This is a genomic window from Streptomyces sp. KL116D (assembly GCF_030766975.1).
In the GTDB taxonomy this organism is placed as follows: domain Bacteria; phylum Actinomycetota; class Actinomycetes; order Streptomycetales; family Streptomycetaceae; genus Streptomyces; species Streptomyces longispororuber_A.
Genome location: NZ_JASERH010000127.1, coordinates 1 through 56888, shown reverse-complemented (window position 1 = coordinate 56888; position 56888 = coordinate 1). Strand labels below are relative to the sequence as shown.

The 56888-nt window shown below is 72.9% G+C and carries 48 protein-coding genes, 1 pseudogene and 1 riboswitch (1 of these 50 running past the window's edge); of the genes and pseudogenes, 21 read left to right on the top strand and 28 right to left on the bottom strand.

Going from position 1 to position 56888, the window contains the following annotated elements; genetic code table 11:
- The 3 genes in view from RBJ77_RS47285 to RBJ77_RS47275 are tightly spaced (each overlapping or abutting the next) and all read left to right on the top strand, a layout consistent with a single transcriptional unit that may run on beyond the window.
- A protein-coding gene (locus tag RBJ77_RS47285) for an SHOCT domain-containing protein (protein ID WP_372350688.1) crosses the window boundary here: on the top strand, positions 1–12 show its 3' portion. Its footprint begins 288 nt before the window's first position; the window shows 12 of its 300 coding nt (coding positions 289–300); its start codon lies off the left edge, out of view; the stop codon is at positions 10–12.
- Positions 9–773 carry an ABC transporter ATP-binding protein gene (locus RBJ77_RS47280; protein ID WP_372350627.1) on the top strand — a complete coding sequence of 255 codons (765 nt, stop codon included), beginning with the start codon at positions 9–11 and terminating at the stop codon, positions 771–773. Before RBJ77_RS47285 ends, RBJ77_RS47280 begins: the two co-directional genes overlap by 4 nt.
- Positions 770–3331: an ABC transporter permease gene (locus RBJ77_RS47275; RefSeq protein WP_372350626.1), complete on the top strand. Its 2562-nt coding sequence runs from the start codon at positions 770–772 to the stop codon at positions 3329–3331. The genes RBJ77_RS47280 and RBJ77_RS47275 overlap by 4 nt, the downstream gene beginning before the upstream one ends.
- Before the next feature lie 39 nt (positions 3332–3370).
- On the opposite strand, the gene RBJ77_RS47270 is transcribed toward RBJ77_RS47275, so the two are convergent.
- Both RBJ77_RS47270 and RBJ77_RS47265 read right to left on the bottom strand, forming a co-directional pair.
- Positions 3371–3868, bottom strand: a complete 498-nt coding sequence (locus RBJ77_RS47270; RefSeq protein WP_372350687.1) for an ATP-binding protein — start codon at positions 3866–3868, stop codon at positions 3371–3373.
- Positions 3869–4074: 206 nt separating this feature from the next.
- A complete protein-coding gene (locus RBJ77_RS47265; protein ID WP_255966618.1) occupies positions 4075–4389 on the bottom strand; it encodes a hypothetical protein in 315 nt (104 codons plus the stop codon).
- A 383-nt stretch (positions 4390–4772) separates the two neighbouring features.
- Here RBJ77_RS47265 and RBJ77_RS47260 point away from each other — a divergent pair, with 383 nt between their 5' ends.
- The gene (locus tag RBJ77_RS47260) at positions 4773–5870 is read left to right on the top strand and encodes a PLP-dependent cysteine synthase family protein (RefSeq protein WP_372350686.1); all 1098 of its coding nucleotides are present in this window, start codon (positions 4773–4775) and stop codon (positions 5868–5870) included.
- A gap of 10 nt (positions 5871–5880) precedes the next feature.
- Here the strand turns inward: RBJ77_RS47260 and RBJ77_RS47255 are convergent, their stop codons facing one another.
- Both RBJ77_RS47255 and RBJ77_RS47250 read right to left on the bottom strand, forming a co-directional pair.
- A complete protein-coding gene (locus tag RBJ77_RS47255; RefSeq protein ID WP_372350625.1) occupies positions 5881–6369 on the bottom strand; it encodes an SRPBCC family protein in 489 nt (162 codons plus the stop codon).
- 90 nt (positions 6370–6459) lie between these two features.
- Positions 6460–7287 carry a DeoR/GlpR family DNA-binding transcription regulator gene (locus tag RBJ77_RS47250; protein WP_255966615.1) on the bottom strand — a complete coding sequence of 276 codons (828 nt, stop codon included), beginning with the start codon at positions 7285–7287 and terminating at the stop codon, positions 6460–6462.
- Between the two features lie 223 nt (positions 7288–7510).
- Here RBJ77_RS47250 and RBJ77_RS47245 point away from each other — a divergent pair, with 223 nt between their 5' ends.
- Positions 7511–9886: a hypothetical protein gene (locus RBJ77_RS47245; protein ID WP_372350624.1), complete on the top strand. Its 2376-nt coding sequence runs from the start codon at positions 7511–7513 to the stop codon at positions 9884–9886.
- Here the strand turns inward: RBJ77_RS47245 and RBJ77_RS47240 are convergent.
- From RBJ77_RS47240 to RBJ77_RS47225, 4 genes are all read right to left on the bottom strand, one after another.
- Complete coding sequence (locus RBJ77_RS47240; protein ID WP_372350623.1) at positions 9856–12261, bottom strand: right-handed parallel beta-helix repeat-containing protein; 2406 nt, start codon at positions 12259–12261, stop codon at positions 9856–9858. The two genes, RBJ77_RS47245 and RBJ77_RS47240, sit on opposite strands and share 31 nt — an antisense overlap.
- Before the next feature lie 136 nt (positions 12262–12397).
- A complete protein-coding gene (locus RBJ77_RS47235; protein WP_372350622.1) occupies positions 12398–13003 on the bottom strand; it encodes a hypothetical protein in 606 nt (201 codons plus the stop codon).
- A 170-nt stretch (positions 13004–13173) separates the two neighbouring features.
- Complete coding sequence (locus RBJ77_RS47230; RefSeq protein WP_372350621.1) at positions 13174–13998, bottom strand: MOSC domain-containing protein; 825 nt, start codon at positions 13996–13998, stop codon at positions 13174–13176.
- A 62-nt stretch (positions 13999–14060) separates the two neighbouring features.
- A complete protein-coding gene (locus tag RBJ77_RS47225; RefSeq protein ID WP_372350620.1) occupies positions 14061–14507 on the bottom strand; it encodes a DUF6643 family protein in 447 nt (148 codons plus the stop codon).
- A gap of 266 nt (positions 14508–14773) precedes the next feature.
- On the opposite strand from RBJ77_RS47225, the gene RBJ77_RS47220 reads away from it, so the two are divergent.
- Complete coding sequence (locus RBJ77_RS47220; RefSeq protein WP_372350685.1) at positions 14774–16042, top strand: TerD family protein; 1269 nt, start codon at positions 14774–14776, stop codon at positions 16040–16042.
- A gap of 18 nt (positions 16043–16060) precedes the next feature.
- On the opposite strand, the gene RBJ77_RS47215 is transcribed toward RBJ77_RS47220, so the two are convergent.
- Positions 16061–17236 (bottom strand): glycosyltransferase, encoded by a 1176-nt coding sequence (locus tag RBJ77_RS47215; RefSeq protein ID WP_372350619.1) that lies wholly within the window; start codon positions 17234–17236, stop codon positions 16061–16063.
- Between the two features lie 58 nt (positions 17237–17294).
- On the opposite strand from RBJ77_RS47215, the gene RBJ77_RS47210 reads away from it, so the two are divergent.
- Together RBJ77_RS47210 and RBJ77_RS47205 are read left to right on the top strand one after the other, a co-directional pair.
- Positions 17295–18080: a glutamate racemase gene (locus RBJ77_RS47210; protein WP_372350618.1), complete on the top strand. Its 786-nt coding sequence runs from the start codon at positions 17295–17297 to the stop codon at positions 18078–18080.
- A gap of 75 nt (positions 18081–18155) precedes the next feature.
- A complete protein-coding gene (locus tag RBJ77_RS47205; RefSeq protein ID WP_372350617.1) occupies positions 18156–18719 on the top strand; it encodes a hypothetical protein in 564 nt (187 codons plus the stop codon).
- 17 nt (positions 18720–18736) lie between these two features.
- Here RBJ77_RS47205 and RBJ77_RS47200 read toward each other — a convergent pair whose 3' ends face one another.
- From RBJ77_RS47200 to RBJ77_RS47190, 3 genes are all read right to left on the bottom strand, one after another.
- A complete protein-coding gene (locus RBJ77_RS47200) occupies positions 18737–19810 on the bottom strand; it encodes an O-antigen ligase family protein (RefSeq protein WP_372350616.1) in 1074 nt (357 codons plus the stop codon).
- 161 nt (positions 19811–19971) lie between these two features.
- Complete coding sequence (locus tag RBJ77_RS47195; RefSeq protein ID WP_372350615.1) at positions 19972–20448, bottom strand: (2Fe-2S)-binding protein; 477 nt, start codon at positions 20446–20448, stop codon at positions 19972–19974.
- A gap of 15 nt (positions 20449–20463) precedes the next feature.
- A complete protein-coding gene (locus tag RBJ77_RS47190; protein ID WP_372350614.1) occupies positions 20464–22776 on the bottom strand; it encodes a molybdopterin cofactor-binding domain-containing protein in 2313 nt (770 codons plus the stop codon).
- Positions 22777–23056: 280 nt separating this feature from the next.
- Here RBJ77_RS47190 and lnt point away from each other — a divergent pair, with 280 nt between their 5' ends.
- The 4 genes from lnt (at position 23057) to RBJ77_RS47170 (ending at position 28131) form a co-directional block, all read left to right on the top strand.
- Positions 23057–24661, top strand: coding sequence for an apolipoprotein N-acyltransferase (lnt, locus tag RBJ77_RS47185; RefSeq protein WP_372350613.1), 1605 nt, complete (start codon positions 23057–23059; stop codon positions 24659–24661).
- A gap of 51 nt (positions 24662–24712) precedes the next feature.
- Complete coding sequence (locus tag RBJ77_RS47180) at positions 24713–25195, top strand: NUDIX domain-containing protein (protein WP_372350612.1); 483 nt, start codon at positions 24713–24715, stop codon at positions 25193–25195.
- Between the two features lie 55 nt (positions 25196–25250).
- Positions 25251–26039 carry a 3-hydroxybutyrate dehydrogenase gene (locus RBJ77_RS47175; protein ID WP_372350611.1) on the top strand — a complete coding sequence of 263 codons (789 nt, stop codon included), beginning with the start codon at positions 25251–25253 and terminating at the stop codon, positions 26037–26039.
- A 154-nt stretch (positions 26040–26193) separates the two neighbouring features.
- Positions 26194–28131, top strand: coding sequence for a helix-turn-helix domain-containing protein (locus tag RBJ77_RS47170; RefSeq protein ID WP_372350610.1), 1938 nt, complete (start codon positions 26194–26196; stop codon positions 28129–28131).
- A 102-nt stretch (positions 28132–28233) separates the two neighbouring features.
- Here RBJ77_RS47170 and RBJ77_RS47165 read toward each other — a convergent pair whose 3' ends face one another.
- Positions 28234–29622, bottom strand: a complete 1389-nt coding sequence (locus RBJ77_RS47165; protein WP_372350609.1) for an MFS transporter — start codon at positions 29620–29622, stop codon at positions 28234–28236.
- A gap of 255 nt (positions 29623–29877) precedes the next feature.
- Between RBJ77_RS47165 and RBJ77_RS47160 the strand changes: the two genes are divergently transcribed.
- Positions 29878–32097, top strand: coding sequence for an NADP-dependent isocitrate dehydrogenase (locus RBJ77_RS47160; protein WP_372350608.1), 2220 nt, complete (start codon positions 29878–29880; stop codon positions 32095–32097).
- A 99-nt stretch (positions 32098–32196) separates the two neighbouring features.
- Entirely contained in the window at positions 32197–34158 is a 1962-nt protein-coding gene (locus RBJ77_RS47155) for a M13 family metallopeptidase (RefSeq protein ID WP_372350607.1), read from the top strand.
- Positions 34159–34212: 54 nt separating this feature from the next.
- Here the strand turns inward: RBJ77_RS47155 and RBJ77_RS47150 are convergent, their stop codons facing one another.
- The 8 genes from RBJ77_RS47150 to rho all read right to left on the bottom strand — a co-directional run bounded on the left by RBJ77_RS47150 (position 34213) and on the right by rho (position 43451).
- Entirely contained in the window at positions 34213–34929 is a 717-nt protein-coding gene (locus RBJ77_RS47150; RefSeq protein WP_372350606.1) for a dienelactone hydrolase family protein, read from the bottom strand.
- A 117-nt stretch (positions 34930–35046) separates the two neighbouring features.
- Positions 35047–36549, bottom strand: a complete 1503-nt coding sequence (locus RBJ77_RS47145; protein ID WP_372350605.1) for an MFS transporter — start codon at positions 36547–36549, stop codon at positions 35047–35049.
- Between the two features lie 202 nt (positions 36550–36751).
- The gene (locus RBJ77_RS47140; RefSeq protein WP_372350604.1) at positions 36752–38098 is read right to left on the bottom strand and encodes a hypothetical protein; all 1347 of its coding nucleotides are present in this window, start codon (positions 38096–38098) and stop codon (positions 36752–36754) included.
- 394 nt (positions 38099–38492) lie between these two features.
- Complete coding sequence (locus RBJ77_RS47135; RefSeq protein ID WP_372350603.1) at positions 38493–39683, bottom strand: CaiB/BaiF CoA transferase family protein; 1191 nt, start codon at positions 39681–39683, stop codon at positions 38493–38495.
- 98 nt (positions 39684–39781) lie between these two features.
- The gene (locus tag RBJ77_RS47130) at positions 39782–40897 is read right to left on the bottom strand and encodes a HoxN/HupN/NixA family nickel/cobalt transporter (RefSeq protein ID WP_372350602.1); all 1116 of its coding nucleotides are present in this window, start codon (positions 40895–40897) and stop codon (positions 39782–39784) included.
- 30 nt (positions 40898–40927) lie between these two features.
- Positions 40928–41144, bottom strand: a riboswitch (cobalamin riboswitch).
- Positions 41145–41216: 72 nt separating this feature from the next.
- Positions 41217–41723 (bottom strand): inorganic diphosphatase, encoded by a 507-nt coding sequence (locus tag RBJ77_RS47125; RefSeq protein ID WP_372350601.1) that lies wholly within the window; start codon positions 41721–41723, stop codon positions 41217–41219.
- A gap of 74 nt (positions 41724–41797) precedes the next feature.
- Positions 41798–42289 carry a GNAT family N-acetyltransferase gene (locus tag RBJ77_RS47120; protein WP_372350600.1) on the bottom strand — a complete coding sequence of 164 codons (492 nt, stop codon included), beginning with the start codon at positions 42287–42289 and terminating at the stop codon, positions 41798–41800.
- 31 nt (positions 42290–42320) lie between these two features.
- A complete protein-coding gene (gene rho / locus RBJ77_RS47115; protein WP_372350599.1) occupies positions 42321–43451 on the bottom strand; it encodes a transcription termination factor Rho in 1131 nt (376 codons plus the stop codon).
- A gap of 334 nt (positions 43452–43785) precedes the next feature.
- On the opposite strand from rho, the gene RBJ77_RS47110 reads away from it, so the two are divergent.
- Entirely contained in the window at positions 43786–44499 is a 714-nt protein-coding gene (locus tag RBJ77_RS47110; RefSeq protein ID WP_372350598.1) for a class I SAM-dependent methyltransferase, read from the top strand.
- A gap of 3 nt (positions 44500–44502) precedes the next feature.
- Here the strand turns inward: RBJ77_RS47110 and RBJ77_RS47105 are convergent, their stop codons facing one another.
- Positions 44503–45369, bottom strand: coding sequence for a helix-turn-helix domain-containing protein (locus tag RBJ77_RS47105; RefSeq protein WP_372350597.1), 867 nt, complete (start codon positions 45367–45369; stop codon positions 44503–44505).
- Positions 45370–45679: 310 nt separating this feature from the next.
- On the opposite strand from RBJ77_RS47105, the gene RBJ77_RS47100 reads away from it, so the two are divergent.
- Positions 45680–46474, top strand: a complete 795-nt coding sequence (locus RBJ77_RS47100; protein ID WP_372350596.1) for a VOC family protein — start codon at positions 45680–45682, stop codon at positions 46472–46474.
- 3 nt (positions 46475–46477) lie between these two features.
- On the opposite strand, the gene def is transcribed toward RBJ77_RS47100, so the two are convergent.
- Entirely contained in the window at positions 46478–47119 is a 642-nt protein-coding gene (def, locus tag RBJ77_RS47095) for a peptide deformylase (protein WP_372350595.1), read from the bottom strand.
- A gap of 301 nt (positions 47120–47420) precedes the next feature.
- Here def and RBJ77_RS47090 point away from each other — a divergent pair, with 301 nt between their 5' ends.
- Positions 47421–48173, top strand: a complete 753-nt coding sequence (locus RBJ77_RS47090) for a GNAT family N-acetyltransferase (RefSeq protein ID WP_372350594.1) — start codon at positions 47421–47423, stop codon at positions 48171–48173.
- Here RBJ77_RS47090 and RBJ77_RS47085 read toward each other — a convergent pair.
- The gene (locus RBJ77_RS47085; protein WP_372350593.1) at positions 48137–48595 is read right to left on the bottom strand and encodes a MarR family winged helix-turn-helix transcriptional regulator; all 459 of its coding nucleotides are present in this window, start codon (positions 48593–48595) and stop codon (positions 48137–48139) included. The two genes, RBJ77_RS47090 and RBJ77_RS47085, sit on opposite strands and share 37 nt — an antisense overlap.
- 101 nt (positions 48596–48696) lie before the next feature.
- Between RBJ77_RS47085 and RBJ77_RS47080 the strand changes: the two genes are divergently transcribed.
- The 3 genes from RBJ77_RS47080 (at position 48697) to RBJ77_RS47070 (ending at position 51678) form a co-directional block, all read left to right on the top strand.
- Positions 48697–48963: a hypothetical protein gene (locus RBJ77_RS47080; RefSeq protein ID WP_372350592.1), complete on the top strand. Its 267-nt coding sequence runs from the start codon at positions 48697–48699 to the stop codon at positions 48961–48963.
- A gap of 103 nt (positions 48964–49066) precedes the next feature.
- The gene (locus RBJ77_RS47075) at positions 49067–51082 is read left to right on the top strand and encodes an FAD-dependent oxidoreductase (RefSeq protein ID WP_372350591.1); all 2016 of its coding nucleotides are present in this window, start codon (positions 49067–49069) and stop codon (positions 51080–51082) included.
- 62 nt (positions 51083–51144) lie between these two features.
- Complete coding sequence (locus RBJ77_RS47070) at positions 51145–51678, top strand: PadR family transcriptional regulator (RefSeq protein ID WP_372350590.1); 534 nt, start codon at positions 51145–51147, stop codon at positions 51676–51678.
- Positions 51679–51858: 180 nt separating this feature from the next.
- Here RBJ77_RS47070 and RBJ77_RS47065 read toward each other — a convergent pair whose 3' ends face one another.
- From RBJ77_RS47065 to RBJ77_RS47055, 3 genes are all read right to left on the bottom strand, one after another.
- The gene (locus tag RBJ77_RS47065) at positions 51859–52941 is read right to left on the bottom strand and encodes a Gfo/Idh/MocA family protein (RefSeq protein ID WP_372350589.1); all 1083 of its coding nucleotides are present in this window, start codon (positions 52939–52941) and stop codon (positions 51859–51861) included.
- Positions 52942–53102: 161 nt separating this feature from the next.
- Positions 53103–53606: a hypothetical protein gene (locus RBJ77_RS47060; protein WP_372350588.1), complete on the bottom strand. Its 504-nt coding sequence runs from the start codon at positions 53604–53606 to the stop codon at positions 53103–53105.
- A gap of 152 nt (positions 53607–53758) precedes the next feature.
- The gene (locus RBJ77_RS47055) at positions 53759–54751 is read right to left on the bottom strand and encodes a fibronectin type III domain-containing protein (protein ID WP_372350587.1); all 993 of its coding nucleotides are present in this window, start codon (positions 54749–54751) and stop codon (positions 53759–53761) included.
- 217 nt (positions 54752–54968) lie between these two features.
- Here RBJ77_RS47055 and RBJ77_RS47050 point away from each other — a divergent pair, with 217 nt between their 5' ends.
- Positions 54969–55676 (top strand): glycoside hydrolase family 75 protein, encoded by a 708-nt coding sequence (locus RBJ77_RS47050; protein ID WP_372350586.1) that lies wholly within the window; start codon positions 54969–54971, stop codon positions 55674–55676.
- Between the two features lie 18 nt (positions 55677–55694).
- On the opposite strand, the pseudogene RBJ77_RS47045 reads toward RBJ77_RS47050, so the two are convergent.
- Positions 55695–56888 (bottom strand): annotated as a pseudogene (locus RBJ77_RS47045) (hypothetical protein); the annotation flags it as partial.

Below are 56888 nucleotides of genomic sequence, written 5' to 3'. Positions count from 1 at the left end.
GGTGCGGCATGACCACCGCGACGCTCACCGACACCGCGGCGCGCGTCGAGAACGCCGTCAAGGTGTACGGCTCCGGCGACACCGCCGTCCGTGCCCTCGACGGCGTGAGCGTCGACTTCCGCGCCGGACGGTTCACCGCGATCATGGGGCCCTCGGGCTCCGGCAAGTCGACCCTCATGCACTGCGCGGCAGGGCTCGACACCCTCACCGGCGGCGCCGCGTACCTCGGCGACACCGAACTGAGCGCCCTCGACGACAAGCGGCTGACCCTGCTGCGGCGGGACCGGATCGGGTTCGTCTTCCAGGCGTTCAACCTGGTGCCGACGCTGACCGTCGCCGAGAACATCACCCTGCCGATCGACCTGGCCGGCGCCCGGGCCGGCACCGAGTGGCTCGACGCGCTCATCGACGTCGTCGGACTGCGCGACCGGCTGCACCACCGGCCCGCCGAGCTCTCCGGCGGACAACAGCAACGCGTCGCCGTGGCCCGGGCGTTCGCGGGCCGGCCCGACGTCGTCTTCGCCGACGAACCCACCGGCAACCTCGACTCCCGCTCCGGCGCCGAGGTCCTCGGCCTGCTCGGCGACGCCGTGCGCCGCACCGCCCGCACCGTCGTCATGGTCACCCACGACCCGGTCGCCGCCGCCCACGCCGACGAGGTCGTCTTCCTCGCCGACGGCCGCCTCGTCGACCGCATGGCACACCCCACCGCGGAGAAGGTCCTCGACCGGATGAAGGCCTTCGACGGCACCCGGGGGGACGGATCGTCATGAACGCCTCCGCACGCCTCAGCCTCAGGTCCCTGCGCGCGCACAAGCGGCGCTTCGCGGGCACGTTCACCGCCGTCGTGCTCGGCGTCGCGTTCCTCGCGGGCACCCTCGTCATGGGCGACACGCTCCGCGCGAGCTTCGACTCGATGTTCGCCGGAGCCAGCAGCGGCACGGACGCCGTCGTCCGCAGCACCAACGTCATCACCACGCCCGGCGAGAGCCAGGGCACCCGGCAGCCCGTCCGCGCCTCGCTCGCCGACGACCTCGCCGGGCAGCCGGGCGTCGCCGCCGCCGCGCCGAACATCCAGGGCGCGGGCCAGCTCATCGGCGCGAACGGCAAGCCCATCGGCGGCCAGGGCCCGCCCACCCTCGCCGGCAACTGGATCGACGACCCCGAGCTCAACGCCTACCAGCTCGCCGAGGGCCGCGCCCCGCGCAGGAGCGGCGAGGTCGTCGTCAACCGCGGCGCCGCGAGGACCGGCGACCTGAAGATCGGCGACACGACGACGCTGCGCACGCCGGACCCCGTGCGGGTCACGATCGTCGGCCTGGCCACGTTCGGCGGCGAGGACGGCATGGCCCAGGTGACCTTCACCGGGATGACCCGCGCCGACGCCGAGAAGTACCTCACCCCGAAGCCGGGGGAGGCGTCGACCGTCCAGGTGCGGGCCGGCCCCGGCGTCAGCCAGCAGGAGCTCGTCGACACGCTGAAGGACCGGCTTCCCCGGGGCGTCGAGGCCATCACCGGCACGGAGTCGGCCCAGGAGAACACCGACATGATCTCCGGCCAGTTCCTGAACCTCTTCACGACGTTCCTGCTCGTCTTCTCCGGTATCGCGCTGCTCGTCGCGACCTTCTCCATCCACAACACGTTCGCGATCGTCGTGGCCCAACGCACCCGGGAGAATGCGCTGTTGAGGGCGCTCGGCGCAGCCCGCAGGCAGGTCACCGCGGCGACCCTCGTCGAGGCCGGCTGCGTGGCCGTCCTCGCCTCGGCCGCCGGACTCGCGGGCGGCATCGGCATCGCCGCCGGTCTGCAGGCGCTTTTCCCCGCTATCGGATTCCCCTTCCCCGACGGGGAGTTGGTGATCGGCGCCCTGTCCATGCTGCTGCCCCTCGCCGTCGGCGTCGTGGTCTGCCTGGGCTCCGCCCTGCTGCCCGCCCTGCGCGCCGGACGCACCGCGCCGCTCGCCGCGCTGCGCGAGATCGCCGTCGACGACTCGGGTGCCTCGCGCCGCCGCGCCGTCATCGGCACGGTCCTCGGCGCCGCCGCGCTCGCCGCCACCCTGGCCGGCGTCCTGGTGTCCCCCTCGCTCACCCTGGCCGGGGTCGGCGCCGTCCTGGTGCTCGCCTCGTTCGTGGTGCTCGGGCCGGTCGCCTCGACCTCCGCGGTCCGCGTCCTCGGCAGCCCGCTCGACCGGTTCCGCGGCGTCACCGGAGGACTCGCCCGGCGCAACGCCCTGCGCAGCCCGAAGCGCACCGCCGCCACGGCCGGCGCGCTGATGATCGGCGTCGCCGTGGTCTCCCTGTTCACCGTCTTCGGCGCCTCGCTCAAGGCCACCATGGACCAGACGGTCAGCCGCTCCTTCGCCGGTGACGTCGCCGTCTCCACCCCGTCGTTCGGCGCGGGCGGCAGCGGGCTGAGCCCCAAGCTGGCACCGGCCCTCGCGCGACAGCCCGAGGTGGCCACCGCCGTCGGACTCGGCAAGGGCGTCGCGGACGTCGACGGCAAGGGCCGCGCCCTGACCGTCACCGACCCGGCCGCCCTCGCCAGGGCCTTCGACCTCGGCACGGTCCGCGGCTCGATCGACGACCTGGGCACGCACGGCATCGCCCTCACCGAGAACGAGGCCGACGCCCTGCACCTGAAGGTCGGCGACACCACCCGGCTCGCCTTCACCGACGGCACCCGCGAACGGTTCACCGTCCGCGCCGTCTACGACCGGTCCGAACTCGCCGGCGACTACGTCATCACCCGGGAGGCCTGGGCCCCGCACCGCGCCCAGGACTCCGACACCCTCGTCTCCGTGACGTTCAAGGACGGCGTGAGCGCGGCCGACGGCAAGGCGGCGGTCGAGAAGGTCGCGGCCGCGTACGGCGATCCCGAGGTGCAGACCCGTGACGCGTACGCGCAGTCGGCGGCGGGCGGCATCGACATGATGCTCACCCTCGTCTACGCGCTGCTCGCCCTCGCCGTCCTGATCGCCCTGCTCGGCATCGCCAACACGCTCACCCTCGCCGTGCACGAACGCACCCGCGAGCTGGGTCTGCTGCGGGCCGTCGGGCAGACCCGGGCACAGCTGCGGGCCATGGTCCGCTGGGAGTCCGTGCTGGTCGCCGCGTTCGGCACGGCCGGCGGACTGGTCCTCGGCGGATTCCTCGGCTGGGTCCTGGTCAAGGCGTCCGACGGCGCGAGCGACAGCGACTTCGCGTTCGCGCTGCCGCCGCTGCAACTGGTCGTCGTGACCCTCGTCGGCCTTGCCGCCGGCGCCCTGGCGGGACTGCGCCCGGCCCGCAGGGCGGCCCGCCTCGACGTGCTGCGGGCCATCGCCACCGAGTAGTGACGCCGTTCCCGTTCTGACGGTGTGATCACCGCCCGGTCAGCCTGCGACGGCCGACCGGGCGGGAGCATGCGTGGGCGCGTCGGCGTGGAGCGCGGCCGAGGAGTCGTACACCGGATACGGCGGCAGGGCCACCGCGGGCGACGGGGCGGGCAGCGAGAACCACACGACCTTGCCGCCGTCGCCGTGCGGCCGCACCCCCCAGTCGTCGCTCACCGAGGCGACCATCGCGAGACCGCGCCCGCAGGTCGCGAGCGGATCGGCGTCGCGGACCTCGGGAAACCGCGGATCGTGGTCGTACACGGAGACCGTCAGCCGGTCCCTGCGCAGTTCGATCTCCACGGTGCACATCTTGTCCGGCTCGGCATGCCGGTGGACGTTGGTCAGCAGCTCGGTGACACCGAGCGCCGCCAGGTCGATCAATGGATCGAGATGCCAGTAGCGCAACTGCGCCGATACGATTCTGCGGACCTGTCCGATCCGCGACGGCAGGGCTTGGAGCTCCACCGTGCAATGCCTGCTCGGCTGGCTGATCACGGCTGCGACTCCCCGAAAGAGGTCCGGAAGACGAGATCGGATCGAGCGGAAGGGCCACGCTGTGAACAGGACCGCCCGCTGCTTGTGTCCGGCGGGCTGGTTCGCAGCGTCATCGCCGGTAAACCCTGAGTAGTGATGTGTGACCAGAGTGACCCAGGGGATGCGGGCGTGCAACTTCGACGGCTGCCCCTCCGGAACGCGTGGAGCTAGGAGGTGCGGGTCGTGGCCCTGCGCACGGCCTCGATGAACCGGCGTGCCGTCGGCGGTCCGGCATCGCCGCCCTGACCGCCGAGCCGCAGCAGGTACCGCCTGCCGTCGACCTCGGCCGTCGCACGGTCGTCGGCGCCGAACCAGGGCTTGCCCGCACGGACTTCGTCGAGGGGGGCGCTGTCGATCTCACTGCCGTAACTCGTGAGCAACTCCAGCCTGCCGCCCTTGATCCGGACCTGGCCGGCCCGGGTCAGAGAGCGCAACCGCCGCCCGATCCGCACGCCCGTCGCCGTGAACTCCGGCTCCGCCATGCCGCTTCGCCCCCTCAGTGCGTTCGTGCGGTGCAGTCTGCACGCACCTGGCCAGGAGCACCAGTGTGCATGTGGACGTGGAGTGAAGCAGTGGGTGCAAACGGAATGCGCGCCCCCCTCGCACGTCCGTTCCCGCCCGGCCGCCAGGTGGTCCTTTGAGGCCCTCAAAGGTGTGTTTATGCAGGTGAGAAGCGTGCGGAAGGTGTCTATGATCGAGGCGTCCGGGTCGCTCCGACCGGGGCCGCACCGGTCCGCTGGGCATCCCCTGTCGATCCATCCTCCGGGGCCTGCCCGGGCCGACGCTCGGAACGACGCGAAGGAGCCGTGCGGTGAGCACGATTCAGCAAGGCCGTCCCCAGGGCGACGGCGCCGCCGGTGAACCGATGCCGACGCTCGACGCCGACCGCACGGATCCCGACTACCGAAACTGGCTCAAAGAGGCCGTCCGCAAGGTGCAGGCCGACAGCAACCGCTCGGCCGACACCCACCTGCTGCGCTTCCCGCTGCCGGAGCACTGGGGCATCGACCTCTACCTCAAGGACGAGTCGACCCACCCCACGGGCAGCCTCAAGCACCGCCTGGCACGCTCGCTGTTCCTCTACGGTCTGTGCAACGGCTGGATCCGCCCTGACCGCCCCGTCATCGAGGCGTCGAGCGGCTCGACGGCGGTCTCCGAGGCCTACTTCGCGAAGCTGATCGGCGTCCCCTTCATCGCGGTGATGCCCCGTACGACCAGCGCCGAGAAGTGCCGACTCATCGAGTTCCACGGCGCCCGGTGCCACTTCGTCGACGACCCCATGACGGTGTACGCGGAGGCCGCCGACCTGGCCGCCCGTACCGGCGGTCACTACATGGACCAGTTCACTTACGCGGAGCGGGCCACGGACTGGCGCGGCAACAACAACATCGCCGAGTCGATCTATCGACAGATGGAGCTGGAGCGCTACCCGCACCCGACGTGGATCGTCGCGACGGCCGGCACCGGCGGCACCTCGGCGACCCTCGCCCGCTACGTCCACTACATGCAGCACGACACCCGCATCTGTGTCGCCGACCCGGAGAACTCATGCTTCTTCGAAGGCTGGACGACGGACAACGCCGAGGCGACCAGCGACTGCGGCTCCCGCATCGAGGGCATCGGCCGCCCCCGCATGGAGCCCAGCTTCGTGCCGGGCGCCATCGACCGCATGATGAAGGTCCCCGACGCGGCGAGCGTGGCGGCCGTCCGCGCCCTGGAGCAGGCCATCGGCCGCAAGGCGGGCGGCTCGACGGGCACCGGCCTGTGGAGCGCCCTGAAGATCGTCGCCGAGATGGTGGCCCAGGGCCGCACCGGCAGCGTCGTGACGCTGCTGTGCGACCCCGGTGACCGCTACCTGGACAAGTACTACTCGGACGAGTGGCTGGCGCGGCAGGGCCTGGACATCGCCCCGTACGCCGAGGCCATCACGGAGTTGCTCGAGACGGGGCGGTGGCCCGAGTGAGCGGCTGCGCCTAGGCGTTCGCCGACGACAGCCGCCGGTCCAGGGCGCCGACCGCGTCCCGGAAGGCCCGCCCGAGACCGGCCCGGCCCACCTTCAGACCCACGCGGAACGGGGCGGCGCCGTCCGCCGCGAACGTCCACTGCACGCGTGAGCCGCCGGGCACGGCGACGACCCGCCACTCCTCCAACAGGGCCCGCACACCCGGTGCGTTGGTCTCGTCCACCCGGTACGCGTACAGCGCGCCGGGCTCGGCGGCCACGATGGTCTCCACGAACCGGGTCCCGCCCTTGAGCCGGACCTCGCGCCGCGGGCCGTCGGCCCCGTCGTCGAGGGGTCTGGCCAGGGTCACCGCCGAGAACCACCGGGGCCACCCGGCGACGTCCTCCGCGAGCGCCCGGTACACGGCGTCCGGCGATGCGGACACCTCACGGGCGAACACGAGCCGCAGCGGCGCCGTCTCGACGAAATCGAGACCGACGGGGAGAAGTCGACGTGCCATGAACGTTCAGCCCCCAAACAGGAAGACGCCACCAACGGACGGGCAGAACAGAGCGGTTGACCGGGTACGGTCACCATAGCTGTCGGCCCGTCAGATGTCTGTACCGGTCTCGGGCTCACCGGCGACGACCAGCCGCACGTGCTCGGAGACCTCCGCGCGGGCGTCGACCGGCAGCCCCGCGTCCGTGACCAGGGTGTCCACCTGGTCCAGCGAGGCGAACGAACTCAGGCCCACCGTCCCCCACTTGGTGTGGTCGGCGACGACGACCACGCGCCGCGCGGACTGCACCAGCCGCCGGTTCGTCTCGGCCTCCGCCAGGTTCGGCGTGGACAGGCCCGCCTCCGGGCTTATCCCGTGCACGCCGAGGAACAGCACGTCGAAGTGGAGCGCCGCGATGGCCTGGTCGGCGACCGGCCCCACCAGCGAGTCGGACGGCGTGCGCACACCACCGGTCAGCACCACGGTGGCCGCGCCCTGCCGGGTCCCCGCACTGCGCTGCGCGGCGTGGAACACGTCCGCCACCCGCACCGAGTTCGTCACCACCGTCAGGTCCGGCACGTCGAGCAGCTGCTGGGCCAGCGCGTACGTCGTCGTCCCCCCGGACAGGGCGATCGCGGTGCCCGGCGCGGCCAGCGTGGCGGCGGTTCGGGCGATGTCCTCCTTGGCGGTCAGCTCCAGACCCGACTTGGCCTCGAACCCGGGCTCGTGCGTGCTCGCCTCGACGACCGGCACGGCCCCGCCGTGCACCTTCTCCAGCACGCCCTGCCGGGCCAGCGCGTCCAGATCGCGGCGGACCGTCATGTCCGACACGCCGAGCTTCCTGGTGAGTTCATTGACCCGGACGCCGCCGCGCCGGCGCACCTCGTCGAGGATCAGGGCGCGGCGCTGCTCCGCGAGGAGGTTCTGGTTCTCGCTCACGTCCCGTCGGGTCCCTTCGCCTCGTCACACCAGCCACGTTCAGGTCTTCGGCGTCATCCTCGCACGCGGCACCGACACCCGTACCACCGCCCGCGCGCCCGACCTGCACGGCGGACACCCGCGGTGGCGAAATCCGCGCGACGGGTCGGGGAGATTCCGTGACGAGGGGTGCGCGCGGGAGCACTGAGCCGGGATCCTGGTGACGCTCAGGAACGGGGGACACATGAATACGGCGCGCGAGAACCACGAGAAGGCGCACGAGACGCCGGCGGTGGCGGACGAGACCGCCCTGGAGCTGCTGGTCCACGGAGTCGGCGGCACCACACCGCAGGAAATGCTCGACGACCCGCAGACGGTACGGGTGTCGGGCGACGAGACGGCGGCCGTCTTCCGGCGCGGCGAGGACGTCGACGCGGAGGCACGGCCGGAGGACTACCGGGGCAAGCCGGTCCCCGAGGCGTACGTGTGGTGCAACCTCACCTCGGGCAACGGCTCCCGGGCGCTGTGGCTGCTGCTGCTCCCCTTCATGGTCGTCAACCTCGCCCACTGGATGCGGCCCAACGCCCGCAGGAAATCCCGGAACGTCCGGCTCTACGGCCTGCTGGTCCGCCTCACCGGACTCACGCTCACCGTGCTCCTGGTGGCCGCGGTCTGCGAGGTCGCGCTCGACCTGACGGCCTGGCAGTGCGCGGGCACCGCCGCGTGCGCGGACCGGCGGGCCTGGCTGGGCTTCCTCGCGGTCGACGCGCACGGCGCGGGCGGCTGGTGGAGCCAGCCCGGCCGCCGACTCGCCCTCGCCTCGCTCGTGCCCACCGCCCTGACGGCACTCCTGTGGTACCTCTCGCACCGCACCTGGAGCGCCTACGAGTCGCAGCGCCCGCTGCCGCACCAGCCCGACGCCGACGACGGCGAGACGAGCGGCGCGCTCGGCAGGCCCGGCTTCTGGTACGGACGGCGCCTCGTCGCCCGGCTGCGCGCCGCCCACACCGCGGCGGGCCTGCTCACCGTGGCCGCGGCCGTCGGCACCTCGGCCGCCCGGCACGACCGCGCTCCCGGCGGGCCGGTCGTCCTCGACGTCCTCGGGTGGGCCCTCGTCGGCTCGCTGGCCGTGGGCACGCTCCTGGTCGTCGGCGTCGTCGCCCGCCGGGGCCGCAGCGAGAACAAGCTCGACATCAGCCTGGACAAGACCCTCGTGCGCGCTCTGCCGTACGGCGCGCTCGGCCTGCTCGTCCTGAGCATGCTGTACGCGGGCTGGTCGCGGCCCGACTGGCGGTCGGCGGGCCGGCTGCCGGGCGACACGACGTTCGGCGGCATCGCCCTAGTCCAGGGCGCCCTGGTGATCGCCCTCGCCGTGGTCGCCACGGCGATCTACCGCACGGCGCCCGACCACCGCACCGCGCTGCGCGGCCTCGGCGGACCCGCCACCGCGATGCTCGCCTGCGCCCTGGGCGGCGTGATGACCGGCGGCATCGCGCAGCGCGTCGCGGACTGGCTCGACGGCACCAGCGGCCTGATCAAGGGCCCGCCGGTGCTGCTGTCCTGGCAGGCCGCCGTCATCCCGCCGCTCCTGGTGATCGTCGCCGTCCTGTGCGCCGCCCTCGCCGTGCGCACCGCACGCGACAAGAAGCGCGAGAAGGCCCGGGTCGGCCTGGACTACGCCCTGGACCCGAACTCCGCCGAACCCGGTGAGCGCCCCGACCCGACGCGCACCGCACGGATCGCCGGCACCCGCGCGCGGGCCGCCCTCACCGACCGGGCACCCCTGATGATCGGCGTCGTCTCGTCCGTGACCCTGCTGCTCGGCGCCCTCGCCGTGGCCGGCGCCTGGGTCACGGGAAAGGTGCCGGGCACCGCCGCCGAGGGCAGCTACTCCGTTGTCGAGGGAGCCGCGGACACCGCGCAGGCACTCGGCTCCTGGCTGATCGGCTTCGGCTTCATACTGTTCGTCACCTGGGGCCGCCGCGCCTACAAGGACGCGTCCGCACGCCGCACCATCGGCATCCTCTGGGACGTGGGCACCTTCTGGCCGCGCGCCGCGCACCCCTTCGCGCCCCCCTGCTACGCCGAGCGCGCCGTCCCCGACCTCACCTGGCGCATGGCCACCTGGACCCGTGCCACCGGCGGCCGGCTCGTGCTGTCCGGGCACTCGCAGGGCAGCGTGCTGGCGGCCGCGGCGGCCTGGCAACTGCACCCCTCCGTGCGCAAGCGCGTCGGACTGCTCACCTACGGATCGCCCCTGGAGCGGCTGTACGGACGCTGGTTCCCCGTCCACTTCGGACCCGCGGCCCTCACCTCGCTGCACCGGCAGGTCGACTGCTGGCGCAATCTGCACCGAAGGACCGACCCGATCGGCGGCCCGATCAACCTGTCGGGCGAATGCGGCCCCCAGGTCGACCACCCGGCCCTCCTGGACCCGCTCGCCTACGGCCGCACCGAGCAACACCCGCTGCCCGCACCGATCCTGGGCCACGGCGACTACCAGGCCGACCCGGTCTTCGCCGAGGAACGCGCCCGCCTCCTGGCCCGCCTCAAGCCCGGCGTCCCGCAGCCGCGCCCCGAGGGCGAGCCTCAGGGCAGCTCCGGCAGATCCTCCGGGTAGAGGAGCGTCAGGTCGTCGGTGTCCGGCTCGTCGACCTGGGCGACCCGGCCCGCGTGCCGCTCCACCATCGACTCGAACGTCTGCCGCGCGGTACGGCCGTTGCCGAACGCCGGACCCTTCGGGATCGCCGTGAAGTACTTCAGCAGGGCTTCCGGCGTCCCGGAGGCGAGCCGGTACTCGTGCTCGTCCGCCTGCTGCTCCACGATCCGCAGCAGCTCCTCAGGGAGGTAGTCGGAGAACGTGATGGTCCGTGAGAACCGGGACGCCACACCGGGGTTGACCGAGAGGAAGCGCTCCATCTCCGCCGTGTAGCCCGCCACGATGACGACGACCGAGTCCCGCTGGTCCTCCATCAGCTTCACGAGCGTGTCGATCGCCTCACGGCCGAAGTCCCGCCCCGAGTCCTCGGGGGACAGGGCGTACGCCTCGTCGATGAACAGCACGCCGCCCTGGGCCCGTTGGAAGGCCTCCTGGGTCCGGATCGCGGTCGAGCCGATGTGCTCGCCGACCAGATCGACCCGGGACACCTCCACCAGGTGCCCCGTCCCCAGGACGCCGAGCGAGGCGAGGATCTCGCCGTAGAGCCGCGCCACCGTCGTCTTGCCCGTGCCGGGGGAGCCGGTGAACACCAGGTGCCGCCGTACGGACGCGGCCTTGAGGCCGGCCTCCTGGCGCCTGCGGCCCACCTCGATCATGTCGGTGAGCGCCCGCACCTCGCGCTTGACGCTCTCCAGGCCCACCAGCGCGTCGAGTTCACCGAGCACGGCCTTCGACGTGCGCGACGGCTGCGCCTCCTCCTGGGGCGGCGCGGCGGGCCGCTGGTCGGGCACCGCGCTGAGCAGGCCCACGGACTGCGTCGCCGTCTGGACGACCGGCTCCGGAGCGGCCGTCGCCCCCGGACGCATCCCGCCGCTCTCGTCGCTGGTGCACTCCTCGACCAGCGGGCCGTCCTCGGCGAACTCGTAGCCACCGCGTGAACACCGCTCGGTCCGGCACTTCTTGAGCGTGGTGCGGCAGCCGTCGATCACGTGGAAGCCGTAGCCGCCGCTGCCCGACACCCGGCAGCCGTGGAAGCTGCCCCGGCCGCCCGCCGACACGTAGAAGCCCGCCTCCGCGGGCGAGGTGACCGTGCAGCGCTCGATGGTCGGGTCGGCGCCCTTGGTGACGATCACGCCCGTCTGGGTCGCGTCCACCGTGCAGTTGGAGAGCGTGCCGCCGCTGCCGTGGTCGCGGAACCAGGCGCCCGTCGCGGCCTCCCGGATGCGGCAGTCGTCGAGCTGCGCGGTCGCGCCGTCGCTCACCGACACGGCCGTGTTGCGCACCTGCGAGAGGTCGGTGTCGACGACGTCCACGCGCGAACCGCGGTCGAGCACGAACAGCGCGTCCGGCACGTCGTGCACCCGGCACGCGTCCAGTACCGCGGTCGCCCCGTCGCTCACCCAGACCGCCGGATAGTCGCCCGTGCTGTCGTGGATCTCGCACTGGTTGGCGTCGACGCGCGTGCCCGGGTCCCACACCGACAGTCCGTTGCGCCCGAACTGCCGCACGGTGGAACGGGTCAGGGTGAGCACGGACCGGGAGCGCAGGTCCACCGCGTTCTCCGGGACGTCGTGGATGCGGCAGTCCGCGAGGGTGAGCACCGCGTCCGTGTCGAGCGTGACCCCGTCGGCCGTCGTGCGGTGCACGTCGCAGTCCGTCAGGTGCGCGGTCGCCCGCCCGGTGATCTGCACGCCCGAGCCCTTGACCTCGTACACCTCGCAGCCGACGGCCTCAAGACCGGTGTGCTCGCCGGTCGCGGAGAGGCCCGACCCCGACGTGTGGTGCACCCGGCAGCGCTCCAGGCGGGGGTGCGCGCCACCGCGCACGGCGACACCGGCCTGACCGGCGGCGACCACCTCGCACTCCTCGAACACACCGCCCCCGCCGTCCAGTACGGCGATGCCGATGCCGCCCGGATTGTCGACGGTGCAGCGCCGCACGGTGGGCCGGGCCCCGCCGCGCACCTCGATCCCGGCCGCGGAGCGGGTCACCACCCGGACGTCGGTGATCTCCGGCGCGCCCTCCTCGACGAGCAGCGCGGGAGCCGCCGCGTCCTGGCCCTCCACGTGCAGGTCCTGCACGGTCGCGGAGGCCCGCACGGTCAGGGGCACCCCGTCGGCGGGCGCGATGCGCACCGAGCCGGGGGAGCCCTCGGGGCCGCGCAGCGTCACCGCGCGCTGGACGACGAGGTTCTCTCTGTACGTGCCGGGGGCGACGGTCAGCACGTCTCCGTCGCCGGCCGCCTCCAGAGCGGCGGCCAGCGACGCGTACTCGCCCGTGCGGCGCCGCCACCTCGATGTGCCGGTGTGCGTCACCTGGACCGTGCCCTGTGCCATGGCGCTGCTCTGCCCCCACCTCGTCGTACGCGGGTCGTCTTCGCGCCCTGACGGACGTCTCCCTGCGAAAGGTGGGTCCACCGTAGCGTGCGCGGGGCACGGCAGTTGACCGGAGCCGGGACCCCGTCGGCGGCCGCTAGCTGCCGGTGCCGGTCCTGCCCCAGTCCGGCCCCGCGATGTCCCAGGCCTGGTCCCACCGTGCGTACCGGCGCCGGACCATGCGCCACACGATCAGGCGGCGGGTGCCCTCGACGAGGCCGGTGACGGCGACCGCCGCCCCGAATCCGGCGAGCACCGCGTGCGTCGTGGCGGTCGCCCGGTCCAGCGGGCGGCCGGTGACACGGCCCTTGTCGTCGGTCCACAGCGGGAACGTGTCGCCCGTGTGCGGTGTCTTGAGCGCCGCTATCACCCTGCCCCGGTGCGCCGAGCCGTCCGGCGCCGTCCAGTGGGCGACGACGCGGCTGTGCGCGTCGCGCGCGGTCGACGTCTCCGGGTCCGGGTCGAGCGGCGGCTGGGACACCTTCTTCTCCACCGTCGCCGTGACCTCGTGGCGCTTGCTGTGCTGGTCCTGCACCGAGCGGTACAGCGCGTCACGGGAGAGGGATCCCGCGACGATCCCGAGGACCGGCCCGGCCACGACGATGAGGATCAGCGCGACCAGCGCCACCCATGCCTCGGCCAGGTCCGTCCCACGGCGCAGTGGATTGTGGCGCCAGCGCCAGAGCCCCCTGATCGCTCGCACGGGCTGCACCCCCTTCCGCGTCCGTCATAACCCCGAACGGCAGCGTCCACGCGTGGGCAGCGGGAAGAGAGAGCGACATCACCCGCTCGACCCTCGTGCCGATGGTTCCGACTCTGCCATTGTCCCTCAACGAGCAGGCCGGGCTGCCGGGTTCCCCGACCGGGTGACGGTTATTCGAGAACGGTGAGCGGATCTCCGACCCGGACCGTGCCGGTCGACTCCGGCACCAGGTTCGTCCCGAAACACAGCTGGTCACCGAAGCGGCGGTGCCGTGCGAGGGTGCGCAGCGGCTCCTTGCCACGCTCCGCGGTCGTCTGGTCCGTCGTCGTCACGACGCAGCGGCCGCTCTTCTTGGTGATGCGGAACGTGACCTCGCCGATCGCGATGCGTGACCAGTCGTCCTCGGCCCAGGGCGCGGTGCCGGAGACCACCACGTTCGGCCGGAAGCGGTTCATGGGGAGCGGGCCCTCGTCCGCGTGGTCACCCTGCGCGATGAGTGAGTTGAGCGCGTCGAGCGAGGAGAGCGCGGTCAGCAGCAGCGGATAGCCGTCGGCGAAGCTCACCGTCTCGCCGGGCTTCCCGTAGGCGGGATCGACGGGGCGTCTGGTCGCCGGGTCGTCCAGGTGCATCAGCCGTATGTCGGTGTCCAGGTACGCACTCCACCACGCGTGCGCGGCGTCGGCGGCGGGGACGGCCTCCACCTTGTCCCGCCACACCTCGATCGTGGTCGTCGTGACCGGCTCGGGCACCTCGATCGTCAGCGGCTTCCGGCCGGGCGCGGACACCCGGACGCCGCCGCCGGGCAACAGCTCGGCGGCGGCCAACGCCAGGCGTGGATGCGGGCGTTGAGTGACGATCTTGTTCGTGGAGTCGACCAGTACCCAGCGCCGGTCCCCCGCGAGCCCCCACGGTTCCACGACCGCTTCGCGCGGTGCGTGCCCCCGAACCGCCTTCAGCGGGTGGACATGGATCGAGCTGAGCACAGGATGCGACATGGGGCCATCCTGCCAGCCTGCGCCGACAGTCCCTCGCGGGTGGTGCCGAGTCCGGTCGCCCCTCAGTAACCGCGGTACTGCTGGCGGTTGTACGGATCCTCGTACGGGGCCGGGGCGGGCGCCGGACGGGGCGCCGCCGGGCGCATCGCCTCGTACCCGGTGGCCGGCCGCTGCGGCTGGGCCTGCGGGCCCGGGTAGCCGCGGGGCGCGCTCTGCTGCTGCGGGATGTACGCCGTCGGCGCCGCCTGCATGGGGGCCGCCTGCATCGGGGCCTGCTGGGGCGCGGCGTAGCCGTACTGCGGTGCGGCCGCGGAGGGGCCGGAGGGGAGTGCGGGCAGTGCCGCCGGAAGGGCGGGCAGATGACTGCCGGTGTCGTACGCGGAGGGAACCCGGATCGGGGCGATCTGGGGCGTGCCCCGCTCTGCGACGAGGGAGTCGTAGATCGGAGTGTCCGGGAAGGACGGCGCGGAGTAGTAACCGCCGCCATAGGTGGAGCGGGGGGAGGTCATGACACATAAGTTAAGCCCACGATGTGGTCGTTGGGGTAGCCCGATAAGAGGGTTCTTTTGCGTGTCGGCAGTGACTTCGCTTCCCCAATGCGAGCGAACTTGGGAAAAACGGTCGTCAGGCCGCGTTGAAATCGTGTAAAGGCCGAGCTCCCGGCGGGTTACCGGCGGTTGGCCAGTGATCTTCGCGCCCCGCCTCTGGGGTCCTTCGGGGAGCGGGGAATAGGTTGACGGCGAAGCCGGAGACGACGTTGGGGGCAGACATGACAATGGCCAAGGGATCGAATGTCGCGGTGCCGGCTTCGGCGGTGCGGGTCGAATTGGGGTGGCGTTCGGGGCCCGGGGTGCCCGACGCCGACGCGTCGGCGCTCCTCCTCGTCTCCGGAAAGGTCCGCTCCGACGCGGACTTCGTGTTCTACAACCAGCCCACGCACTCCTCCGGAGCCGTGCGCCACGACGGCAAGGTCACCACGGACGGTGCCGTCACGGACACGCTCTTCGTCGACCTCGCGCGCGTGGAGCCGGTCATCGAGACCGTGGTCCTCGCGGCGTCGGCGGACGGCGGCGCGTTCGGTCAGGTGCCGGGCCTGTACATCCGGGTCGTGGACGCCGCCACCGGCACAGAACTCGCCCGCTACGACAGCACGGACGCGACCGTGGAGACGGCCTACGTCCTCGGGGAGCTGTACCGGCGGCAGGGCGCCTGGAAGTTCCGCGCGGTCGGCCAGGGCTACAGCAGCGGACTCGAGGGCCTCGCCACGGACTACGGGATCACGGTCGACGAACCCCAGCACGCGGCACCGGCCGCCGCCCCGCAGCCCGTCACGCCGCGCGCCCCGCAGCCCGTCATGCCGCCCCCACCGCCCGCGGCGCCGCCCACGGCTCCGGCCGCGGCGCCGGTGCAGCTGACCAAGGTCACGCTCACCAAGTCCGCCCCCACCGTCTCGCTGACCAAGCAGGGCGGCACCTCGGGCGCGATGCGGGTCAACCTCAACTGGGAGGTGCGCAAGCAGTTCAGCGGCTGGGGGAGCAAGCGGGGCCGGGCCACCGCCATGCACCGCGACCTCGATCTCGACCTGTGCGCGCTCTACGAACTGGCCGACGGACGCAAGGGCGTCGTACAGGCCCTCGGGAACGCCTTCGGGGCGCTGCACCAGCCCCCGTACATCCACCTGGACGGCGACGACCGCAGCGGCAGCCTCGCCACCGGTGAGAACCTGACGATCAATCTCGACCACAAGGACGCCCTGCGCCGGGTCCTCATCTTCGTGACGATCTACGAAGGCGCCCGCAGCTTCGCCGACCTGCACGCGACGGTCACCCTGACACCGCTGAACGGCGCACCGATCGACTTCTCCCTGGACGAGTGCACGGTGCCGTCCACGGTGTGCGCGCTCGCCCTCATCACCAACACCGGCGGCGATCTGACCGTGCAGCGCGAAGCCCGCTATCTGGTGCCCGACCGGGGCGTCAGCCCGCAGCGGACCGTGGACCACGCCTACGGGTGGGGCATGAACTGGACGCCCGGCCGCAAGTAGCGCGCGGGAGCGGCGAGTTCACTGCTGCTCGGGCGCGGCGTCGGGACGGGCGTACGTACGCCCCTTCCAGGCCGCGCCCCGCCCCCGGTAGTGCTGCACCGCGGAATCCACCGTCATCAGCAGGTAGAGGAACGCGGTGAACGGCAGCAGGGGAGCCAGCCACAGCGTCTGCCGGTAGTACCGCAGCATGGGGACGTACGTCGCCGTCATCACGGCCCAGGCGGCCGCGCCCAGCAGCGCGGTCGGCGTGCTGCCCGTGACGAGACCCGCGCACAGTGCGAGGGGCGGCACCAGATAGACCAGGGCGAGCCCGAGCACCGTGCCGAGCAGCACCAGCGGATTGTGCCGCAACTGCGCGTACGCGCTGCGCGACACCATGCGCCACAGGTCCGCGAGGCGCGGATAGGGCCGCACGCTGTCCACGTGCTCCGCGAGGCCCAGCCAGACGTGCCCGCCCGAGCCCTTCACCGCCCGCGCGAGCGACACGTCGTCGATGACCGCCTGCCGGATGGCGTCCGGGATCCGGGCCCGCTCGGCCGCCGCCGTCCGCAGCAGGACGCAGCCGCCCGCCGCCGCGGCCGTGCGCGAGCCCTTCTTCGCGATCCGCCGGAACGGATAGAGCTGCGCGAAGAAGTACACGAACGCCGGCACGACGAGCCGCTCCCACATGCTCGCCACCCGCAGCCGGGCCATCTGCGACACCAGGTCGAAGCCGCCCGTGCGGGCCGCCGCCACCAACTCCCGCAGACTGTCCGGCTCATGGGCGATGTCCGCGTCGGTGAGCAGCAGGAACTCAGGGTCACGCGCGCGTGCCAGCGTGATGCCGTGCCGCACCGCCCACAGCTTCCCGGTCCAGCCCGCCGGCGGCTCGCCCGGTGAGTCGACCGTCAGCGGCAGCCCGCCAAGCCGCTCGGACAGGGCGCGCGCCACCTCACCCGTACCGTCCGAACTGCCGTCGTCCACCAGGAAGATCTCGGCCCGCCCCGGATAGTCCTGCGCGAGCAGCGAGGGCAGGCTGTCCGGCAGCACGGCCGCCTCGTCGCGGGCGGGCACCACGACGCACACGTCGGGCCAGACGTCGGGCTCCGCGCGCGGCGGCAGCCGCAGGTCCGTGCGCCAGAAGAACCCCTGGCAGAGCAGCAGCCACAGCCAAGCGGCGAGCGAGGCCGCGGTGATCCACGCAACGACGTCCATCCGCCGCAGTCTGCCCCACGGACGCCGTCCTGTCGGACCCATCGTCTATGGTTTCCGGGTGAAGATCGCGCTGATGGACTCGGGAATCGGACTGCTCGCGGCCGCTGCCGCGGTGAGGACCCTGCGGCCCGACGCCGACCTCGTGCTCTCCTCCGACCCCGACGGCATGCCCTGGGGCCCGCGCACCCCCGAGGACGTCGCGCAGCGCGCGCTGGCCGTCTGCGAGGCCGCCGCCGCGCACGGCCCCGACGCCCTGATCATCGCGTGCAACACCGCGTCCGTGCACGCCCTGCCCGCGGTGCGGGCGCGGCTGGAGCCGGCCGTTCCCGTCATCGGCACCGTCCCCGCGATCAAGCCCGCCGCGTCGGGCGGCGGCCCCATCGCGATCTGGGCCACGCCCGCCACCACCGGCAGTCCGTACCAGCGGACGCTGATCCGTGACTTCGCGGACGGCGTCGAGGTCACCGAGGTGCCCTGCCCCGGCCTGGCCGACGCGGTGCAGTGGGCCGACGAGGAGGGCATCGACCGGGCCATTGCCGCCGCGGCCGCCCTCACCCCGCGTGACGTGCGGGCCGTCGTGCTGGGCTGCACCCACTACGAGCTGGTCGCGGAGCGTATCCGCGCCGCGGTGCAGCAGCCGGGCGCCGAGCCCCTCGTGCTGCACGGCAGCGCGGGCGCCGTCGCCGCGCAGGCGCTGCGCCGGATCGGGGAGCGCCCCGTGGCGGACGCGGCCGGGAGCGGCAGCCTGACCGTGATCCTCAGCGGCCGGGAGGAATCGCTTCCGCAGGCCGCCCTCACGTACGCCGAAGGCCGTGGGCTGGGAGCCGTCAGTCACGCCGGGTGATCATCGGCACCGTCCGGAGCAGTCACGCTCCGCAAGCCGGTGCCTTCGCCCCGGAACCTGAGTACGCTCGTGTGCATGAAGGAACACGCCGCCGACGAGCACCCCGGGCGACGCACTTCCGCCCACGGGACCGACATCTGGACCGGCCGCGCACACAATCGTGTGCAGTGGCTCCTCGCCCTGGGCGGCTTCGCCTGCCTCGCCCTCGGCATCGAGCTGGCCGTGGACAATTCGTGGGCCACGGGCATCGCGGCGCTGGCCATGTCCGTGGTCGGCCTCATCGCCGTCGGCCTGCTGGTCCTCTTCGGCACCCTCGCGTTCCTGCACGTCGCCGTGAAGGTCGACAAGGACCACCTCGAGGTGCGCTGCGGGCACGTCGGACTGCCGCGCCGCCGCATCCCGCTGTCCCATGTGGTCGACGCCGACTTCGCGCCGCGGGTCACGCCCCGGCAGTGGGGCGGCTGGGGCTACCGGTGGCGTCCGGAGATCGGCACGGCCGTCGTCGTGCGGCGCGGTGAGGGCGTGGTGCTCAGTCTCGGGGACGGCCGCAAGTTCACGGTGACCGTCGACGACGCGGAGAGCGCGGTGCGGCACATCCGCGACCGCCTCAAGCCGACCGCCCCGGGACCGGTCGTCTGACAACAGGCCCTGGGCCATCAGTCGCGGCCGCCCCTGAGCACGGGGGCGGCCGCTTCGTCGTGCGGCGGGTCCTCGGCGAACGGTTCGGCGGTCGCGATGCCCGCGAGCAGGCCCACGCCCGCGGTCACCGTGGTGAAGCTGAGCGCGTTGCCGACCGTCGCCATCGCCGCCACCGCCGTCAGGGCCGCTCCGGCGGCGAGGACCACCTGCGTCGAGCGGGCCGAGCGCCACAGCACGTACAGCAGCCAGCAGTACGCGGCCGCCAGCAGCAGTACTCCGATGACGCCCTGCTCGGCGGCCACCTGGAAGACGGCGGAGTGCGGCTTGCCGTCGGGTGGTCGGGGCTGGCCGAGGGCGAGGGCGCGCTCCTCGAACCGTCCGGGACCCGTGCCGAGCCCGGGATGGGTCTCGGCCAGCTGCAGCGCGTCGCGCCACAGCAGGACCCGGTGCCGGGAGAGCCGGCCCTCCAGGGACGCCCTGAGCCCGGCCGGCAGGGCGTCCTTGGCGAGGGCGACCCCGAGCCCGGCCACCAGCGCCGTCGCGAAGCCGAGCGCGGCGAGGCCGATCGCCCTGCGGCGCAGCCGGGCCACGCCGAGCGAGCACAGCACGACGCCCGCGCACGCCGCGATGCCGGCCACCGAGTCGAGCACGGCGGCGACGGCCACCGTCGCGGCCGCGGGCAGGTGCAGGGCGATCCGCCTGGTCCGCCCCCGGGCCGACCAGGCGGCGCAGCACAGGGCGCCCGCGGACAGGGCGAGCAGCGCGGCCGTCGCACCGGCCCGGCCGATCGGGGTCACGGTGTCGGGGGCGGGGACGGCCTGGGGCACGGCGATCGCGAGGCACAGTCCGCCCAGTCCGGCGGCGAAGGACGCGGCGACGGGCACCAGCGCGCCGCCGATCCGGCCGCACGCGTAGCCCGCGGCGACGGCGAGCACGGCGAGGAGCATGCCTTCGGGGCGGCCGGCCCGTGCGGTCGCGGTGATCAGGGCCCAGGCCGCGCAGCCGCCCAGCACGGCGATGCCGATCGCGTCGGCGATGCCACGGCGCCGCCGGACGCCACCGGCGCCCGCGGACCACCCCGTCGTTCCCACCCCGTCGCCCCCCGACCTTGACGGGCCCCGCGCGCCGTGGCCGGATCCGGCCCTACGTCGGGGACTCGGGCACACCGTAACGGCTGGTGCGGCGGTTTGGGCGGGAGTTGCGCAGGAACCTTTCCCCGGCTGGAAGTCCGGGGCGGGGCGGGCCCGTCCCCTCACATGTTCTCGGCGCCCGCCCTGATCGCCTCCCGGATGCGGAAGTAGGTGCCGCAGCGGCAGATGTTGCGGATGCCGTCCAGGTCCTCGTCGGTGACCTGACGGCCCTCCTCCTTCACCCGGCGGACCAGGGCGACGGCGGCCATGATCTGGCCGGGCTGGCAGTAGCCGCACTGGGCGACGTCCTGTTCCAGCCAGGCCCGCTGCATCGGGTGCAGCTCCTCGCCGACCGTGCCGGGCAGGCCCTCGATGGTGGTGACCTCGTCGGTCGCCCGCAGGTCCTTGACGGGGATGGAACAGGGGTTGGCCGCCTTGCCGTTGACGTGGCTCGTGCAGGCCTTGCAGACGTTGATGCCGCAGCCGTACTTGGGTCCCGTGACGCCGAGGATGTCGCGCAGGACCCACAGGAGGCGCTCGTCGTCCGCCGCGTCGACGGTGACCTGTTCGCCGTTGAGGCGGAAAGTGTGCTCAGGCACGAGGGCTCCTAGGGGTCATCGGACGTGGTCCAGGCCGTCGGTGGGGGAGGCGGGGACGGGCGGGACGGTGGGCTTCGGGGTGAAGGAGAGCGTGCCGTGGTTGATGGGGAAGCTGGTCGGCATGGTGCCGGTGGCGCGGCCGTAGGCGCAGGCCACCGCGGCCATCGACGCGGCGACGCCCAGTTCGCCGGCGCCGCCGGGCTCCCCGGTCGTCGTCGGCATGACGATGATCTCCAGCTCGGGCGGGGTGTTCCACTGCCGCGTGTAGAAGTAGTTGTCCCAGCTGGCCTCCAGGAAGTGGCCGTCGCGCAGATGGAGGCTGGAGGTGAGCGTCTGGGCGATGCCGTCCATCAGGCAGCCCATCATCTGGGCCTCCAGGCCCCGCGGATTGACGGCCAGACCGACGTCCACCGCACACACCGCCTTGGTGACGCGCGGTCCGGCGACGCCGTCCCGGACCGGCCGGTTCACCGTCTCGGGGCGGCAGTCGATCTCCACCAGGACGGCGCTGACCGAGTGGTACTCGGAGTGGAAGGCGATGCCCTGCGCGGTGCCCTCCGGCATCGCCCTGCCCCATCGGCCCACCTCGGCGACCTTGTCGAGGACGGCCTTGGCGCGGTCGCCGCGCAGCGCGTCCCGCCGGAACCGCAGCGGGTCCTTGCCCGTCTTCGCGGCCAGCCGGTCGACGATCAGCTCGCGCGCGCAGGTGACGTCGGGGGAGTAGACGTTGCGCATGCTGCCGGTGTTGAACCCCTTGTCCGTCTCGGACAGCTCCCGGCTGTAGAGGCCGAAGTCGTACGGCATCGACTGGGACAGCTGGAAGAAGGTCTCGGAGAAGCCGATGTCGCCCACGGGGAGCTGCGCCGCCAGCGAGGTGAGGATCTCGCCGAGCCCGTGGCCGAGGTCGGTGGCGACGCTCGTGTGCCGTTGCCGGTAGCTGAGCACCGAACCGCCCAGGTGGGTGGCGCGGACCCGGGAGGTGGCCATCGGGTGGACCCGGCCCTGGCGGGCGTCGTCCGCCCGGTGCCACATGAGCTTGACCGGCTTGCCCATCTTCTTCGACGTCTCGGCGGCCTCCCGCGCCGCGTCGAAGAACAGCTTGCGTCCGAAGGAGCCGCCGCTCTCGGTGACGTGCACGGTGACCGCGCCCTGCGGCAGTCCGAGCTCCGCGGCGATGGTCTGCCGGGCGACGATCGGTGACTTCAGGCCCGCCCAGATCTCCGCCCGGTCGGACCGGACGTCGGCGATGGCGCAGTTGGTCTCCAGCGCGCTGTTGCCGCGGAAGTGGAAGGTGAACGTCGCCTCCACCGACGGGGTCAACGGCGGCAGCCCGAGCGGGAGTTCGGCCTTGCGGAGCTCCTCGCGGACCGTCTCGTCGGACTTGCCCTCCGCGCTGCCGGGCCGCCAGGAGACCTGGAGGGCGCGCACCGCGTCGATGCACTGGCCGAACGTCTGCGCGCGCACGGCCACCCCGGTGGAGATCACCGCGACGTCGGTGACGCCGTGCAGGGCCCGCACCTCGTCGAGGTTCGTGACGGAGCCGACCTTGCCGTTGATGGTGGGCGGCCGGCACACCATGGTGGGCAGCGCGTCGGGGACGGCGAGGTCCATGGCGAACTTCTTGCGGCCGGTGACGGCGGCGAGCGCGTCGACCCGGTTCTGCGGCGTGCCGATGACCTTGAAGTCGGCGCGCTCCTTGAGCTCGACGGAGACCCGGCGGGCCTCGACGCTCGCGGCCTTCTCGGCGAGGTCGCCGATGCCGATGGTGCGGCCCACGAGGTCGGTGACGACACCGGCCTTGAGCGTGAGGTCGGTGACGAGGGCCCCGAGCTCGATCGCCGCGGCGTCCAGGAGCCGGCCCCGGGCGACGGCCGCGGCGACCCGGATCGGCGTGTACGTCGAGACGGTCGTGTTCGAGCCGCCGGTGAGCTGGTTGAACAGCAGCTCGGGGCGGGCGTCGGACAGCGTGACGCGGACCTTGTCGAGCGGGACGTCCAGTTCCTCGGCGATCAGCATCGCCGTGGACGTGGTGATGCCCTGTCCGACCTCGGCCCGGGGCAGGGAGAAGGAGACCGTGCCGTCCGGGTGGACCACGACCTTGATGAGGTTCGCCGTCGGCCGGGCGGCCAGCGTCATCACGTCGTTGAGGTCGACGAGTTCCGTGATCTCCGCGGAGGGGATCCCGTCCGCGGCGGCCGGTGCCGTCGTGCCGAGCTCGGCGGCGGTCGCCAGGGTCGGCGCGGCGAGCACGTAGCCGAGGAACCGGCGCCGGCCGATGCCCGGGGCACCGGCCGCGGGCCGGGGCGGGTGGTCCTGCGGCCGGCTCATCGACGCCACCTCCGGCACCGGGGGCGCCTCGCTCCGAGACCTCTCGGTCCTGTCATCTCCTGGCGGGACACGCGCGTCATCGTCCTTCCGCTCCTGGCCGTTCCTGGGGCCGTGATCGTTCGACTGTCGATGGTGGCCGCCCGAGTCCCCGGAGAGGACCGCGGGGGACGGACCTTCACATGACCTCCTCCGCGCCCCGGCCGGACCGCCGCCACCGGTGGGCCGCCGGCCGGCGCCACCGACATGTCGCCCTGACAGTGACGCGCCGTACACTCCCCGGGTGACCGCCACCGCACCTCCCGTCGCCCCGCCGGACGAGCCCGCCGCGCAGCCCGCTCGCCCCTCCCACCTGCGACGGCTCGTGCCGGTCGCCCTGGCGGCGATCGCCGGACTGGTGCTCTACGCGAGCTTCCCGCCGCGCGAGCTGCCGTGGCTGGCGCCGCTGTCCTTCGCGCTCTTCGGCCTCGCCGTGCACGGGCGCCGGCTGCGGGCGGGCTTCGGGCTCGGGCTCGTCTTCGGACTGGCGTACCTGGTGCCGCTGCTGTCGTGGACGGGCGTCGACGTGGGGCCGCTGCCCTGGCTCGCGCTCGCGGTCGCCGAGGCCCTGGTCCTCTCGCTGGCGGGGCTCGGCATCGCCTACGTGTCGCGGCTGCCGATGTGGCCGCTGTGGGCGAGCGGGGTGTGGATCGCGGACGAGGCGCTGCGGGCCCGTTTCCCGTTCGGCGGCTTCCCCTGGGGGAAGGTCGCGTTCGGCCAGCCCAGCGGCGTGTTCCTGCCGCTCGCCTCGCTCGGCGGCACCCCGCTCCTCGGCTTCGCGGTCGTGCTCTGCGGATTCGGTCTCGCCGCGCTCGTGCTGCGGGTCAGGGAGGTGCGGCGCTCTCCGGACGCCCGCCCGCTGCGGGACCGGGGCGTCGCCGCCGCGGCCGCCTTCGCCGTCGTTCCGGTGCTCGCCGGAGCCGTGGCGATGCCCCTCGTGGCGACGTCGGCCGAGGCGGGCACCGCGCGCGTGGCGCTCATCCAGGGCAACGTGCCGCGGATGGGCCTCGACTTCAACGCCCAGCGCCGCGCGGTCCTCGACCACCACGTGCGCGAGACGATGAAGCTCGCCGCGAAGATCAAGTCGGGTGAGGTGAAGCGGCCCGACCTCGTGCTCTGGCCGGAGAACTCCTCCGACATCGACCCGTACGTGAACCTGGACGCTTACCAGGAGATCCAGCAGGCCGCCGAGGCCGTGGGCGCGCCGATCTCGGTGGGTGCCGTCGTCACCGCCAAGGACGGCACGACACGCAACCGCCTCATCCTGTGGGACCCCAGGACCGGACCCGGCGCCACCTACGACAAGCGGCACCTGCAGCCGTTCGGCGAGTACATGCCGTACCGCAGCTTCTTCCGGATCTTCAGCAAGGACGTGGACCGGGCCGGCAGCTTCGTGCCCGGCAAGAAGGCCGTGGTCTTCGACATGAAGGGCACCCGGATCGGCAACGTCACCTGTTACGAGGCCGCCTTCGACGACGTCGTGCGCGACCAGGTCCAGGAAGGCGCGCAGATCCTGTCCGTGCCGAGCAACAACGCCACGTTCGAGCGCAGCCAGATGACCTACCAGCAGCTCGCCATGGACCGGGTGCGGGCGGTCGAGCACGGCCGGGCCGTCATGGTCCCGGTCACCAGCGGCGTCAGCGCCGTCATCCGGCCCGACGGCTCCGTCGCCCAGCACACGGGCATGTTCGAGGCCGACACGCTCCTCGCCGACGTCCCCCGGCGCACCTCACTGACGCTGGCCACGCGCGCGGGCGTGTGGCCCGAGGTGTTGCTGGTCGCCATCGGTGCGGGGGGTCTCGCGTGGGCCGTCGTGCGGTCCCGCCGCGGGCGGCGCGCACAGGTCTGACGGGCCGGGTGACGGGCCGGCGGGCGCCCGGCTGCGGTTAGGGTCGGGCGTATGACCACGCCTGACTACATCCGCGATATCCGGGCCACCGCGGGCCACCAGCTCCTCTATCTGCCGGGCGTCACCGCTGTCGTCTTCGACGACGAAGGGCGGGTGCTGCTCGGGCGCCGGGCGGACACCGGGAAGTGGGCCGTGCCCGCGGGGATCGCCGAGCCGGGCGAGCAGCCGGCGGACGTCGCGATCCGCGAGGTGTTCGAGGAGACCGGGATCGAGTGCGTCGCCGAGCGCGTCGTCCTCGTGCAGGCGTTCAGGAAGCCGGTCACGTACCCCAACGGTGACCAGTGCCAGTTCATGGACATCACCTTCCGCTGCCGCGCCACGGGCGGCGAGGCGCGGGTGAACGACGACGAGTCCCTCGAAGTGGCGTGGTTCCCGCTGGACGCGCTGCCCCCGCTCAGCGAGCACGGGACGCTGCGCATCAAGCAGGCACAGTCCGAGGGACCGACATGGTTCGAGACCATGACTGGGCAGTGAAGTATGGGTGCTGACCACATCGGGCGGTGCTGATCGGCTGCCTAGGGTGCGAAGCATGACCCCGCGCACCCCTCTCGCCGCATCCCCCGTCGCGCCGCTCGACCTCGGCGGACGCACCGCACTCGTCACCGGCGCCGCCAGCGGCATCGGCCGGGCCTGCGCCCTGCGGCTGGCTGCCGCGGGCGCCAAGGTGAGAGCGGTGGACCGGGACCCGGCCGGTCTGGACGCACTGGCCGACGCGGCGGACGGCATCGAGCCGTACGTCCTCGACCTGAGCGACCTCGACGCCGCCGAGGCGGCGGCGGCCGGCACCGACGTCCTCGTGAACAACGCGGGCCTGCAACTGGTCCGCCCCATCGAGGAGTTCCCGCCCGACGTCTTCCACACGGTGCTCACCGTGATGCTGGAGGCGCCGTTCCGGCTGATCAGGGGCGCGCTGCCGCACATGTACGGGCAGGGCTGGGGCCGGATCGTGAACGTGTCGTCGGTGCACGGACTGCGGGCGTCCGCGTTCAAGTCCGCGTACGTCGCCGCGAAGCACGGGCTCGAAGGGCTGTCCAAGACGGCCGCCCTGGAAGGGGCGCCGCACGGCGTCACGTCGAACTGCGTGAACCCCGGCTACGTGCGCACCCCTCTGGTCGAGCGGCAGGTCGCCGACCAGGCGGCGGCGCACGGCATTCCCGAGGACCGGGTGCTGACCGAGGTGATGCTGCTGGACAGCGCGGTCAAGCGGCTCATCGAACCGGACGAGGTCGCCGAGGCCGTGGCGTACCTGTGTGCGCCGCAGGCCTCGTTCATGACCGGCACGTCGCTCGTCCTCGACGGCGGCTGGACCGCGCACTGAATCATGGAGTCCGTCCGCATTCCTCCTGTTCGACGGCATTCATCGTGCTCGTCGATCCATGCGGTCACTCATGTGGGTGGCCGCATTTCGGTGATCCCTTGAGTTGTCCACAGGGCTGGCGGGGCCGGCCGTACGGCGGGTAATCCTGTTGAGCATGTCGCACCACCAACCGCACGCAGCCGCAGCCTCCGACCCGGCGACCACGGCCGACCCGGAGGCTCCGTTCCTGGAACTGCTCGCCAGGGGCGCCTCCGCCGACGCCTACGAACAGCCCGTGCTGCTCGCGCGCGCCGAGGGGGCGCAGCCCGCGCGGATCGCCGCGCTGGAGGCGGCGAAGCGGCTCGCGCTCGGGGTGCGGGAGGAGATGGAGGGCAGGCGCCGCCGCGAGGCCGAGCTGTCCGCGCTGTTCGAGACCGCGCACGACCTCGCGGGCCTGCGCGACCTCGACGCCGTGCTGCAGGCCATCGTGCAGCGGGCCAGATCGCTGCTCGGCACGGACGTCGCGTACCTGACGCTGAACGACCCGGCCAGGGGCGACACCTACATGCGGGTCACCGAGGGCTCCGTCGCCGCCCGCTTCCAGCAGCTGCGGCTCGGCATGGGCGAGGGGCTCGGCGGCCTCGTGGCCCAGACCGCCCGGCCGTACGTCACCGACAACTACTCCGACGACGTGCGCTTCCAGCACACCCGCACCATCGACGCGGGCGTCTACGACGAGGGGCTCGTGGCCATCCTCGGCGTCCCGCTCATGCTGGGACCGCAGGTGATCGGCGTGCTGTTCGCCGCAGACCGGCGGGCGCGGGTCTTCGCACGGGAGGAGATCGCGCTGCTCGGCTCGTTCGCGGCGCTCGCCGCGGCGGCCATCGACACCGCGAACCTGCTCACGGAGACCCGCGAGGCGCTCGGCGAGCTGGAGCGGGCCAACGAGATCATCAGGGACCGCAGCGGCGTCATCGAGCGCGCCTCCGACGTGCACGACCGGCTGGCCGAGCTGGTGCTGCGCGGCGGCGGTGTGCACGACGTGGCGGCGGCCGTCTCCCAGGTCCTGGACGGCAGCGTGGAGTTCGCGGACGCCGAGGCCGCGCCCGGCGAGGCGCTGGAGGCGTCCAGGGGCGAGGGCCACGCGGTGCGCCGCGGCGCGGACTGGGTCGCGGCCGTCGCCGCCGGCGGCGAGCTGCTCGGCGCCCTCGTGCTGCGCGGCCACCCGGGCCTCGACCCGGTCGACCAGCGCACCCTGGAGCGGGCCGCCATGGTCACCTCGCTGCTGCTGCTCGCCCGGCGCTCCGCGTCCGAGGCCGAGCAGCGGGTCAGGGGCGAGCTCCTCGACGACCTGCTGGACGCGCGCGACCGGGACCCGCGGCTGCTGCGCGAGAGGGCGGCCCGCCTGTACGCCGACCTGGACGCGACGCACGTCGTGCTCGCGGCCCGGCTGGAGTCGGCCGGGGCCGACGCGGAGCAGGAGGCGGCCGCGCGGCGCCGGCTGTGGTCCGCGGCCAACCACCTCGCGGCGACCCGGCACGGCCTGGCCGCCGCGCGGGACGGCGGCACCGTCCTGCTGCTGCCGCTGCGCGGCGACGGCACCGCGTCCGGGATCGCGGCGCACGTGGCCAAGCGGCTGTCCGCGGCGATCCGCGAGACGGTCACCGTCGGCGCCTCCGCGCCGGTGGACGACCTCGCGGGCCGGGCCGACACGGCGGCGACGGCCTACGCGGAGGCCCAGCGCTGTCTCGACGCGCTGCGCCTGCTGGGCAGGGCGGGGGAGGGCGCGGCGGCCGAGGACTTCGGTTTCCTGGGGCTGCTGCTCGCCGGGAGCCGGGACATCGCGGGCTTCGTCGACCGCACCATCGGCGATGTCGTCACCTACGACGAGCGCCGGGGCACCGATCTCGTGCGCACCCTCGACGCCTACTTCGCCTCCGGCACGAGTCCGGCCAGGACGAAGGACGCGCTGCACGTCCACGTGAACACGGTGGCGCAGCGCCTGGAGCGGATCGGGCGGCTGCTCGGCGCCGACTGGCAGTCGCCCGCTCGTTCGCTGGAGATCCAACTCGCCCTGCGGCTGCACCGGTTGGCGGGCGCGGACATACGGTGACCCCGTACGCCGGGGGCGTACGGGGTCGACACTGGCTGACCGGGGCTGACCGGGGCTGACCGGGGCTGACCGGACTGAGTGGGGCTGAGCGGGTCCGGTCGGTCAGACGCGGTGGGCGTCCGCGGTGCGGTCGACGGGCGCCGCACCGAGCCCGTCCTCGCCGTCCACGTCGGCGAGGTCCCGGTGACGGGTCTCCTTCGCCACGGCGACGGCGATCAGCGTGATCACCGCGGCCGCGATCACGTACAGCGAGATCCAGGTGGAGCCGCCGGACTCGGCGAGCAGCGCGGTCGCGATCAGCGGGGCGGGCGCACCCGCCGCGACCGAGGCGAACTGGGCGCCGATCGACGCGCCGGAGTAGCGCATCCGGGTCGCGAACATCTCGGAGAAGAAGGCGGCCTGCGGGGCGTACATGGCGCCGTGCAGCACGAGGCCGACGGTGACGGCGAGGATCAGGTTGCCGAAGCCCCCGGTGTCGATGAGCGCGAAGAACGGGAACATCCACAGGCCCACACCGGCCGCGCCGATCAGGTACACGGGACGCCGGCCGACCCGGTCGGACAGGGCGCCCCAGGCCGGGATGACGGCGAAGTGGACGGCGGACGCGATGAGGACGGCGTTGAGCGCGGTCTGCTTGGAGACGTCGGCCTGCTCCGTCGCGTACACGAGGATGAAGGCGGTGATGACGTAGTAGCTGATGTTCTCGGCCATGCGGGCGCCGATGGCGACGAGCACGTCACGCCAGTGGTGGCGCAACACGGCGACCAGCGGCATCTTCTCGACCACGTCGCCCTGGGCGGCCTTGCGCTGCTCGGACCGGGCCAGCGCGTCCTTGAACACGGGGGACTCGTCGACGGAGAGACGGATCCACAGGCCGACCATCACGAGCACCCCGGAGATGAGGAACGGGATGCGCCAGCCCCACGAGGTGAAGGCGGCGTCGGAGATCAGCGCGGTGAGCGCCGACAGCACGCCGGTGGCGAGCAGCTGTCCCGCGGGCGCGCCGGTCTGCGGCCAGGACGCCCAGAAGCCGCGGCGCTCGGCGTCGCCGTGCTCGGAGACCAGGAGCACCGCGCCGCCCCACTCGCCGCCGAGGGCGAAGCCCTGGACGAGGCGGAGCACCGTCAGCAGCACCGGAGCGGCCGTCCCGACCGTGGCGTGGGTGGGCAGCAGACCGATCGCGAACGTGGCACCGCCCATCATCAGCAGGCTGACCACCAGGAGCTTCTTGCGTCCGAGCCGGTCGCCGTAGTGCCCGAAGACCAGGGCGCCCAGCGGCCGGGCGGCGAATCCCACGGCGTAGGTCAGGAAGGAGAGCAGGGTGCCGACGAGCGGGTCGGAGTCGGGGAAGAAGAGCTTGTTGAAGACGAGCGCGGCGGCGGAGCCGTACAGGAAGAAGTCGTACCACTCGATCGTGGTGCCGATGAGGCTCGCCGCCACGATGCGCTTGAGATGCGCGGGCGTTGGCGGAGCGGTTGCTGCGGAGGCCATGTGCACCACTTCCTGATGAAGGGCTGGGGACGGTGGGTGTCGCCACAAGGTAGGAAGGCGCAGGTCAGTGGCACATGTGGTGGGGCACCATACTTTGGCGCGCGGCTGTGGTTGATCTGCACTGCTCGCAGGCCGCGGATCAGTCCGGCGATCTTGGGGGCGGGCCCCTTTCGAAGATGGGGCGGTCACGAGATATCTTGATGTCGAGCAATCTGAGAATGCCGACGACATGGAAGACGTGGAGCGGAGCCCCCGGTGACTGACTCGACCATTATTTACACGCACACTGACGAGGCCCCGGCCCTCGCGACGTATTCCTTCCTGCCGGTCATCGAGGCCTACGCGTCCACCGCCGGTGTGCGCGTGGAGACCCGTGACATCTCCCTGGCCGGCCGCATCATCGCCGTGTTCCCCGAGTACCTGGAGGAGGGCCAGCGCATCCCCGACGCCCTCGCGGAGCTCGGCGAGCTGGCCAAGACGCCGCAGGCCAACATCATCAAGCTGCCGAACGTCTCGGCGTCCATCCCGCAGCTGAAGGCGGCCGTCGCCGAGCTGCAGGAGCAGGGCTACGCGCTGCCCGCGTACCCGGACGAGCCGAAGACGGACGAGGAGCGCGAGATCCGCGCCCGCTACGACAAGATCAAGGGTTCCGCCGTGAACCCGGTCCTGCGTGAGGGCAACTCGGACCGCCGCGCCCCCGCCTCGGTGAAGAACTACGCCAAGGCCCACCCGCACCGCATGGGCGCCTGGACCCCCGAGTCCAGGACCAACGTCGCCACGATGGGCGTCAACGACTTCCGCTCGACCGAGAAGTCGGCCGTGCTCCCCGCCGCCGACCAGCTGCGCATCGAGCTCGTCGCCGACAACGGCACGACCACCGTGCTGCGCGAGTCCGTACCGGTCCTCGAGGGCGAGGTCGTCGACGCCGCCGTGCTGCGCGTCGCCGCCCTGCGCGAGTTCCTGACCGCCCAGGTCGCCCGCGCCAAGGAAGAGGGCGTCCTCTTCTCCGCGCACCTGAAGGCCACGATGATGAAGGTCTCCGACCCGATCATCTTCGGTCACGTCGTGCGCGCGTTCTTCCCGGAGACCTTCGCCCGCTTCGGCGCGGACCTGGCCGCCGCCGGCCTGACCCCGAACGACGGTCTGGGCGGCATCTACAAGGGCCTGGAGTCGCTGGCGAACGGTGCCGAGATCAAGGCGTCCTTCGAGGCCGAGCTCGCCGCGGGCCCGGACCTGGCCATGGTCGACTCCGACCGGGGCATCACCAACCTGCACGTGCCGTCCGACGTCATCATCGACGCCTCGATGCCGGCCATGATCCGCACGTCCGGCCACATGTGGGACAAGGCCGGCGCCGAGGCCGACACCCTCGCCGTCATCCCGGACTCCTCCTACGCGGGCGTCTACCAGGTCGTCATCGACGACTGCCGCGCCAACGGCGCCTACGACCCGTCGACCATGGGCTCCGTCCCGAACGTCGGCCTCATGGCGCAGAAGGCCGAGGAGTACGGCTCCCACGACAAGACCTTCGAGATCCCGGCGACCGGCACCGTCCGCCTGGTGAACCAGGCCGGCGACGTCGTCCTGGAGCAGACGGTCTCCGAGGGCGACATCTTCCGCGCCTGCCAGACCAAGGACGCCCCGATCAAGGACTGGGTCAAGCTCGCCGTCACGCGCGCCCGCGCCACCGGTGACCCGGCCGTGTTCTGGCTGGACGAGGGCCGCGCCCACGACGCCCAGCTGATCAAGAAGGTCGAGCAGTACCTGCCGGAGTTCGACACCGAGGGCCTGGACATCCGGATCCTCTCCCCGGAGGACGCCACCAAGCTCTCCGTCGAGCGCATCCGCCAGGGCCTGAACACCATCTCGGTCACCGGCAACGTGCTGCGCGACTACCTGACCGACCTCTTCCCGATCCTGGAGCTCGGCACCAGCGCCAAGATGCTGTCGGTCGTCCCGCTGATGAACGGCGGCGGCCTCTTCGAGACCGGCGCCGGCGGCTCCGCCCCGAAGCACGTCCAGCAGCTCGTCAAGGAGAACTACCTGCGCTGGGACTCCCTCGGTGAGTTCCTGGCCCTGGCCGTCTCCTTCGAGCACCTCGCCACCACCACGGACAACGCCCGTGCGAAGGTCCTCGGCGAGACCCTGGACCGCGCCACCGGCACGTTCCTCAACGAGGACAAGTCGCCGACCCGTCGCCTCGGCGGCATCGACAACCGCGGCAGCCACTTCTACGTCGCCCTGTACTGGGCCCAGGAGCTGGCCAAGCAGACCGACGACGCCGAGCTCGCCAAGGCCTTCGCCCCGCTCGCCGAGGTGCTCGCCGCGAACGAGCAGAAGATCGTCGACGAGCTGATCGCCGTCCAGGGCTCCCCGGCCGACATCGGCGGCTACTACCAGCCCGACCCGGCCAAGGCCGCCAAGGTCATGCGTCCGTCGCAGACGCTGAACGACGCCCTGGCGACCCTCGCCTGAGCCGTCCGACCGTCATCGCCCCGTCCGGTCCCGCACCGGGCGGGGCGATGTGTCGTCTCCGCTGCTATATCACATCGCTGACCTGGGTAGGCTGCGTCGATGAGCACTCTGGATGACGCCCGCCCGGGCATGGACCCGGCGATCCGACCGCAGGACGACCTGTTCGGCCATGTCAACGGCCAGTGGCTGGCGACCGAGCCGATCCCCGACGACCGCTCCAGCTGGGGCCCCTTCGTGCAGCTCGTGGACGTCGCCGAGCAGCAGGTGAAGGAGATCATTCAGGAGATCGCGGCGGGCGGCTCCACCAGCCTGGACGACGCCGAGGCACGCAAGATCGCCGACCTGTACGCGTCGTTCATGGACGAGGAGGCGGTGGAGGCCCGCGGCCTCGACCCCGTGCGTCCCCTCCTCGACGAGGTCGCGCACCTCGGTGACGTGCGGCAGCTCGCGGCCTTCCTCGGCCGCTTCGAGCGCACCGGCGGCTCCGGCCTGTTCGGCTCGTACATCGACTCCGACGACCGCGACTCCGACCGCTACCTCTTCAACATCCTCCAGGGCGGCCTCGGCCTGCCCGACGAGTCGTACTACCGCGACGACAAGTTCGCCGAGACCCGCGAGAAGTACGAGGCGTACCTGACCGAGCTGCTCACGCTCGGCGAGCACCCGGACCCGGCCGCGGCCGCGCGCACCGTCCTCGCCCTGGAGACCCGGCTCGCCGAGGGACACTGGGAGCGGGCCGAGACGCGGGACGTGCAGAAGACGTACAACCTCACGACCTTCGACGAACTCACCACGCTCGCCCCGGCGTTCGACTGGCGCGCGTACGTCGACGCGCTCGGCGGCAACGACACCACCCTCGCCGAGTCCTGCGTACGCCAGCCGTCCTACCTGGCACACCTGTCGACGGTCCTCACCGAGGTGCCCGTCGAGCAGTGGCGCGACTGGCTGTACGCGCGCGTGCTGCGCTCCAGCGCGCCGTACCTGTCCGCGGCGTTCGTGAACAACAACTTCGAGTTCTACGGCCGCACCCTCAACGGCACCCCGGAGCTGCGCGCCCGCTGGAAGCGCGGCGTCCAGTTCGTCGAGGGCTCCATCGGCGAGGCCGTCGGCAAGGAGTACGTGGCGCGGCACTTCCCGCCGGCGTCCAAGGCGCTCATGGACGAACTCGTCGCGAACCTGCTGGAGGCGTACCGGCAGTCCATCGGCGCGCTCGACTGGATGACGGACGAGACCAAGGAGCGGGCGTACGAGAAGCTCGCCACGTTCCGCCCGAAGATCGGCTACCCGGACCGGTTCCGCGACTACTCCGCGCTGACCGTGGTCTCCGACGACCTGCTGGCCAACGCGTACGCGGCCGACGCCTTCGAGCACGACCGGCAGATGGCGAAGATCGGCGCGCCGGTCGACCGCGACGAGTGGTTCATGCTGCCGCAGACCGTGAACGCGTACTACAACCCGGGCACGAACGAGATCTGCTTCCCGGCCGGCATCCTGCAGAAGCCGTTCTTCGCGCCGGACGCGGACGCCGCCGAGAACTACGGCGGGATCGGCGCCGTGATCGGCCACGAGATCGGCCACGGCTTCGACGACCAGGGCGCGCAGTACGACGGCCAGGGCAATCTCAACGACTGGTGGACCGCCGACGACAAGGCCGCCTTTGAAGCCAAGTCGAAGGCGCTCGTCACGCAGTACGACGGGTTCGAGCCGCGCAACCTGCCCGGCGAGCGGGTCAACGGCTCGCTGACGGTCGGCGAGAACATCGGCGACCTCGGCGGCCTCACCATCGGGCACACCGCCTACCTGATCGCGCTGGCCGGCGCCCCGGTGCCCACCGAGGACGAACTCACCGGGTCCCAGCGGCTGTTCATGAACTGGGCCTACTGCTGGCGCACCAAGCGGCGCAAGGAGCAGGAGCAGCAGTACCTGACCATCGACCCGCACTCGCCGCCGGAGTTCCGGGCGAACATCGTGCGCAACCTGGACGAGTTCCACGACGCGTTCGGTACGCGGGACGGTGACGGCCTGTGGCTCGACCCGGCGGACCGGGTGCGCATCTGGTGACGTGAGTCCGCGCGGGGCCGGACGGTGGACGCCGTCCGGCCCCGCGCCTGGGGCTCAGCTGCCGGAGAGGCTGGACCTGAGGAAATCGACCGTCGCCGTCCACGCCTGTGCGGACGCCTCCGGGTCGTGGACCTCCGGGCGGCCGTCGTTGAAGAACGCGTGGTCCGCCGGGTAGACGCGGAAGTCGGCCGTGACGCCGGACTGCTTCTCGATGGTGGCGCGCAGGCCGTCGAGCGTCGGCAGCGGGATCGACTCGTCCCGCTCGCCGTAGTGGCCGAGGATCTGCGCCGCGAGGTTCGAGAAGTCCGGCACCTCGCCCTGGATGACGCCGTAGAACGGGACGGCCGCGGTCACCCGCCGGTCCTTGGCCGCCAGGTAGAGGACGAAGCCGCCGCCCATGCAGAAGCCGACCGCGCCGACCGTGTCCGAGGTGACCTCGGGCAGGGCGAGCAGGTGGTCCACCGCGCCCGCGAGCAGTTCGACGCCGCGCTCCACGGGCAGCTCCCGCATCAGGCGGAACGCCTCCTGGGAGTCGTGCGCGACGTTCCCGCCGTAGAGGTCGGGGGCGAGCGCCACGAAGCCTTCGGCGGCCAGCCGGTCGGTGACGTCCGCGATGTGGTCGGTCAGGCCCCACCACTCCTGGATGACGATGACGCCGGGGCCGCTGCCCTGCGGCGGCAGCGCGAGATAGCCGTGTGCGGGGGTGCCGTTGCTGTCGAACGTGACGTTCTGGTGGGCGGGACGGCCGGTGGAACGGGGGGATTCCGACACGAGGTGCCTCCTGTACTGGATGATCACCTTCCACACTGCCACCACGGCCCGCGACGCGAAGAGGCGGGGCCGCCGTCTCCCTGAGGACGGCGGCCCCGCGGCCGGTGCGGGCGGTCGTCACATGTGGACGACCGGGGCCGCGTCCGGATCCTGCTGCCCGGCCCCGCGCCGGTACAGGAGGAAGGCGATGACCGCGCCGGCGGCGAAGAAGCCCGCCGACCACCAGAACGCGGTCGTGTAGCTCTCGATCGTGGCCTGCGCCTGGGTCAGCTTGTCGGCAGGGTTGCGGCCCGCGAGGTAGCTGGTGGCCGCGCTCGCCGCGAGGGTGTTCAGGAGCGCGGTGCCGATCGAACCGCCCACCTGCTGCATGGTGTTGACCGTGGCCGAGGCCACGCCCGCGTCCTCGGGCGCGATCCCGCTGGTGGCGAGCGCCATGGCGGGCGGCATCACGACGCCCAGACCCGCGCCGATCAGGATCAGCTGCGGCAGCACATGCGTGGCGAACCCGGCGTCCAGGCCGATCCCGGTCAGCCAGGCCATGCCGACCGCGGCGATCGCGAAGCCGGCCGGAATGACGATCTTCGGGCCGATCCGGGGCACCAGGACGGTGGTGGAGACCTGCGCCATGACCATCATCGCGGCGACCATCGGCAGGAACGCGACGCCCGTCTTCGTGGGGCTGAAGCCGAGGTTCAGCTGCAGGTAGTACGTGAGGAAGAGGAACACGCCGAACATGCCCGCGCCGGTGATCAGGACGGCGACGAACGAGGCGGCCCGGTCCCGGTCGAGCAGGACGCGCATCGGGAGCAGCGGGTGCTTCGCGCGGGTCTGCCACCAGGCGAACGCGCTCAGCAGGACGGCGCCCGCGGCCAGGAAGCCCCAGGTCTGCGGCGAGCTCCAGTCGTGCGTCTCGGCGTTCGAGAAGCCGTACACCAGGGAGAACAGACCGGCCGAGACGAGCAGCGTGCCGGGCAGGTCGAGCTTGGCGCCCGCGGCGTCGCGGTGGTTGCCCAGGAGCAGCCAGCCGCCGATGAAGGCGGCGACCGCGAAGACGACGTTCACGTACAGGGTCCAGCGCCAGTCGAGCGCGTCGGTCAGGACGCCGCCGAGCAGCAGCCCGACCGCACCGCCCGCGCCGGCGATCGCGCCGTAGACGCTGAACGCCTTCGCGCGTTCCTTGGCGTCGGTGAACGTCGTGTTGAGCAGGGACAGCGCGGCCGGTGCGAGCAGGGCGCCGAAGACGCCCTGCAGCGCGCGGGCCGTCACCAGCATCCCGAAGCTGGTGGACGCGCCGCCGAGGACGGAGGCGCCGGCGAAGCCCGCGACACCGACGAGGAAGGCGGGCTTGCGGCCGAAGAGGTCGGCGATGCGGCCGCCGAGCAGCAGCAGGGAGGCGAAGGCCAGCGCGTAGGCGGTGACGATCCACTGCCGGTTGCCGTCCGTGAAGCCGAGGTCCTGCTGGGCGGAGGGCAGCGCGATGTTCACGATGGTCGCGTCGAGGACGACCATCAGCTGGGCGATGCCGATGATGCCGAGGATCCACCACCGCTTGCGGGAGACGCCGTGGGCGTCGGTCACGCGCGGGGTGCTGGTGTCCTCGGCCAGCGAGGTCTGGGACATGAGGGTCACTCCAGGGAAGCGGGAGCCGTGCGAAGATGACGAGTAAGTGAACGAAACGGTTTCGTTCCGAACCCTCGACGAGCGTAAGCCCTCTCCTAGCGAAACGGCAACGTTTCGCTAGTGGGGTGACCGAGGTAACAGGCCCAGGACGCGGTGATGCCCGGCACCCCACGGGGGAGTGCCGGGCATCGATCGATGCGGGTCAGGCGCCGGTGCGCGCCTTCTGCAGCGCGGTGAGGGCCGCGGAGATCGCCGCCTGGAGCTCCTCCAGACGGCGCACCATGTCGTCCTCGACGATGTCGTCGATCTCCTCGACGTCGTCGAAGGTCAGCTCCTCGAAGGCCTTCGTCGCCTTCTGCAGGCTGCTGTAGAACTTCGCGCGCCGCTCCTGGACCCGCAGCTCCGGGTCCTTCTCGACGGTCTCGGCGACGAGCGTGCGCACGGTGTCGTACGCCTCGCGGGCCCACTCGCCCGCCTCCTCGCCCTCGTCCAGCTCGTCGATGAGCGAGAGGTGACGCTCGGCCTCCTCGCGCAGCTGCTGCGGAGCCTCGATCTTCTGGCCCGCCGGCGTCTTGACCTGGCCCTCCTCGGCGATCCTCCGCACGTACTCCAGCCGGTCACCGGTCTTGGACTCCTCGGCCACCGCCTTCTTGAGGTCGTCGGCGCGCACGATGTCGCGGGCCAGCCCCGACCGGAGCACCGGGTCCTCGCCCAGCCGGTCCATCAGCGCCTTGCGGGCGGCCTCCGCGGTGCCCGGGTCGGCGAGGATCGCGGCCCGCAGGGCCGTCGGGTTCTCCGCTACCTCCAGGGCCTTCGTCGGCCGGATGCCCTCCGCCTCGGCGGCCTCGGTGATCGCCTGACCGCGCACCGACGTCGCGCTGTTGCGCGAGACGTAGTACGACAACCAGACGTCGGCGTCCGGGAGTTCGACGTCCGCGCCCGGCGCCAGGGCCTCGAACTGCGGCACCAGGCCGTCGTCCGCCGCCCTGTCCCACGCCTTGTAGAAGCGCATCACGCGCTCGGCCGAGCAGCCCGCGAGCGCGGCGAACCGCCGCGCCGAGACCTTCGGCGACTCGCCGGCCGGCTGGCCGCCCGGCCGCACGCTGCGCGCGACCTTCAGGGCGAAGGCCCAGCCGCCGGTACGGGCGTAGACGCCGAACTCGTGCGCGTCCCGGGTGATCGACTCCGGTACGTCCGCGGTGGCGAGGTCGGCCTCGTCCTCGGCGTCGTCGGCGTCTGTGGAGTCCTCGGCCTCCGCGTCGTGCTGGGGGGCCTGGTTCTCGTCCTCCGCCTGGCCGGGCTGCCAGAAGTTCTCGGCGGGGGAGTCGGTGGTGCCGGTCGACGGGGTCCACGTGTGCGCGGTGTCCCCCGGCTCGGCCGTCTCCTCGTCCGTGGCGGCAGTGGCGGCAGGGGCGTCCGTGGCGTCAGGGCTGGACAGGCGCGCCTCGGGTACGTCCGTCGCGGGCGTCGGCTCCACGGCGGGCGCGTCCAGGGCGTCGTCGTCGCCGGACGGGACGGCTGCTGCGGACGAGTCGATGGCTACGGTCACGTAGGTACTCCTGGGTGATCGGGCGCGTGAAGGTTGACGCGATACTTTATCGCTCCGATTGGGGTGTTTTGCGCGCGAGTTGCCTCGTCGGGCGTATGGGCGCGCCGCCCCCCCGTGCCGGGTCCGCCGTTCGAGGCTCCCCCTCCGACGACCGGCGGACCCGGGCCTCGACCGTGCGCCGCGGCGGGAGAGCGAGGGCACGGGAGGCTCTGCGCAGCAGCATCTCAGGGGGGCGCACCGGTGAGGTGGGGCCGAATGTCCCTCCTGGGGGGCCGAACGGCCCCGCTTCCCGGACACGGACCGGGCACGGACTGCACACGGACTGCATACGGAGCGCGCACGGACCGCACACCGACCGCGGGCACCGGCCGCCGGCACCCCCGGCCCGCCCCCGCTAGACGGCTCCGGCGTCCCGCAGCGCGCCGATCGCCTCCGCGGCGTAGCCCAGCTCTGTCAGGACCGCCTCCGTGTGCTCGCCCACGCCCGGGACCGGGTCCATCCGCGGCGCCACGCCGGTCAGCGTCGCCGGGGGCAGCAGGGCGCGGACCGGGCCGCCGGGGGTGGGCACGTCGCGCCAGCGGTCGCGGCCGGCCAGCACCGGATGGTCCAGCAGGTCAGCGACCGTGTTGAGCCGGGCGTTCGCGACCTTGGCGCGGTCCAGGACCGCGACCGCCTCGTCGGCGGTGAGCTCGGCGAAGCGGGCCGTGACGATCGCGTCGAGTTCGGCGCGGCGGGCCACGCGCGCCGAGTTGCGGTGGAACCGCGGGTCCGTCGCCAGGGGCGCGTCGTCGAGGAACTCCGCGCAGAAGGAGGCCCATTCGCGCTCGTTCTGGATCGCCAGGAGCACCGTCGCACCGTCCGCCGCGGCGTAGGGCCCGTACGGTGCGATCGTCGCGTGCGCGGCGCCGACCCGCGGCGGCTGCGCACCCGAATACGCCGTGTAGTAGGCCGGATACCCCATCCACTCCGCCAGCGCCTCGAAGAGGGAGACCGAGACCGCGCGCGCGACGCCCGTGGCCCGGCGTTCGTACAGCGCCGTGAGGATGCCGGAGAACGCGTACATGCCGGCCGCGATGTCGGCGATCGCGATGCCCACCTTCGCGGGTGCCTCGGGCGTGCCCGTCACCGACACGACGCCCGTCTCGCACTGCACGAGCAGGTCGTAGGCCTTGCGGTCGGACCACGGCCCGTCCGCGCCGTAGCCGGAGATGTCGCAGACCACGAGGGACGGGTGGCGCTCGGCCAACTCGCCCGCGGACAGGCCGAGTCGGGACGCCGCGCCCGGCGCGAGGTTCTGCACGAAGACGTCGGCGCCGGCCAGCAGCCGCTCCAGGACCTCACGGCCGCCGGGCGTCTTCACGTCGAGCGTCACCGAGTCCTTCGAGCGGTTCAGCCACACGAAGTGACTGGACTGCCCGTGCACCGTCTCGTCGTAGCGGCGCGCGAAGTCGCCCTCGCCGGGCCGCTCCACCTTGATCACCCGCGCGCCCAGATCGGCCAGCTGCCGGGTGGCGAACGGCGCCGCCACCGCCTGTTCGAGACTGACGACGGTGATGCCCGCGAGGGGCAGGTGGGCGGCGGCCATGGGGCATCCTCCGTGCTCGTACGGCGTGTCGTCGTGCACCGTATGCGACGGTGACCGGCGTGGCGCGGCCGCCCTCGGCCACCGGCGCCCCCGTGGCGCTAGGCGCCGTCGGCCAGCCGCGCCGACCAGCGTTGTTCGACCTTGGCCAGGCGCCAGTAGGCGATCGCCGCCGCCCACACGACGACGAACAGGCCGACGATGACGTAGCCGACGTTGTCGAGATCGAGTGCGGCGATCCAGCCGGTCACCGCGTCCGTCAGGTCGAGCTTCTCGTGCAGCACGCCGACGAGTTCGATGGTGCCGATGAAGAACGCGACCGCGATCGACAGGCCCGTGATGGTGAGGTTGTAGAACACCTTGCGCACCGGGTTGGCGAACGCCCACTGGTAGGCGAAGTTCATGAAGGTGCCGTCGAGGGTGTCGAACAGGCTCATGCCCGCGGCGAACAGCAGCGGCAGGCACAGGATCGCGTACCAGGGCAGACCCGCCGCCGCGCCGCTGCCCGCCATCACCATCAGCGTCACCTCGGTCGCGGTGTCGAAGCCGAGGCCGAAGAGGAAGCCGAGCGGGTACATCTGCCCGGGCCGGGTGATGGACCGGGTGAAGCGGCCGAGCACGCGGTTCATGAACCCCCGGGAATCCAGGTGCTGTTCGAGCTCCGTCTCGTCGTAGGATCCCGCGCGCATCGACCTGAACACCTTCAGGATGCCGGCCAGGGCGACGAGGTTGAGCGCGGCGATGAGGTAGAGGAACGTCCCGGAGACCGTCGTCCCGACGACGCCCAGCGCCTGGTGGGCGCGCGAGTCGTCGTCCATGAGCGTGCCGGCCAGGGCCGCGCCGCCGGCGACGAGCGCCGCCATCGCGACGACCACGCTGGAGTGGCCGAGCGCGAACCAGAAGCCGACCGAGACGGGACGCTTGCCGTCCGCCATCAGCTTGCGGGTGGTGTTGTCGATGGCGGCGATGTGGTCGGCGTCGAAGGCGTGCCGCATGCCGAGGGTGTACGCGGTGACGCCCAGGCCGATGCCGAACGCCTTGTCGTCGACCTCGTAGTGGCCGGGGACGACGAGCAGGAAGAGCACGCCGAAGGCGACGACGTGCAGGGCCAGGATCACGGCCATGAGGCCCGCGGTGCGCACGGTGTCCTCACGGCGCCAGCGGAAGTCGGGGTTCGGCCCGGTGGGCCGCGCGGGGGAGTTCGCGGACAGGGTCATACGGCGGTCACGCTCCAGCACCTCGTGGATCACTTCGTGAGATGCCGTGGCCGGTCTCCTGGCTTACGGGCGTGCGCCGCCGCTCCTGCCTTCCCAGCTGCCGGGCGGCAGCCAGTGGCACGGGTGGAGCGGTGCGCTCCGGACCTGGGGGTCCGGAACCCGATCACAGTGGCGAGGGCCGCTCCGGACTCGGCCCCCTGAGGGGCTGTCACCGGTCTTCCCGAACACCACGGCCCGCCCACCCTAGGCGGCCCGGGCGCCGCCCGCGCAGCCGGACCCCGTACGGGTAGGCAAGATCACATCGGGGGCGAGCCGGGCGTCACCGGCCGCCGGACCTGCTCCGGGCCCGCCTGATCTCCTCGTACGCCATGTCCCGGCCCTCCCAGTGGGAGCCGTCCACCGACTTGCCGGGCTCCAGGTCCTTGTAGACCTCGAAGAAGTGGGTGATCTCCAGCCGGTCGAACTCGGGGATGTCCTCGATGTCCCGGACCGACGCGTGCCGCGGGTCGTGCGCGGGGACGCAGAGGATCTTCTCGTCCGGGCCCTTCTCGTCGCTCATCACGAACATGCCGATCGCCCGGCACTCGATGGTGCAGCCGGGGAACGTGGCGTCGCCGGTCAGCACGAGCGCGTCCAGCGGGTCGCCGTCGCCGCCGAGCGTGCCGTCGACGTAGCCGTAGTCGGCGGGGTACTGGGTCGACGTGAACAGCATCCGGTCGAGCCGGATCCGGCCCAACTCGTGGTCCATCTCGTACTTGTTGCGGGAGCCCTGCGGGATCTCCACGATCACGTCGAACGCCTCGTCGCGCGCGTCACTGCCGCCCAATGTGGCCTCCTTGCCCCATTGCTGCCCGCTCGTTGGACCCGAGTGTGCGCCGTGCGCGGCGAGGGCGGAACCCCTCAGGCGGCGGGGGGAATGACGAATTCGAGTTCGGGCCGGTCCCAGGCGACGGCCGGCGGGCGCGCGGGCGCGGTGCCCGTGCGCCGCGCGCCCATGCTGCGGTAGAAGCCCTCGGCGGGCGGGTGCGAGACGACACGGACCCGGTCGAGACCGGCCGCCTGCGCCTCGGTCCGCATGTGCGCGACGAGCAGCCGGCCGATGCCGAGCCCCTGCGCCGCGTCCGCGACGAACATCAGGTCCAGCTCGGCCGGCGCGAGGACCAGCGCGTAGAAACCGAGGACCCGGTCGTCGGCCGTGTCCACCGCCACGAACACGCGGTGCGTCTCGATGTAGTCCGGGCCCACCCGGTACCCCTCGACCATCGCCGCGTACGGGCCTTCGTAGGCGCGGGAGCCGCGGACGAGCCGGGTGAGGCGCTTGGCGTCGCGCGCGGTGGCCGGACGGATCGCCACGGCCGGGCCCCGCCCCGGACGTGTAATGCTCGAAGTCATAGGACGAGTATTACGCATCCCGGGGGTGTGGTCACCCCGTGGGGACCGTCGAATGCACCTGTCGCAGGAACGCGGCGTTGTCCGGGGAGTGCCGCAGCTTGTCGAGCAGCGCCTCGTACGAGGACTGGCCGTCGCGGCTCTGCAGGGCGCGGCGCAGGCCGCGGACCGCGGCCGACTCGGCGGCGGGCAGCAGGAGTTCCTCGCGGCGCGTGCCCGACGGCGTGATGTCGACGGCCGGGAAGACGCGGTGATTGGCAAGGGTGCGGTCGAGGCGGAGCTCCATGTTGCCGGTGCTCTTGAGCTCCTCGAAGAAGTAGTCGTCGGCGCGCGACCCGGTGTCGACGAGGGCCGTCGCCAGGATGGTCAGCGACCCCGCCTCCTCGGTGTTGCGCGCCGCGCCGAACAGTCGCTTCGGGCCGTGCAGCGCCGCCGCGTCGACGCCGCCGGACAGCGTGCGGCCGCCCTTGGCGGAGGCGTTGTTGTGGGCGCGGCACAGCCGGGTGATCGAGTCGAGCAGGATCACCACGTCGCGGCCCTGCTCGACGAGGCGCTTGGCGCGCTCCACGGCGAGTTCGGCGAGCGCGACATGGGTCTTGGCCGGGCGGTCGAACGTCGAGGCGAGCACCTCGCCGCGCACGGAGCGCCGCATGTCGGTGACCTCCTCGGGCCGCTCGTCGAGGAGCACCACCATGAGGTGGGCCTCGGGGTGGTTGACGGCGACCGCCGCCGCGAGCTGCTGCAGCAGCACCGTCTTGCCGGTCTTCGGGGGCGCGACGATCAGGCCGCGCTGCCCCTTGCCGACGGGCGCGAACAGGTCGACGACGCGGCCCGTGAGCCCGCTCACCGGGCTCTCCAGGCGCAGCCGTTCGGCGGGGTGGAGAGGGGTGAGGTCGGCGAAGTGCGGCCGGGTGCGGGCGCCGCCGACGGGTTCGGCCTCGGTGAGCGTGTGCGGCCGCCCGCACACTCCGGTGACGAAGTCGCCCTTGCGCAGGCCGAGTTGGCGGATGAGCCGGGCGGGGACCTGGACGTCGTCCGGAGTGGGGAGCAGGTCTCCCGTCCGCAGGAATCCGTTCCCGTTGGCGCCGGTGTCCAGGATGCCGGCGGCGCGGACGGGCGCCTTGGGGGGTGCTGTGGTGGTGGGGGGTTCGAAGGTGGTGGTCATGGTCGGTCACGGTCCTTTCGCGGACGTCGTGTCGTACGCGGGCAGGGAAGGGGTGGGGAATCCGGCGACTGGAGGGAGCGGATGTGTCACGCTCGGTGGCCGGGAGAGGGCCTGGGGGCAAGCCGGGCAAGAGCCCGTCGAAACCTGCTGACCAGGAACGATGCGCGCGGTGACACCGGCCGGAGAGCGGCGGGAGGTCCTGCGCTGAGAGAGGTGGATCGGCACCGGCGCCTCAGAAGGGGCGTACACACGTGCCACAGCGAGAGTACCACCACACCCCCGGTGCGCGGCAAGACCGGATTTCGGCCGACCGCCGTCACTATGCTGATCCGCCATGTTCACACCCCAGGGCCCCACCCTCCGCGAGCTGGCCGTCCAGGCGCTGTCGTCCGTCGAGCGCGGCTACGACCTGCTCGCCCCGAAGTTCGACCACACCCCGTTCCGCACCCCCGACGCCGTCCTCGCCCCGGTCACCCGCGTGCTGCGCGAGCTCGGCCCGTACGAGACCGGGCTCGACCTGTGCTGCGGGACCGGGGCCGGGCTCGGGGTGCTGCGCGAAGTCGGTACGGAGCGGGCCGTGGGGGTCGACTTCAGCGCGGGGATGCTGGAGGTCGCCGGGCGGGGCGAGCCGACCGCCTCGTACGTGCGCGGTGACGCCCTCGCCCTCCCCTTCGGGCCCGTCTTCGATCTGGTGGTCAGCTTCGGCGCGTTCGGCCACTTCCTGCCCCAGCAGCATCCGGCGCTCTTCGCGCAGGTGCACCGGGTCCTGCGCCCCGGCGGGCAGTTCGCCTTCCCGATGCCCGCGCCCGCGCGGCCGGGATCGAGGGGCTACTGGGCGATGCTCGGCTTCGACACGGTGATGCGGGTGCGCAACGCGCTGTGGCGCCCGCCGTTCGTCATGTACTACCGGGCGTTCCGGTTCGGCGACGTGCGCCGGGAGCTGACGCGCGCCGGCTTCGACGTGACGCTGCGGGCGCTGCCCGAGCTCGGCGAGCGCCCCGACGGCAGTCCGCGCTGCCGGCTCGTGGTGGCGACGCGCCGGGCGTAGCCGTCAGACACCTTCCCGTTCCACCGGGAGCCACAGCTCGGCGTCCGCCTCGGTGCCGTCCGCGGACAGCCGGGTGCGCAGGATCTCGGGGCCGGGGCGGCTGCGGTAGGGGTTCGAAGGGAACCACTGCGTGAAGACGTCCCGCCACAGCTCCTGGATGGCCTGCGGTGCGGGACCTGACACCGTGAACACGGCCCAGGTGCCGGCCGCGACGGGCAGGACCTCGGTGCCCGCGGGCGGGGGCGCGGACGTGAGCACGCCGTGCCAGTAGTCGAGCTCGGTGCCCTCGGCGCGGCTCGGGTCCAGATCGTCGCAGACCGCGACGATGCCGTGCGGCTCCTGGTCCGACGCCTTCGCCAGGCCTTCCACGGCCTGCCGGTCGAGACCGCGCACGAAGTCGATGATCGCCCGGTTCGGTCCCGCGTGGACCAGCGGGACCCGGGCCTTGAATCCGACGACGGTGAGATCCGGCCGGTCCACCACGCGGTAGCGCATGCTGCTGCTCCCCTCGACGGTGAGGCGGAAGGAGAGCCGGGGCTGGGAGACGAGCGCCGCGCCGGTGCGCCGGGCCTCGCCGGGCCCGACCCCGTGCACGGCGCGGAAGGCCCGGGCGAACGCCTCGCCCGACCCGTAGCCGTACCGCACCGCGATCTCCAGCAGCGAGTCCCGCCCGGCGAGCACCTCGGCGCCCGCGACGGTCAGCCGGCGGCGGCGCAGGTACTCGGACAGCGGCATGCCCGCGAGCGCGGAGAACATCCGGCGCAGGTGGTACTCGGAGGTCGCCGCGATCCGGGCCAGGTCGGCCACGTCGACGTCCTCGTCGAGGCGGCCCTCGATGTACTCCAGGGCCTGGTTGAGGCGCTCCAGCACGTCCGGTCCCTCCTTCCTGTGGTGCGGTCACCACGTTAGGCAGGAGGCATCCTGCCGGACCCGACATCCTGTGCCCGATCATGTCGGGTGCGGGACGCAGGGTGCGGCCGGTGCGGACGTGCCGCGGTCGGAAGCGGTCGGAAGCGGTCGGCCGCGATCGACCCGGCGAGCCGCTCGCCCGCCTCGCGGAGCAGGTGGGGGAGACGTACCTTTCCGCACGGATCGCGCACTCCGTCCGGCGCGCCTAGCGTGGACGCGTACCCGCCGGGCCCCGTCGTGTCCGGCGATCCCGAAGGAAGGGTGTCGCGTCATGCCCGCTCAACCCGAAGGCGCGCCCGTCTGGGCCGACGCCATGTTCCCCGACCTGGAGGCGGCGAAGTCCTTCTACGCCGAGCTGTTCGGCTGGGACTACGACTCGGGCGCCGAGGAGTTCGGCAACTACACGCAGGCGAAGACCGCCGACGGCAAGCACGTCGCCGCGCTGTCGCCGCAGATGCCCGGCATGGAAGCCGTGCCGGCCGCCTGGAACCTGTACCTTGCCACGGCGGACGCCGCGGCCACCGCGGAGAAGATCAAGAGCGCGGGCGGCACCCTCGCCATGGAGCCGATGCAGGTCGGCGACTTCGGCACGATGGTCACCGCGCAGGAGCCCGGCGGCACCTGGTTCAGCGTCTGGCAGCCCGGCTCCCACGCCGGCTTCGAGAAGGTCAACGAGCCCGGCGCGTTCTGCTGGGCCGAGGTCAATACGCGTGACGCCGCGAAGACCGACGCGTTCTTCACGTCGGTCTTCCCGTACGACGTCAAGAAGATGGCGGACGAGCATGTCGACTTCACCGTATGGCAGCTCGGCGGCCAGCCGTACCTGGGCCGGATGCAGATGACGGACGAGTTCCCCGAGCACGTGCCGTCGTACGTGAACGTGTACTTCGTCGTCGAGGACTGCGACGCGGCGGTCGCCACCGTCCAACGCCTCGGCGGGAAGCTGCACTTCGGGCCGATGGACAGCCCCTTCGGGCGGTTCGCGGCGGTCGGTGACCCGCAGGGCGCCGCGTTCTCCGTCATCGACGTCACCGCCGCGAAGGGCGAGATGCCGTCGCTGGACTGACGGTCAGCCGGACTCCGGCAGCGAGAACCCCAGCTCCTTCGCGGCCAGGTGCGGGGTGGGCTGCGCCCAGCGCTCCCGCACCGACTGCGTGGACGCGAGGGAGCGCGGTTCCGCGCGGTCCAGGTACAGGGTGCCGTTCAGGTGGTCCGTCTCGTGCTGCACGATCCGGGCGGGCCACCCGGCGAACTCCTCGTCCACGGGACGGCCGAGCTCGTCGAGGGCGCGCAGCCGCACCCGCTCGTGCCGGGTGACCACGGCCTGGTAGCCCGGCACGCTCAGGCACCCTTCGTAGAACGCCGCGCTGCCCTCGCCCACGGCCTCGTACGACGGATTGACCAGGACCCGGAACGGCTGCGGCAGCCGGCCGCGCGCCGCCCGCACCTCGTCGGACACGGTCGCCGCGTCCTCGACGACCGCGAGCCGCAGCGGCACCCCGATCTGCGGCGCGGCGAGGCCCACGCCGGGCGCCGCGCGCATCGTCACGCGCATCGCCTCGGCGAGCCGGGCGAGCAGCCCGTCGGGCAGCTGCCCGTCGACGGGCTCGGCGGGCCGGCGCAGGACGGGGTCGCCCGCGGCGACGATCGGCAGCGGAAGCCCGCTCGTCAGCAGGGCCTCGACGTGATCACTCAGTGGCGTGGACGGCATCGCGCCAGCATGCCAAGAACGATCACCGTGCGTCCATCGTGAACCGTGCGTCCGTCGCGAACCCTGCGTCCGTCGCGAACCGTGCGTCCATCGTGAACCCTGCGTCCGTTGCGAACCGTGCGTCCATCGTGAACCCTGCGTCCGTCGCGAACCGTGCGGCGGCATTGCGGGCGTGTGAACGCGTTGCGACCTCGTGAACACGGTGCGCGCGCCGGAATACGGACTCCCGGACCGATGGTTCGATCATGTGGCCGCCCTGGTGGGCGGGCAGGCAGAGCGACCGCGCGGCGAGGGAGTCCGGATGACGCAGACGTACGAGGAGCGCGGGGGCGCGACCGCCCGGGAGCCGGGCCGGCATCCGCTGGACAACCCCGCGTACGCCGCCCTGACCGGGCCGCACGCCCATCTCGCGGAGCGGCGCGGACGGGTGCTGCGCTACCCGGTCGACGTCTCGCCGTGGCTCGCCCTGCCCGACGACCCGGGCCCCGCCGACTGGGCGGATCTCGCCGCGCTCGCCGGGCCCGGGGAGGTGCCGCTGCCGGGCGTCGCCCTCGACGTGCCCGACGGCTGGGAGCTGACCGCCGACATACCGGGGGTGCAGCTCGTCGGGGTGGCGGTGGACGCGGCCCACGACCCCGAGGCGGTCCGGCTCACCGCGGCCGACGTGCCCGAGATGCTGGACCTGGTGGCGCGGACCCGGCCGGGACCGTTCCTGCCGCGCACCGTCGAGCTGGGCACCTACCTCGGGATCCGGCGCGGCGGCGCGCTCGTCGCGATGGCGGGGGAGCGGCTGCACCCGCCGGGCTGGACCGAGATCAGCGCCGTGTGCACCGACGACGCCCAGCGCGGCCAGGGCCTCGCGGGGCGGCTGGTGCGGGCCGTCGCCGCCGGGATCCAGGAGCGCGGCGAGACCCCGTTCCTGCACACCGGCGAGGGCAACGTGAACGCCATCCGGCTGTACGAGTCGCTCGGCTTCCGGCTGCGCCGCACCACCCGGTTCCGCACGGCGCGCGTGGCTCAGGCCTCGTCGGCCGCGCGGGACGCCTCGTTGTAGCGCTCCAGGTACCGGGCGAAGCGCGTCAGGTCGTCCTCGGCCCAGTCCGCGAGGCGCTCCCCGAACATCTGCCGGCGGCTGACGGTCACCTGCGCGAGGATCTCGGCGCCCGCCGCCGTGGGGTGCAGCACCTGGACCCGGTGATCGTCCGGGTCGACGCGCCGCGCGACCAGGCCGGCCCGCTCCAGGGCGGAGACCTGGCGGCTGACCGTCGACTTGTCGAGCGCGTAGTGGGCGGCCAGGTCGGTGGCCCGGCAGCCGCCCTGCTCGTCGAGATGGCTGAGCAGGGTGAACGAGACGAGCGACAGCTCGGGGTGCATGCGTGCGGCCGTCGCCCGGGCACGCCGGGCGAAGGACGTCAGCTCACGCTGAATGGTCTCCACGGCCGACTCCCGGTCGTCCGCACGGTCGTGCTCTGCCACGGCAAGGTCCTTTCCTGCGCTGGTTGCACTCTACAACCCGCGTGGCCGGTCGTGGGCGGCGCGACGGGCGGCTCCCGGCGCTCCGCACTAGCCTCCCGAACATGAGCGAAAAGCCCGAAGTGCCCGACCGTCGCACCCTCGTCCTCAAGCCCCGCCTGACCGACGCCGAGGGCCGCCCCGACCACGGCAACCCGCTGCGCGCCGTACCGGTCGTGGCCACCGGCGAGGAGGGTGAGTCCGGCTACCCCCGCTACGAGGGCGAAGGCGTGGCGGCCGACATCGACCCGGCCACCGGCACCGTGGAGGCCGTGACGGTGGACGGCGAGGAGCTTCCGTACGGCTGGGTGGCGGAGGTCGCGGGGGACTGACCGGTCTGCCGCGGCGTGGCGCAGCTCTCTTATGCAACTTGTTGCAAAAGCGAGTCGGGGTCGTCTACAACTGACGTGACGTTCGCCGCGCACGGAGGGCCCCATGAGCCGTTACCCGCACCTTCTCGCCCCGCTCGACCTGGGCTTCACCACGCTGCCCAACCGCGTCCTGATGGGCTCGATGCACGTGGGTCTGGAGGAGGCGCCCAACGGCTTCGCACGCATGGCCGAGTTCTACGCCACCCGCGCCCGCGGCGGCGTCGGCCTCATGGTCACCGGCGGCATCGCCCCCAACGCGGAGGGCTGCTCCTTCGAGGGCGGCGCCAAGATGACCACCGAGGCGGAGGCCGAGCAGCACCGCGAGGTCACCGACGCCGTGCACGCCGCGGGTGGCAAGATCGCCATGCAGATCCTGCACTTCGGCCGGTACGCGCACCACCACGGCCTCGTCGCGCCGAGCGCCGTCCAGGCGCCGATCAGCGCCCACGTCCCGCGCGCCCTCACCGACGACGAGGTCGAGCGGACCATCGAGGACTACGCCCGCGCCGCCGAACTCGCCCGGGCCGCCGGGTACGACGGCGTCGAGGTGATGGGCTCCGAGGGCTACCTCATCAACGAGTTCATCGTCGCCGCCACCAACCACCGCACCGACCGCTGGGGCGGCTCCTACGAGAACCGCATCCGGTTCGCCGTCGAGATCGTGCGGCGCGTGCGCGAGCGCGTCGGCCCCGACTTCATCGTCATCTACCGGCTGTCGATGCTCGACCTGGTCCCCGGCGGCTCCACCCTGGAGGAGGTCGTGCAGCTCGCCAAGGAGATCGAGGCGGCCGGCGCGACCATCATCAACACCGGCATCGGCTGGCACGAGGCCCGCATCCCCACCATCGCGACCTCCGTGCCGCGCGGCGCCTACACCTTCGTCACCAAGAAGGTCATGGGCGAGGTGAGCATCCCGCTCGTCACCACCAACCGCATCAACACCCCCGAACTCGCCGAGCAGTTGCTCGCCGACGGCGCCGCCGACATGGTCTCCATGGCCCGCCCGATGCTCGCCGACCCCGAGTTCGTGAACAAGGCGGCGGCCGACCGCTCCGACACCATCAACACCTGCATCGGCTGCAACCAGGCCTGCCTCGACCACATCTTCAGCCTCCAGATCACCTCCTGCCTGGTGAACCCGCGCGCCTGCCACGAGACCGAACTCGTGCTGACGCCGACCCGGCTGAAGAAGAGCGTCGCCGTCGTCGGCGCGGGCCCCGCCGGTCTCGCCTGCGCCGTCAGCGCCGCCGAGCGCGGCCACGACGTGACCCTGTTCGACGCCGCCGCCGAGGTCGGCGGGCAGCTGAACGTCGCCCGCCAGGTCCCCGGCAAGGAGGAGTTCGACGAGACGCTGCGCTACTTCCGCACGCAGCTCGAACTGCGCGGCGTCACCGTCGAGTTGAACACGCGCGTCGCCGCTACCGACCTCGACGCGTACGACGAGGTCGTCGTCGCCACCGGCGTCGCCCCGCGCACCCCGGCGATCGACGGCGTCGACCACCCCAAGGTCGTCGGCTACCTCGACGTGCTGCGCGACAAGGCGCCCGTCGGCGGGCGCGTCGCCATCATCGGCGCGGGCGGCATCGGCTTCGACGTCGCCGAGTACCTCACGGACGACGGCGAGAAGGCGAGCCTGGACCCGGCCACGTACTTCCGGCAGTGGGGCGTCGACATGGACTACGCCGACCGCGGCGGCCTCGCGAAGCCCGAGCGCCCCGCACCCCCGCGCCAGGTCCACCTCGTCCAGCGCAAGACGACCAAGGTCGGCGCGGGACTCGGCAAGACCACGGGCTGGATCCACCGCACCGAACTGCGTCACCGCGGCGTCACCATGGTGGCCGGTGCGACGTACGACCTGATCGACGACGCGGGCCTGCACATCACCGTCGACGGCGAGAAGTCCCTGCTCCCCGTCGACACGGTCGTCCTGTGCGCAGGACAGGAGCCGCAGCGCACGCTCTACGACGAGCTGCTCGCCGCGGGCCGCACCCCGCACCTGATCGGCGGCGCCGACGTCGCCGCCGAGCTCGACGCCAAGCGTGCCATCAAGCAGGGCACCGAGGTGGCGGCGGCCCTCTGAGACCGGGTGGTCACGTGGCCGGGCCCGCCGGCCGCGTGACCGCCCTCACCTACTCTGTCGACATGTCACTCCCGCACGCGATCCTCACGGCCCTCCTGGAGAAGCCGTCGTCGGGTCTCGAACTGACCCGCAGGTTCGACAAGTCCATCGGCTACTTCTGGTCGGCGACGCACCAGCAGATCTACCGCGAGCTGGGCAGACTGGAGCGCGACGGCCTCATCCGCGAACTGCCGGCCCGGGCGCCGGCCCGCGGGCAGAAGAAGGTGTACGAGGTCCTGCCGGAAGGCCGTGCGGAACTCGCCCGCTGGACCGCCGAACCCCAGGACCCCAAACCGCTGCGGGACCCCCTCCTGCTCCGGCTGCGCTCCGCCGCGGTCGTCGGCACGGACGGCATCGACGAGGACCTGCGCCGCCATCTGGAGCTGCACCGGCGGAAGTTGGCGACGTACCTGGAGATCGACGAGCGCGACTTCCCGCCGGAGAAGGACACGGTGCCCGACCGGCTCCAGCACGCCGTGCTGCGCGCGGGCATCGACCTGGAGACGTTCTGGGTGCAGTGGATCGAGCGGACGCTCGCCGATCTGGAGCGGCCTTAGGGCCCGTCGTCATACTCCCGTCTGCTCCGCGGTGCCTGGCACGCACGCTCGCGGCGTTGCCGAAAGGCCCGGGTAGCTCCGCCACCAGGACCTTCCGGCGCCTTGCGATCGCACGCACCAGACACCGCGGGGCCGCCCTCCGGGCGACGACGGGAGTGTGCCGACAGGCCCTGGGACCGGTCAGCCCAGCGTCGCCGCCGTCGGATCCCAGTCCACGGGCAGCGGCTCCGGCGACGGCACGCGGTCGGGGAGCCGGGCGAACTCGCCGCGGGCCGCCGAGTCCGTCACCGCCGCCATCGTCTGCAGGACGTGCAGCGCGAGCGCGCCCGACGCGCGCGGCGCCGCCCCCGACCGGATCGCCCTGGCCAGGTCGACGACGCCCAGGCCCCGCCCGTCCGTGCGGCCGCCGACGGACAGCTCGGCCCAGTCGTCCGCGCCGTTGGCGCGCACCCGCAGCGGGCCGCCGAACGTGTTCGGGTCGGGCACCGCCAGGGTGCCCTCCGTGCCGACGACCTCGAAGCCCACCTGCGGCCGCGCCGAGTCCCAGCTGAACACCGACGTCGCGGTCGGGCCCGACGCGAAGTCCAGCAGCGCCGACACGTGCGTCGGCACCGCCACCGGGAACGCCCGGCCCGCCTCGGGACCGGCCCCCGCCACCCGCTCGTCCCTGGCCCGCCGCACCGACCCCGCGACCCGCTCGACACCGCCGAAGAGCGCCACGAGCGCCGTCAGGTAGTACGGGCCGAGGTCGAACAGCGGCCCCGCCCCCGGCTGGTAGAAGAAGGCGGGGGAGGGGTGCCAGCGCTCGGGACCCAGACTGCGCAGCGCCGTCGACGCCGCGACCGGCGTGCCGATCGTCCCCGCCGCCACGGCCCGCAGCGCCGACTGCAGGCCCGCCCCGAGGAACGTGTCCGGAGCGCTGCCCACCAGCAGGCCGCGCTCCGCCGCCTCCGCGAGCAGCTTCTCCGCCTCGCCCGGCAGCAGCGCGATCGGCTTCTCGCCGTACACGTGCCGGCCCGCGCGCAGCGCCGCCAGCGCCACCTCGACGTGGGCGGCGGGCACCGTCAGGTTCACCACGAGCTCGACCTCGGGCACCGCGAGCGCCGTGGCCAGATCACCGGCGACCGGCACGCCGTGGGCCCGCGCCGCGGTCTCGGCGCGCCCCGTGTCGAGGTCCGCCACCGCGAGCACCCGCACGTCCGAGAACCCGGACAGCGTCCGCAGGTACTGCTCGCTGATCACACCCGCCCCGACGACGGCCACTCCCACCGGACCCGAACCCACGCTGCCCCCCAGGTCGTTCGCGGACGATCGGTCAGTTCCCGGTCCACGATCAAAGCCGAGGCGCGCCGCGCCGACAAGAGGGCCTGCACGCACGACCGCCGCCGCCCGGGGCCCGGACGGCGGCGGTCGTGGCGGGGACGTCAGACGCGCTGACCGGCTCCCCTGCGCCGCAGGTACCAGGCGCCGCCGACCACCGCGGCGGCCACCAGCGTGCCGCCCGCGGCGAGCGTCAGCGGGCCGAAGTCCTCGGCGGCACCGCCGAGACCGCCCCGGACGCCGCCGATCGGGCTGGACGTCGCCGAGATGGTCGGGGCCGCGGAGACGGTCACCGACTGGGTGAAGGACGGGCTGCCGCCCTTGCACACGACGACGACCGTATAGGTGCCCGAACTGACGCCGAGCCAGGTGGCCCGGCCCGATTCGAGCGACTGCTGTTTGCCCTGCGCGAAGTCGGCCTGCCCCGGTGAGAGGAGCGAGCCGTTCGCCTCGCCGGGGCACGAGCTCGTCGAGGCGACGACCGTGGACCCGGTGGTGGTGACGGTGATCCCGTCGGCGTGCGCCGACGAGGCGCCGAGGGTCAGCGGCAGCGCGGCCGCGGCGGCGACGGTGAGGCCCGAGCGAGCGAGTATGAACGTGGTACGCATGGTGTCTGCCCTCCGGCGGCACGGGAGGCGGTACATCCCGTGCCCCGCCCGAGTAGGCAAAGCCCGTGCTGCCTGACGCACACTCAACGTGCGTGCGGACGGCCCCGCATGCGGGCCGGGGCCGGGCAGGTGACGCGTTCCGCCGTCCGGCCCTACCCGCCCGTGACCACCGTGCGCTCCGGCGAGAACGCGCCCCACGTGCCGTCCGGGAGCTGGGCCCGGATCTTGACGCGGTACCGGGCGCCCGCCTCCTCGCCGACGTAGAAGCTGTACTTCGCCGCGTCCTGCGGGGCGCTCTCGCCCCACGCCACCGTCGTCGCCTGCTTCCCGTCCAGGTACATCTGGTACGCGGGGACCTCGCCGCCGGTGCGCGGCGGCGTCCACGCCAGGTCGAGGTAGTACGCGCCGTCGGCGCGGCGCGCGGTGGCCCGGAAGTCGTCCGGTGCGGTGCCGGATCCCTCGTCCTTGCCCCCTCCGGTGGTCAGCCGGACGACGTCGCTCGGCGGCGAGGTGTGGTCGGCGGCGTCCCGCGCCCGGACCCGGAACGCGTAGGCGGTGCCAGGACGCAGCCCGGTCAGCAGCGCCCGCGTCTCCGTCCCGCCGACGCTGTGGATCTTCGTGGTGCCCTGGTAGACGTCGTACGAGACGACGCCCTTGTCGTCCGTCGCCGGCCGCCACGACAGCGACACCGCCCGGCCGCCGGCCACGGTGCCGCGCAGCGCGGTCGGCCGGGTCGGCGCGGAGCGGTCGGCGGCGACGGCGGCCGGCGTGGTGACGGTGACCTTGCGGCCGGCCGGTCCGAGTGTGTCGTCCTTGCCGCGGGCCCGCACGGTGAACACGTAGCGGGACTTCGGGCGCAGGCCGGTGACGTCCACCATGTGCTGGTCGGCGGAGAGTTCCCTGACGCGCTCGGAGCCCTGGTACACCTCGTAGCCGGTGATGTCGGTCGGGTTGGTGGGGCGGTTCCACATCACGTGCACGGACGTGGCGCTGCCGGCCTGCGCGGTGACGCCGAGCGGGGCGGAGAGGGCGGGGCCGCTCGCGTCGTCTCCGTCGGACAGCAGCCCGCAGCCGGTCACCACCGTCAGCAGCGCGGCGGCGCAGGCCGCGTGGGGGAGCAGAGTGCGTGGGGGGACGCGTCGCACGGCGGTGCCTTCCGCTCGAACCGAATTGGTACAGACCTGTATGGCACGACTGACGGGTCCTCATCAAGAGGGGGTGCGGGTCGAACCGGCCCCACGTCCGGCCCCCGACCGGTGGACGCCTCCGGCCGACTGTCCGAGATTGGACGGGTATGTCCATCCGCTGTCCCTGACCGTCGATGTCCCCGACCGAAGGCCACTGCCCGTGCACCCTCGCTTCATGACGCTCGCCGCCGCGTGCGGCGCCGCCCTCCTCGTCCCGGCGTCCCTGCCCGCCGCGGCCGCTCCCCTGAGGGACCCTCAGGAGCCCATCGCCCGGCCCGCCGTGCACAGTGCCCGCGAGGGCGGCGTCCGCGCCGCCGACCTGCTCGCGGCCGTCCGCGGCTGCCACCAGATCTCGCACGGCCGCTACCGCAGCGACGACGGCGCGCGCGCGAACGTCCCCGTGTGCGGCAAGAAGGGCGTGGTGCACTGGAAGGCCGACCTCGACATCGACTGCGACGGGCGTCCCGGCCGGTACTGCAACCGCCGCACCGACCCGCTGTTCCTCGGCGCGACCGCCTATCAGCAGTCCGACGGGCGGCAGTTGAGCTCCGAGAAGCTCCCCTACGTGGTCGTCCCCGGCGCGAGCCGCATCTGGAACCCGGCGCGCTCCGGCATCCGCGGCGGCACCGTCGCCGCGCTCGTGTACCGGGGGAAGGTCCTGTACGCCGTGGTCGGTGACACGGGGCCCACCGACCTCATCGGCGAGGCGTCCCACGCGGCGGCCCGCGCACTCGGCATCAACCCGCACCCGGTGCGCGGCGGGGCAGGGGGTGACGTTACGTACATCCTCTTCCCCGGCGCCTCGGCCCGCCCCATCGAGAGCCACCGCTCCGCCGTCTCCGTCGGCGAAGCGGCCGCACGCAAACTCCTCCGCGCCAACTGACGCGCGCAGAAAGCCGATTCAGCCCGGACGGGCCCGTGCCTGCGCCGCCCACGCGCGGGCGCCGGCCCGTCCGGCCAGGTCGAGCGCCCGGCGCCAGTGGGCGCGGGCCGCCTCCTGCCGCCCCAGGAACCGGTCCAGGTCGCCCAGGTACAGCGCGACCGGCCCGAAGGCGCACAGCCCGCTGCCCGCCCCCGCCAACTCCCCGGCCGCGGGCAGCAGTTCGGCGTGGACCCGCTCGGCGGACGCGCGGTCGCCCCCGTCGATGGCGGCGACCGCCGCCAGGCACAGCCGGGCCTCCGTCAGCAGATCCCCGGGTGACGGAGGCAGCGCATCGGCCCCCCGCCCTTCCAGGAAGGCCCGGGCCCACGGCTCGTACGGACCGAAATCCCCCTCCGGCAGGCCGTGTTGAGGGCGAGCCGGAGAGCGGTGGCGGGGGAGGGGCAGCCGGGCCAGCTGCGCGAGGCCCTCGCGGACGCCGGGCATGCCGCTCGCGTCGAGCCGGGCGACCGCATCGTCGAACGTCTCGCGGGCCGTCGGCTCCTCGCGCACGGCGGCCCGCAGAGCGGCATGGCAGGCCGTGAACACGCCGACCAGCGGCAGGTCGTGCCGCGCCCCCAGCCGGTCGGCCGCCGCGGCGTGCCGGTCCGCGGCGTCGAGACGGCCGAGCGCGGCGTGCGTCTGCACCAGGATCAGATGCCCGAGCACCTCGTACGTCACCAGCGTGTGGCGGGCCCCGAGAGCCACCAACTCCTCACCGATCAGCGCCCTTCGGGGGGCCAGGCCGGGGCGGTGGAAGGTGTGCAGGTACCGCGCGTCGAGCGCGAGGGCGAGCAGCGCGGGATCGGCCTCGCCGCGGCCGACGAGCTCCCGGGCGAGTGCCTCGGCCTCCCGGGCGGCCTCGGCACCACGAGGGCCGGTGCTGCCGCGCAGTTCGAGGGCGAGGGTGCTGAGGAGCGCGCTGCGCCGCACGGCGGCGGGACCCCGCTCGCCCGGGAGGGCGCTCAGCGTGCGCTCGGCCGCGGCCGCCACCCGCGCCGACAGCGCTTCGTCGTCGTTGCGGGGCCAGTTCGCCGGGACGTCGAACGCGGTCAGGACCTCGGCCGTCAGCTCCGGGTCGTCCAGCGCCCCGGCCGCCGCCAGCGCCTCGGCCCGCAGGGCCCTGGCCCGGTCGAGGCGGCCCGTGACGGCCAGGGTGCGGGCCCGGCCGGTCAG

What these genes read in the sequence shown, in the direction of transcription:
- RBJ77_RS47135 (WP_372350603.1), bottom strand. Translation starts at nt 39,683, where the DNA reads ATGGCCGCCGCCCACCTGCCCCTCGCGGGCATCACCGTCGTCAGTCTC.
- RBJ77_RS47060 (WP_372350588.1), bottom strand. Translation starts at nt 53,606, where the DNA reads ATGCGTACCACGTTCATACTCGCTCGCTCGGGCCTCACCGTCGCCGCC.
- RBJ77_RS47155 (WP_372350607.1), top strand. Translation starts at nt 32,197, where the DNA reads ATGAGCACTCTGGATGACGCCCGCCCGGGCATGGACCCGGCGATCCGA.
- rho (WP_372350599.1), bottom strand. Translation starts at nt 43,451, where the DNA reads ATGACCACCACCTTCGAACCCCCCACCACCACAGCACCCCCCAAGGCG.
- RBJ77_RS47215 (WP_372350619.1), bottom strand. Translation starts at nt 17,236, where the DNA reads ATGGACGTCGTTGCGTGGATCACCGCGGCCTCGCTCGCCGCTTGGCTG.
- RBJ77_RS47190 (WP_372350614.1), bottom strand. Translation starts at nt 22,776, where the DNA reads ATGAGCCGGCCGCAGGACCACCCGCCCCGGCCCGCGGCCGGTGCCCCG.
- RBJ77_RS47260 (WP_372350686.1), top strand. Translation starts at nt 4,773, where the DNA reads ATGCCGACGCTCGACGCCGACCGCACGGATCCCGACTACCGAAACTGG.
- RBJ77_RS47280 (WP_372350627.1), top strand. Translation starts at nt 9, where the DNA reads ATGACCACCGCGACGCTCACCGACACCGCGGCGCGCGTCGAGAACGCC.
- RBJ77_RS47090 (WP_372350594.1), top strand. Translation starts at nt 47,421, where the DNA reads ATGACGCAGACGTACGAGGAGCGCGGGGGCGCGACCGCCCGGGAGCCG.
- RBJ77_RS47075 (WP_372350591.1), top strand. Translation starts at nt 49,067, where the DNA reads ATGAGCCGTTACCCGCACCTTCTCGCCCCGCTCGACCTGGGCTTCACC.
- RBJ77_RS47165 (WP_372350609.1), bottom strand. Translation starts at nt 29,622, where the DNA reads ATGGCCTCCGCAGCAACCGCTCCGCCAACGCCCGCGCATCTCAAGCGC.
- RBJ77_RS47100 (WP_372350596.1), top strand. Translation starts at nt 45,680, where the DNA reads ATGCCCGCTCAACCCGAAGGCGCGCCCGTCTGGGCCGACGCCATGTTC.
- RBJ77_RS47225 (WP_372350620.1), bottom strand. Translation starts at nt 14,507, where the DNA reads ATGACCTCCCCCCGCTCCACCTATGGCGGCGGTTACTACTCCGCGCCG.
- def (WP_372350595.1), bottom strand. Translation starts at nt 47,119, where the DNA reads ATGCCGTCCACGCCACTGAGTGATCACGTCGAGGCCCTGCTGACGAGC.
- RBJ77_RS47240 (WP_372350623.1), bottom strand. Translation starts at nt 12,261, where the DNA reads ATGGCACAGGGCACGGTCCAGGTGACGCACACCGGCACATCGAGGTGG.
- RBJ77_RS47265 (WP_255966618.1), bottom strand. Translation starts at nt 4,389, where the DNA reads ATGGCGGAGCCGGAGTTCACGGCGACGGGCGTGCGGATCGGGCGGCGG.
- RBJ77_RS47110 (WP_372350598.1), top strand. Translation starts at nt 43,786, where the DNA reads ATGTTCACACCCCAGGGCCCCACCCTCCGCGAGCTGGCCGTCCAGGCG.
- RBJ77_RS47175 (WP_372350611.1), top strand. Translation starts at nt 25,251, where the DNA reads ATGACCCCGCGCACCCCTCTCGCCGCATCCCCCGTCGCGCCGCTCGAC.
- RBJ77_RS47230 (WP_372350621.1), bottom strand. Translation starts at nt 13,998, where the DNA reads ATGTCGCATCCTGTGCTCAGCTCGATCCATGTCCACCCGCTGAAGGCG.
- RBJ77_RS47245 (WP_372350624.1), top strand. Translation starts at nt 7,511, where the DNA reads ATGAATACGGCGCGCGAGAACCACGAGAAGGCGCACGAGACGCCGGCG.
- RBJ77_RS47255 (WP_372350625.1), bottom strand. Translation starts at nt 6,369, where the DNA reads ATGGCACGTCGACTTCTCCCCGTCGGTCTCGATTTCGTCGAGACGGCG.
- RBJ77_RS47080 (WP_372350592.1), top strand. Translation starts at nt 48,697, where the DNA reads ATGAGCGAAAAGCCCGAAGTGCCCGACCGTCGCACCCTCGTCCTCAAG.
- RBJ77_RS47170 (WP_372350610.1), top strand. Translation starts at nt 26,194, where the DNA reads ATGTCGCACCACCAACCGCACGCAGCCGCAGCCTCCGACCCGGCGACC.
- RBJ77_RS47145 (WP_372350605.1), bottom strand. Translation starts at nt 36,549, where the DNA reads ATGTCCCAGACCTCGCTGGCCGAGGACACCAGCACCCCGCGCGTGACC.
- RBJ77_RS47050 (WP_372350586.1), top strand. Translation starts at nt 54,969, where the DNA reads ATGACGCTCGCCGCCGCGTGCGGCGCCGCCCTCCTCGTCCCGGCGTCC.
- RBJ77_RS47275 (WP_372350626.1), top strand. Translation starts at nt 770, where the DNA reads ATGAACGCCTCCGCACGCCTCAGCCTCAGGTCCCTGCGCGCGCACAAG.
- RBJ77_RS47220 (WP_372350685.1), top strand. Translation starts at nt 14,774, where the DNA reads ATGGCCAAGGGATCGAATGTCGCGGTGCCGGCTTCGGCGGTGCGGGTC.
- RBJ77_RS47070 (WP_372350590.1), top strand. Translation starts at nt 51,145, where the DNA reads ATGTCACTCCCGCACGCGATCCTCACGGCCCTCCTGGAGAAGCCGTCG.
- RBJ77_RS47130 (WP_372350602.1), bottom strand. Translation starts at nt 40,897, where the DNA reads ATGACCCTGTCCGCGAACTCCCCCGCGCGGCCCACCGGGCCGAACCCC.
- RBJ77_RS47180 (WP_372350612.1), top strand. Translation starts at nt 24,713, where the DNA reads ATGACCACGCCTGACTACATCCGCGATATCCGGGCCACCGCGGGCCAC.
- RBJ77_RS47205 (WP_372350617.1), top strand. Translation starts at nt 18,156, where the DNA reads ATGAAGGAACACGCCGCCGACGAGCACCCCGGGCGACGCACTTCCGCC.
- RBJ77_RS47120 (WP_372350600.1), bottom strand. Translation starts at nt 42,289, where the DNA reads ATGACTTCGAGCATTACACGTCCGGGGCGGGGCCCGGCCGTGGCGATC.